We start from the raw sequence: 56,596 nt of genomic DNA, 5'->3' as shown, positions 1-56,596 counted from the left end.
TTCCATCAGATAACCTCCCTCGGCAGGCCGACATAAAAACAGGTCGGATCGGTATTCATCTCCGGCTTGAGGATCATCCACTGATCCGCAGCGAAAATCTTGGTCACCTCGCTTTCCTGGTCCTTGAGGTCGCCGAAAATCCTGGCCTTTTGCGGGCAGACGGTGACGCAGGCGGGCAGCTTGCCCTTCATCACCCGGTGATAGCACCAGGTGCACTTGTCGGATTTCTTCTTGACCGGATTGATGAAGCGGGCGGCGTAGGGACATGCCTGGACGCAGTAGCCGCAGGCCAGACAATAGCCGTTATCGATCAGGACGAATCCTTCCGGCGACTTGAAGGTGGCGCCGACAGGACAGACCTGGACGCATGGCGGATTGTGGCAGTGATTACACATTTTAGGAACGGTCATGGCGTTGATGACGTCATTGCGGTAAATCTCATTGACGCGCTCGAACCCCTCAAGGGCGCCGTTGGGGGAATCGACGTAAACGCCCTCCCGTTTAATAATGTAGCGTTCGACCCAGGTCCGAAAGAATTCGGCGGGAACGCTGTTTTCCCGTTTGCAGGCGCGCACGCAGTTGCCGCAGCCGATACATTTGTTGACGTCGATCACATAAGCGTAGCGGTGCTTTACCTTGGCAAGACTCTTGTAGGTCGGGCTTTCCGGGCCGTGGGCGGCGGCGCCGGGTCCGAACACCATAAGGACGGTGGCCGCCGCCGTTCCGGCAAGCACATGTTTCAGGAATTCCCGCCGGGCGTCATAATCGGCGACGGCCGGATCGGAAAATTCAAACTTATTCGGGTTTTGGTCCGTCATGGTTTCGGGTCGTGGGCGTTATGGCAGGTGGTGCATAGCATGACGTCCTCATTTTCCTTGGGCTTTTCATTGTGCATCTGATTGTGCATATCCGTATGCTCCATGATTTTTACCCCGTCGAATTGCGGGAAGTCCTTGGGCTTGGTAATGCGTCGATCATGGCAGTTAAGACACTGCCACGAGGATGTGGTTTCGACCTTGGCGTCGGCGATCTTTTTGCCCTCCTGGGCATGGTCGGCGAGAGAGCCGTGGCAGGACTCGCACGACAACGCCTTGTGCGCGTGTTGACCGACGTCGTCGTGCTGTTCCTTATGACATTCCACGCAGGACTCGTTGCCTCCGTAGATTAAAGGCTGTTCCAGCATTTCATCAAGGGAGGCGCCGCGATACCAGTTGCCGTCCGCATCAACCCAACTGGACGGCACGGCCCACGCCTTGATCACCAGAAAAGCGACCAAGGCAATGGCTGCCACCGCCGCCAGGCGGTAAAAATGTGACTTGGCGGTGAACTTCTTCATGGCCGCGTTTTCCCCCGACTACCTTATGCCTACGGCGATGATTATTTTAACGTCTTCAGATACTCGATAACGGCGGCGCGTTCCTCGGCCTTTGTCAGCTTGAAAACCATGGTTTTCTCGCCGACAAACTTGGTCGGATCGGTGAGATAAGCATCCAGATTCGCCTCGTTCCATACGACATCCTTTTTATTCTTGAGTCCCAGGTACTTGGGAAATTCCGTCGAGGCGGCGTTTTTTCCGAAAACGCCGGCCAGGGAAGGACCGTTCTTGTGGTCGCCGGCTTTTATCGCATGACAGGCCTTGCACCGCTTATTGTAGACCTCGACGCCGTCCTTGACGTCGGGGGCGCCGGCCGACGCCGATCCGCCGGCCAGGGCAACCATGACGGCCAAGCCCAGGAACTGTCCCTTGTTCATTAATAAATCCCTCCCTTTTTTATAATCATTACTTTATTTTTTTCCGGGCCGGAGCTTTCTTCTTCGTTGCGGCCTTGGGTCCGGAGGCGCGGACCATGCCCGATTTGATTTCATTCTCCGCTTTCAGCCAATAGTCCATCTCCCTGCCTTCGGGAGAACCGTCGGCCTCCCATAGCGTGTAGGCGCGATAACGAATTTTTTCGTCTAATTTGTCAGACATGTGAGGGATCCTCCGGCTGGGTAAAGTCTAAACGCGCAAGTTCCATTCTACGCCAATTAATGCCTGTTATCAATCTGTCCCTCTTGATATTTTGGTATCGATACGATTTATTGCGACGGCGTATGTCCACAAGGGAACCTGATATGGCGAAACCGGACGATAAACCTTTCAAAAATCTGCGCGTGCTGATCGTCGATGACAGCGGATTCATATGCAGAATATTGCTCGGAATGCTGCATGAATTATCGGTCAGGGAAGTTCGTGAGGCGAAAGACGGCGCCGACGCCCTGGCGGCCATAAAAAGCGGATTCTGGCCGAATCTTATCATCACCGACTTTGAAATGCCGGGTATTGACGGCGTTGAGTTCACGCGAACCGTTCGCACCGGCAAGGATATTTCCATTCACGAGGTGCCGATCATCCTGATTACATCGTTCGCCGATGCGTCCCATGTGCAAATGGCCCGCAATGCCGGGGTCAGCGAGTTTCTCGCCAAGCCTTTTTCACTTGAGATGCTGGTCAGCCGGATGCATGCCGCCATTGATCGGCCGCGCCCTTTCGTCGAAAGCAGCGTCTTCACCGGCCCTGACCGGCGCCGCAAATGGGAATTGGACTTCGACGGCGAAGAACATCGCAAGAATAAAATCAGCGAACCGTAAGGGAGCGCTTTACGATTTGCTGCGGATGATCGGCGTCGTCGCGGAACAAGCGGACTTCTCCTTTATACTCGCCGACGGCCAGGGGCTGCTTGCCGGGGTGGACGCCGGTGAAAACAAAGCGTCGAAACCGGTCCTCGTTGACGGTGGAGGTCTTTTCCTTGAGCAGCGTTCCGTCCGGGGCAAAGATTTTCAGATTGATGCGATCCCCGGCCTTGACCCTGAACACCCCCGCCCAAAACATCAGGGCGGGCGTCAGGCGCGGCAGAACCGTCCGGGCCAGGTCGCCTTCGACCATCATTTCCATTTCGGGGTCCCTGCCGGCAAACCCGGCGGAATAAATACTGCCGGTGCGATAAGCCAGCCTGTCCAGCGACGGTTTGTCCCACAAGGGAGAGGCCCCCGGCCCGCATTCCTGCGAACGCTCAAGGCCGATGAAGGGATCGACGGGCAGGTCTTGGCGGCGAACCGATATATGCAGATGGGTGAACGATGACAGGCCGGAATGTCCGACCAGCCCGATCTTCTGCGCACGCTTTACCTTGTCGCCGTTGCGCACCGTAACGCTGCCGAGGCGAAGGTGGCAGTACTTGCTCTCCCAGCCGCCGCCGTGATCGATGAGAACGCTGTTGCCGCATTCGTCTCCCTTGATTGCCTTGCGTCCGCCGATCTTGTGATAGTCGATGTCTTCCATCCTGTCCCGGTAACCGATGACGACGCCCGGAGCGGCGGCAAGCACGGCAACGCCCCTGCGCATGACGGCATTATTCTCAATGGCGATGTCGGCGCCGTTGTGGCCGTCGTAGGTTACGTTGCCGCAGGCATAGTCGCGGGCGCCCTCGCCCGGATCATGGTCGATATAGTTGACGATCCAGCATGTCTCGCCGGGATCGCAGTCGATGGGCATGGACAATTCCGGCTGCTCCGCCGTTTCGGCGGGCGACCCGGCGGCTAAAAGAAAAACGACGATCAATAATGCCGTGCGCAACAACTATCTCCTTTCATATCCCATATCGTAGCGAGTCGAAGGCAGGCGAGGCTATCATGTCAACCGAAAATGAATTATGATCAGCCGTTCGGCGGCGCCTTTTCGGGATATTTGCAAAGCATGGCGAGCAAGAGACTATTTTCACGAAAACGGAACCCGATCATAGCCGCCGCCGTGACGGCGGTCATTATTATCGTTGTCCTCGGCACATTAACCGGAGCGGGAACCGCCATCTCCCGGCAAATCGGCTCGATGATCAACGCCAGCCAAGAGATCAAGGCCGAGATCGCGCTGTTTCACCTGCGGCTCGATGAAATGATCCAGGGCGACCCGTCGGTCAAAAGCGAGGACGTTTGGTCGCATTTAGCCGATGCAAAATGGTATGCCGACGCCATGCTTGAAGGCGGCGTTAGAAAAGGGGTTGTCTATGTTCCCCTTGACGCCCCCTCCCTGAGGGCGCTGGTCACTGAAATCGTTCACCACATAGGGGAGATCGAAGGGATCGGTCGACGGCGTGAACTGACCCCCCAGGCTAACGCCATTGGAAGCGCCGGCGACCAGGAATTCGGTCTGCACTTCAACCATGTCGTCGAGCAATCGGAGCTGCTTGAAGCGGAGCTTCAGGTAATAGTCTCCGACAAACTGAACAAGTTTGTTTTGCTGTCCGTCATGCTGGGAGTCGGCGTCATTGCCTTTGCCGTCGCCGTCGCTTTCATATTCCGGCGTTACGAACGGCAGAGAGAGGCGGCGGCAACCGATCTTGAGGAAAGCGAGGAAAAATTCCGCTCAATCTGCCAGACGTCCGCCGTAGCGATGATCGTTTCCATTAACGACAACGGGAACGTCACTACATGGAATCCCGGAGCGGAGAAAGCGTTCGGCTACAGCGCCGGTGAAATCATCGGTCAACCCCTGATCCGCCTTATCCCTGAACGGTACAGGGAGGCGCATCTGGCGGGCATGGCGCGGGCGGTCGGCACCGGGCAATACCGCATTGTCGGCAAAACCGTCGAGTTGTCAGGATTGCATAAAAACGGCCATGAGGTTCCCATAGAACTGTCGTTAACCGCCTGGCAATCAGGAGGAAGGTCCTATTTCAGCGCCGTCATCAACGATATCTCCGAGCGCAAGAAAGCTGCGGATCAACTGCGTACGGCCCATGACGAGCTGGAGCTTCGCGTCGAGGAAAGAACCCATGACCTGCATCATCAGATCATCGAGCGCGAATACGCCGAGGAGGCTCTCAGGCAGGCCAATATTGAACTGGAGCTTCGCGTCGAGGAAAGGACTCGCGACCTCAAAAAAGCAAAGGACGAGGCCGAACTCGCCAACTACGCCAAGTCCCGGTTTCTGGCAAGTATGAGCCATGAGTTGCGCACCCCTCTGAACGGCATCATCGGCTTTTCCGAAATGATGAAAAACGAGATGTTCGGGACGCTTTCGGACAAATACAAAGATTATGCGACCGATATCCGCAATGCCGGCCAGCACCTTCTTAATGTTATCTCGGACATTCTGGATATTTCCAAGCTGGAAAAAGGCACCCTCGCCCTGGATGAAAAGAAGTTCAACCTCCTCAGGATGGCCGTCCCTTGCATGAGGCTGATGCAGAAATCAGCCGACAGCAGTCAAATCACCCTGCTTCTGGAAATGTCCGAAGATCTTCCGCCCTTGCTTGCCGACGAGACCAGGGTCAAACAAATTCTCCTTAACCTGCTGTCCAATGCGATTAAATTCAATCTTCCGCACGGGCGGGTAATCGTTGACGCCGAGGTTAATGATAACGGCGCCGTTGCCCTGCGCGTCAGCGACACCGGATGCGGCATTGCCGCCGAAGATATCCCCATGGTGCTGAAGCCGTTCGGGCAGGTGGACGACGTCATGACCCGCACCCACGAAGGGACCGGGCTTGGGCTGTCCTTGTCGAATCGCCTTGCCGAACTGCATGGCGGACGCCTGGAAATCGAAAGCGAAATCGGCAAGGGCACTACGGTGACCGTACTCTTCCCGCCCGAAAGAACCATCTCCCTGTCATGACGCGCTTATGCCATCGGCCATTAATGGTTGACCCCTGAAATAAGCATGACAACAGAGGCTCAGAGACACAGAGGAGGATAGAAAAAAGAAAAAGCAGGAAGAAAACTTCCTTAATACCCATTCTCCATTTTGTCTTTCTTGGCGTCTTAGCGTCTTTGCGTGAGTTATACTACTTCGTCTTCTAATGCTATAGGGGGCACCGTTAATAACCTTCGGCATTACTTGTTGGCGGCAGCCGTCGCCATGTCATTTCCGTTGATCAGAACCTTCCCGTCGGCGGTTATGTCGATGTGGAACCTGGCCGTATCATCGCCGTCGGGGCCGGGTCCGGCAACCGCCAGATCGGATAACATATTCGTGAGCAACAGAAAAATCGGCTCTACATTTTTGGGGTCCTTGGTCGCCGCTTCCTTGATTTTGTCGATTCCTTTGACCGCGAGATCGAAGCCTCCCGAAACGCCGTAGACGGACGCGGCGTCGGCTTTCAGCAGACCGTCCAGGGTGAGGCCGGCCTTGACGGCGTTCATATCGGCCCTGGCGATGATTTTGGTTCCCGCCTGCGCCGACAGACTGCGGATGCCGGCGGTAGAAAATGATTGCCGATCAAACAATGCCTCCAAAACCGCCTCGATCGGCAAGCGCTCGACCTTGATGCTGACGGCGGCGTCGTGAGGGGCGACGGCCTGTGATCGGCTGTCGGCGGCTTTCAGGTTGTTGTGGGCATAGGCGAGGGAGAGGGCGGCGTAAGGCATCTCCAGCCCCCATGCGGCGGAGAAGTTCAGGCCGCCCAGCGATCCGACAGACTTGCCTTTATCATCGTTGATTTCCAGGTTGACCAGTTTCAGATCAACTCCCATATTCGGCGCCGCGCGCAACGCCGTCAGCGCCATCTTTTTTGTCAGTTCCCTTGATGCGTCGGGACTAAGGCGGGACGTCGTCTTGGGCATGGCGTTTTGAGAAATCAGCCTGATGTTGTCGGTAAAGGCTTTGTCATCAAAGCCCCCGATGTTGCCGGTTATTTCCATTGATTCCAGAGACGCCAATCTGACGCCGGGAGTGGTGACGGCAATTTTGGCGATTCCCATACGGTAGACGCCGCCCGATGTTCCGGGGGAGGCTCCCTTCCGGTTGCCGGCAATCACAAAACGGTCGGCGGCGACGGTCAGCGATTTTTCCGGTTCCTTGATCAATATATTCGTCAGTTCGATATCGGCCTCGGCGAAGCGATTGCTTTCGGGATGCCACAGGCCGTTAAATCGTTTCTGGTTGTGGGTTATGACCAGTTTCCGGCTATTATTCATATCAACCATGGTCGCCCGTATCCGCGCCGGCAGGGTCACGTTGACCCTGTAGGCGTGTGCGTCCTTGATATTGCCGTCTTCCGGCTTGATCTTTAAACCGGATTCGGCAAAAGAAACGCCGGAGCCGTCACTCCTGACGAACGCGAAATCCGGGATGGAAACGGCGAACCAGCCCTGGTCCTCTTCCGCGACGCGCACCGGCCCGTTCATTTTCATGGTCGCGTTCGGCGGGATCATGGCGTTTATGGCGTTGGTGATGACCATGTGGATAAATCCGACATCGGTATCAATATCGGCTTCGTCAACGGAAAGGGTCCGGCCTTGTCTGAAAGGCGACTCATAACCGCTGTCGTACAATTCATCGAGGGCTTGCTCCGCCTCGACATCTCCCTTCTTGGCGGCCATGTCCAGCCATTCCTCCGCCTTCTTTTTATCCACCTTGGAACTGCCGAACTTCCCCGCATAGAGCAGGCCGAGGTGCTTTTGCGCCTTAAGGTGATCTTTTTCGGCGGCCTTGGCGTACCATTCTGCGGCGCCGGCCAGACTGAAGGGGACGCCTACGCCCAGGCGGTACAATTCTGCGAGCTTGAACTGTCCTTCTGCGTCCTCGTTCTCGGCGGCGCGTTTGTACCAGTGCCATGCCATTGAGTTGTTTGCCTCGACGCCTTTGCCTTCAAGGTAGAGATCGCCGATCATGGCCTGGGCTTTGGCGTTGCCGGATTTAGCCAGGGCTTCCAGGTTTCTGGCGATTTTTTTGTCGTCGCCGCCGGCCAGGGCGCCCTGCACTTCCTCCAGCGCCTTGGCGGCCTTGGCGGCTGCGGCGGCTTCGCTGTTTTCCTGCGGGGGCGGATCGGCGGCGGATGCGCCCCAGGCCGGCATGGCGGCGACGGCCATGAGCAGAACCAGCGCCTTGATCCGATTTTTTGCGGCGGGCATTTTAACGTGCGGCTCCGAGCGGATTATCATGGCGTAAATGTTGCCTGTTTAACGGGGACATTGCAATCGGATAGAGTGGAATCATGACCGATCAGGACAAAACAACAACTGACGCTTCGCCCGCTTACGGCGATGCCGAGTTCTATAATAATTCGACGGGCGCCCTGATCGGAAAAGGGGAATTCGACGAGGCTGCGGCGGCATGTCTTAAGGTTCTGGAAACAGAACCGGACAACACCATGGCGCATATCTTCCTGTCGGCGATCCGCTTTTATCGCGGAGAGACGGAGGCGGCGGCATCGATTCTCGGCGAGGGCGTTCGCCGAAAACCATTTATCGTCAAGAAATGCAGAAAAGAGCCGACGGCCCGCATATTACGGGTCAGGGGCATCGACAATAGCCGTTACACCTTGGGCAGGAACAGCAAGGGGCAATACAAGATCAAGCTTTCCGGCGGCAATTTCTCGGATACGCACCTGACCGACATGGACAGATACGAGACCATTAATTTCCTTGTTCAGGATAATAATATCCTGTCTTGCGATGATATTCCCGAATTCGACATCATCATCAACTCCATAGCCGACCCGGATGTGGAACTTAACTCGCTGACGGCGCTGGCGGAATTTCTTCGCCGCAAGGGGAATGTTCCGCTCATCAACCACCCCGACAAGGTGGCGGAAACCTCCAGGGACAGAAATTACCGACGGCTCGGCGGGATCGACGGCATCGTCTTCCCCAAAACCGTCCGCCTGGCGACGGACGGCGCGGACGGCGGGGCGCTGATAAAAGCCGTTGAGGAAAACGGTTTCGCCTATCCGTTTCTGGTCAGGGAACCCGGTAGCCAGACCGGAAGAACATTCTCGATGATAACGGCCCCCCATCACTTGACGGCCTATGTGAAGGGGGGGCAGGCGAAGGAATTATACGTTATCCAATATGTGGAAAGTTTGCTCCTCGGCAGCTTCTTCAGGAAGATGAGGTTCTTCTGCGTCGATGGTCAACTGTACCCCGTTGTTTGCCATATCGACACCACATGGAACGTGCATGGCGAAAACAGGGCAAAAATTATGACGCAAAATGAATGGATGATGGAGGATGAAAAATCATTCCTGGCCGACGGCAGGAACTATATCGGACACGATCAATACGAATGTCTTAAAGGGCTGTATAAGCCGGTCGGGCTTGATTATTTCGGCATCGACTTCGACATCATGGACGATGGAAGGATTTTGATTTTTGAACTAAATCCGGCGATGCGCCATCATTTCGGCCATGCCCGCAAGTTCCCTTACCTGACTCCATACCTTCAGAATGTTACCGGCGCCTTCAACAGGATGATCGACAGGAAGATCGCTTAGTCCTCCTCCTCATCGTCTCCGCCGTCGTCGCCGTTATCTTCGTCGGAGTCGTCTTCGTCGTCGCCCTGGTTATCGGAATCATCCTCGTCGTCGTCGCTTTCGTCTGATTCGGCGGCGGCGGCGACGACGGCGTCATCTTCTTCGTCGCCGGTTGAACAATTGGCGCTTCCGGTAAGATAACAGCCGACGTTGGTGAACAAGGTCTGGAGATTGCCGCCGAGATAGCCCCATGAGATGATGGCCATGGCGGCGGTAAAGCAGATGATAACCACATACTCGACCGCCGTTACGCCGGCGGCGCCGGACAACAGGTCCCTGGTGAAATCGGACAGATTCCGATACTTTGAAAATTTTACGATTTTCGGCGGGTCGGTTACGGGCATCAGAAGGTACCCTTCGTCTTTCTGTTTTTTAGATCGGCAAGATTGCTCTTGGCCTCGGCGTTCCCCTGTTTGCTCGCCAGAAGGAGCCATTTTTCGGACGCCTCGAAGTTCTTATCGACGCCCAGCCCGTATCCGTACATCAAGCCGAGGGTGTTCTGGGCCTTGGCCTTTCCCGCATCCGCCGCCGCACGGTATAAATCCGCCGCTTTCTCATAATCTTTCGGCGCGCCCAGCCTTTTCTTGATCATGTCGTCGAGGGTTTCCTGGGCTTTGGCGTAATTCTGGTCGATCGCCATCAGGTACAGGTCAACCGCCTTGGCAAAATCGCGTTCGACGCCCTTGCCTTCAAGGTACATGTCGGCAAGGCCTTTTTGGCCGCGAGCGTCTTTCCGGTCGGCGGCCTTTTTGAACCACTTGACCGCAGTTTCATAATCCCTGGAGACGCCCAGGCCGAACTTGTACATGAAGGCGAGATCGCCCTGGGCCTTGGCGTTTCCCTGTTCGGCGGCCAGGGCGTACCACTTCGCCGCCTCGGCATTGTCTTTTTTAACGCCGCGTCCGAACTGGTAAAAGACGCCGAGGCTCTTTTGCGCCTTGGCGTGTCCCTGCTCGGCGGCCAGACGATACCACTTCTCCGCTTCCTTGTAGTTTTTTTCAACGCCGCGCCCGGATCGGTACATGAAGGCAAGGTTGTTCTGGGATTTGGCGTCCCCCTGTTCGGCGGCCATGCGATACCACTTCACCGCCTCGGTGTCGTCCTTGGGGATGCCCTTTCCGAACTGGTGCATGATGCCGATGTTTTTCTGGGCCTTGGCGTACCCCTGCTCGGCGGCCAGACGGTACAGCCTTGCCGCCTCTATAGGGTTCTGATCGACCCCCCGCCCGGTCTTGTACATGTAGGCAAGGTTGCTTTGCGCCTTGGCGTATCCCTGATCGGCGGCGGCGCGGTACAGTTTCACCGCTTCAACGTCGCTTTGGGGAACGTCGCGTCCGTACTGGCGCCTGATGCCGAGGCTGGTCAGTTGCTTGGGCGTAGCGTTGCCGACGTCTATTTTTTCGATGGCGGCGACGGCTGCCGGTTCCGGTTTCATCTTTTCCAGGTAAAGCCATTCGGCTTCGGCAATCTGCCCGGAAGACAATCGCGTCTCCAGCTTGGAGCGCGCCTCTAACGCCGATTCATCGCCCTGGTTTATGGCGAGGTTGAGCCAAAGGTGGGCCTGGATGAAGTCCTTGGGGACGCCCTTGCCGTAAGTATACGCCTTGGCGATATTGCTGAAGGCGGCGGCGTTTCCTTCCTTGGCGGCGACCCGGAAGTTGTTGATTGCCTCATCGTAGTTCTTGGGGACGCCGAGGCCCTCCCATTGCATGAGGCCCAAGGCGTTCACGGCGCCGGAGTCGCCTTGCTTGGCGGACATGATAAGCCATTTTAATGCCTCGGTATTGTCCTTGGGCACGCCCCTGCCTTCAAGATAAAGTCGTCCCAGGGAGGACTGGGCGGCGGCATTTCCCTTGTCGGCGGCCTTGCGATAATTCTCTGCCGCCTTGGCGTAATCGGGCGGCAACCCGGCCCCGGCGCTATACATGATTCCGAGGCCGAAAAAGCCCTCGGCTTTGTCGGCGTTTGCCAGAGCGGTGAAAGTTTCCAGCGCCATCTTGTGGTCGCCGTTCAGGAAATCGGCAATGGCTTTATCGGCGGCGTCGCCGAACGAGGGAGGGGGAGCGCCGTTCAATCTCCTGATGGAGTAGGGCAGTTCCTTGAGGATATTCAGGGCGGTTGCGCTGCCCGTGGCGGCGATTTTTTCCAGGATGAGCGCCGCTCTTGGATTGCGTGGGGCAATTTTCCCCAGCAACTTCAGCATATCGGGATAGAAAGGACCATGTTTTGATTTGAGAAGCTGGGCCAGCTTGATTTGAGCCGCCGGGAGTTTCTGCTTGGCGGCGTGGCCGTACCATTCGATGGCGGCCTTGGGGTCGGCGGGAATTCCGATGCCGTTCTGGTACATATAGCCGATTTTGTACTGGGCGGCGGCGTCGCCCTGCACGGCGGCGCGCTTGTACCAGTGCCAGGTCATCGAATTATTCGCCGGAACGCCTCGCCCGGTCAGGTAAAGGTCGCCGAGCAATGTCTGGGCGTCGGCGTTGCCCTTGTCGGCGAGTTTTCTCAGAATCTCGGCGGCTTCCCCGAATTGCCCGCCGTCAAGAGCGTTGCGGGCGGTCTTGAGCGAGCTTTTGTCCCCTTGCGAAGCCGATGCGGCAGACGCTTTGCCGCTATCCTGGGCGGCGGCATTCGAGCAGACTCCAAAGAGGCCGCCGACGGCAACCGCCAGACAGAACCCGAGACCGATGATTCTGTTCGCAGAGCAAAAGGTTGTGAAACGGTCACGGACAAACATCGGCTGGTCATAACACAATAATCTGACCGGATCATGACAAGGGATGGCAATGTGTCGTTTGACTCGGTCGGATGAATCATCCATCATCAGCAGGGGTCGTATCGGGAATCGAGGAATAAATGATGGCGAAGACAATCTTGATCGTTGAAGACAACGAACTGAACATGAAGCTTTTCAACGATCTGCTTCAGGCCCATGGCTTCAATACGGTGCAAACCAGCAACGGCCGCGACGCCTTGAAATTGGCCAAAGAGCACCTTCCCGATCTTATCCTTATGGACATTCAGTTGCCGGAGATATCCGGGCTTGAAGTTACCAGAATTCTCAAGGCGGATGGCGCCCTCAAGCATATCCCGGTTATTGCGGTAACCGCCTTCGCCATGAAGGGCGATGAAGAAAAAATCCGCGACGGCGGATGCAACGGCTATATCGCCAAACCTATTTCGGTAGGCGTTTTCCTGGAAACCGTCGTCAAATTCACGTCCTGACAGATTTATTTTTTACGTAGGGGTCGTCCATGTCGGCGCGCATCCTCGTCGTTGACGATATATTCACCAGCGTCAAGGTGCTGGCGGCAAAGTTGAACGGCGCTTACTACGAGGTTCTGACGGCGGGCAGCGGGGCTGAGGCTCTTAAAATCGTTAACGAGCATGACCCCGATCTGGTGCTGCTGGACGTCATGATGCCGGGCATGGACGGCTTTGACGTGTGCCGGCGCATCAAGGCAAACCCCAAGACATCCCATATCCCGGTAGTAATGGTGACGGCATTGAGCAAAACCATCGACCGGGTGAAGGGCCTGGATTGCGGCGCCGATGATTTCCTGACCAAGCCGGTGGGCGATGCAAGGCTTTTCGCCAGGATCGGATCGCTGGTGAGGGTGAAGCAGGTGCTTGACCAGTGGCGGATGCGCGAAGAAACCACGAGGGACCTCGGTTTCCCCTCGACAAACGGACATATGCCCGGCGATATCGGCGGGGCGCATATCGTTCTGGTGGACAGCGGCTCCGTTCAGACCGCCAACATCAAGGACGCCCTGGAAAAAGACAGCCATCGCGTCACCGTAGTCGCCGACGCCAAAGACGTTGCCGACAAGGTGGCCGAGGCCGGGGCCGAAGTGCTGATCGTCAGTGTTTCCGCCGACGGCGAGGCTCCTCTGCGTCTGGCGTCGCAATTGCGCTCACGCACGGAGACCCGCCTGCTTCCCATTATCCTGATCGGCGACGAGGAGAATATAGGGTTGTTGATCAAGGCCATGGAACTGGGGGTCAATGATTACCTTTCCCGTCCCCTTGATCATCAGGAGTTGCTGGCCCGCGTGCGCACCCAGGTCCGCCGCAAGCGCTACCAGGACTGTCTTCATGACAACTTCCTGCATACCGTGTCGCTGGCCCTTATCGACGGCCTTACCGGCCTGCATAACAGGCGCTATCTGTCCACTCATCTGGACGCGGTGATGAGGCGCATGGCCGACAGCGGCAAGCCGGTTTCCCTGATGATGATCGACATCGACCATTTCAAGCAGGTCAATGATCAACATGGCCATGGGGCGGGTGATGAGGTGCTTTGCGAGGTGGCGTCGCGCATCGCCAACAATATACGCGGGTTCCATATGGCGGCCCGTTACGGCGGCGAGGAATTCGTGGTGGTTATGCCCGACACTTCCATCGACACGGCCTTTACGGTGGCCGAACGGTTGCGTGAAACCATCGCCGAATCCGCCTTTGAGACAAAAAGCGAAAAAGGCGCGGCAAACATCACCGTCAGCATCGGCATCAGCGAAACCAGAGACAGGACATGCACTCCCAAGGGTCTTCTCGAACGCGCCGACCAAGCCCTGTACAAAGCCAAGGAGCAGGGCCGCAACCGTGTCGTTATGGAGTCCTGACGGGATTTTCAGAGACTTTCCCCTCCTTACCAAGGAGGGGTCAGGGGAGGTTGCCGCAACGACCCCCTATAGCGCGTCAGGATTGATTGCAATCGCTCAAGGCCGCTGTGAGCCGCGCCTTCCCGTCTTTGCGAGGATTGCGAGAAGCGAAGCGACTAAGCAAGACGAAGCAATCCAGGGAGCATTCACCGCCACTGGATTGCTTCCCGTGTCGCTGACGCTCACGGTCGCAATGACGGTAATTCGTAACGCAGGTGATCCTAATCAATCCTGACGCGCTAACTCCCCCTTAAACCAAGGGGGAGGATTTTTCAGAGTCATTTTTTGCGGCCGCTGATACTACTTTATCTTTGCTTCCTTGAACATCACATGCTTGCGCACTACCGGATCATACTTCTTGAACTGAAACTTTTCGGTAGACGTGCGGGGGTTCTTTTTGGTCACATAATAGAACCCGGTATCGGCTGTGCTGATCAGCTTGATCTGGATGGTAGCCGATTTGGCCATGGCTCGACCCTCTTCAAAGAAGTTTTATAATCTCAGGCGGCGAAACATACAGGCCACGGCGGCGCTGTCAAGGGTTCTTGGCGTCGCCGGCGGCCTCGGCGATGAGCGCCGTAAGGTCCAGGGCGCTTTCATAAAGGGAGTTGTCCAGAAGCAACCGGCGCGCCACGTCAACCTCAAGAGCCTGAGTGCGCCGCTCCGCCGGGCAGGACGAATGCAACTTTTCGCGGCGCGACGCATCGTCGGGAGACGCTTTGCGCCAATCCTCCATGGCCGTGGCGGTCTTGCTCTTTTCTATCGGATCGAGGATGGCCGATTTCCCGCCGGCTTTCCGACCGCTGGTGCATACGGCCGGCAGGACGCCGAGGCCGTGCAGGGCATACCCGGAGGGAGCGATTAATCGTGACCAGGTAAGAGTGATCTCGCCGCCGTTGGGTAGCTTGATAACCGTTTGCACCGTTCCCTTGCCGTAAGAGGAGGTGCCGATGATGACAGCGCGTCCGTGATCCTGCAAGGCGGCGGCCAATACTTCGGCGGACGAAGCCGATTTGCCGTCCATCAGCACCGCCAGCGGAAGGCCGTTGGCCATATCATCGCCGTCGGCTTTGTAGTGCTGGATGCTGTGGGGATGGCGGCCCACCGTATTGACGATATCGCCGCGCCGCAGGAACAGATCGGCGGCCTTTATTGCTTCTTTGAGAAGTCCGCCGGGATTGCCGCGCATATCCAGCACCAGCCCCTTGATTTCGCCGCCATGCTCGCGGAGCGCCTTTCCGAGTTTGTCGCTCAGAGACGCGGCGGTGTTCTGGTTGAAGCCGGTGATCTTGAGAAAGACCAAGCCCTTTTTATAGCCGTAAATGACGGTGGGAGGGATTATATGGGTTCGCTCCAATACGAATTCGACAGGGCCGGCCGCGCCGTCGCGAAGCACGGTAATGGTCACCACGGAATGAATTTGTCCCTGCAATTGATTGTTGATGTCAGCGCTGCCGAGGCCGGTAACGGACACGTCGCCGACATGGGTTATGCGGTCTCCCGGCTTGACGCCGGCGAGGAAGGCGGGAGCGCCGGGCGTTACCGATTTCACCCGGACGACGCCGTCTTTGACGTTGACGTCAACGGTGATGCCGGCGCCGCCGAATCCTTCGCGCCGCGCCCGGTTTTTACCGGCTTCCTCGGCCCCGGCATAGCGCGAGAAAATATCCAGGTTGGAGAGCGCCCCGTCGAAAACCGCCTCGTAGATTTTTTCCGGCGATGCCGTCCGCAGCTCATTCGACGCCTTGCGTCCGGCCTCGACCACGCCGGCGGTCAACGCCGCCCAGCCCGGCACGTCGTTATCGGCGGGCGCCGGGAAGTCGGCTGTTTTCTCATCGGAAGAAGCCAGAACTATGAGATCGCCGGAGCGGGTCACCGACAATTCGGGATCAATAGAGGCAAGGCCGCGCATGCCCTCCAGCGCCAGCGAGGACGGCAGTATCTTTTCGATGTACTTGTCGGCGACAGAGCCGTAGCCGGCGGCGAAGACATCCGCAGCATCATCTCCGGCGAAAGGCGCTTCGTCGGCGCCCGGCGGCGCAGGCGTCGGCGCGCAGGCGACGGCCACAACGAGCACAAGCACCGGCGCAAAACGCCGGTGAAATTCCAATAACCGATCCATGCCTGTAATTTTCCACTATTTTGCCGGAAAATTCAACCTGTCCGGCGGCGGACCCATAATTTGCATTTGCCCGAAGATGGCTAAGCATCTAAAATAAACGCATGAGCACCAGGATTGAAAGCACCGTTGAGAAACTACCCGAGGAAATAGCCAGATCCGGCGCCTCAGGCAAACAACATGTATTTGTGACTATTCTCGATGATAAGGAGATGGTCAAGCTTGAAGAGCTTCGCCGTCTCATTGATGAAGCGGAAGGAAGCGGCGATTGTGTGGACGGGGATGAGGCTTTTGGTGAAATCCGCCGTAATCTCATCGCAAAATATCCTGAATTAACCGACGTCGCGTCTGATATTTAGACCATCTGCAATTGCAGACATGGACGGCATCGCCGAATATATCGCCCGCGATAATCCCAGTCGCGGTTTTTCATTTGTGGCGGAAATTCAAGGCACGCTCCATCTATTGGCGGAGAACCCGCTCGCCGGTCGTGATCGTTCGGAGATCAAAGAGGGTTTGCGCAGTTTTCCGCATGGTAACTATGTGGTGTTCTATCGTCCCTTGCCGGACGGCATAGTGGTCTTGCGCGTTATTCACGGCTCCCGCGACCATAAGCGCATGTTTTAGCTTTCTGAGACACTACCGGCGGCGGCCTTTGGATGGGGCGGCGCCGCGCTTTTCTTTCTTATTCGGGCCGGCGTAGCCGTTGCTCTCTACCGGATGCATGATCATGCCGCCGGTGACCGGGTTGGCCTCGACCAGGGTTACTTCTATCGCCTCGCCGATGTGGAATTGGCGTTTCCCCCGGACCTCGCGCAGCATATGACGGGCCTCGTCGTGTTGATAGCGTCCGCCGGGCAGCGATCTGACGGGGACCAATCCGTCGGCGCCGGTGTCGTCAAGGGTGACAAACAGGCCGAAGCGGGTGACGCCGTTGATGCGGCCGCTGAAGCGGGCGCCGATGCGCTCGGCCAGGAAGCCGGCGGTGAAGCGATCGACGGAGTCGCGCTCCGCCGCCGCCGCCCGACGCTCGGTATCGCCGAGGTGCGCGCCGATAGCGGCGAAGTCGCCGGGGTCCTGAAGCCCGCCCTCGCCCAGATTGAGTTCCGAGATCAAAGCGCGATGCACCAGCAGGTCCGAGTAGCGGCGGATAGGCGAGGTGAAGTGGCAGTAATTTTTCAACGCCAGTCCGAAGTGGCCGATGTTGGTCGGCGAGTATTCGGCGCGGGCCTGGGCGCGCAGCACCACTTCCGAGACCATGGTTACGCTCCCGGCGACGGCAGCCTTTTGCAATATGCGGTTGAAAACCATCGGCTTGATGACCTGCGCCTTGGCCAGATTGATGCCGATGGTGGAGAGGAATTGGCGCAGGTCCTCGACTTTTTCCGGCGAAGGCTCGTCATGGACGCGGTACATGCAGGGCAGCCGGCCCTTGGTCAGGGTTAGGGCGGCGGCGACGTTGGCGGCGATCATGAATTCCTCGATCAGCTTGTGGCTGTCAAAGCGGGGACGGAGCTTGATGTCGATAACCTGACCGTCATCGCCGATGATCACCCGGCGCTCGGGCAGGTCCAGTTCAAGCACCCCTCGTTCCTCACGCGCCTTGAGAAGGCGCCCGTAGGCTCCGTACAGGGGCGTGATGACCGTCTCCAGCAGTTCCGCCGTCACCTGATCAGGAACGCCGTCGCGGGCCTGCTGAACCTGCTCGTAGGTAAGGCGGGCTGCGGATTTCATAAGGCCCCGCGCAAACCGCGAGGAGCGCAGATTACCGCCGGCGTCGATGGTCATATGACAGGCCAGACAAGGCCGATCTTCGCCCGGAACCAGCGAGCACCAGCCGTTGGACAGGGCCTCGGGCAACATAGGCACTACCCGGTCGGGGAAATATGCCGAGTTGCCGCGCTCATAGGCGCACTTGTCCAGGGCGTCGCCGGGGCGCACATACCAGGACACATCGGCGATGGCGACGACAAGCCGCCAGCCGCCCGGATTGGCGGGAGCGGAGTCCGGCTCGGCCCACACCGCGTCATCGAAATCCCTGGCGTCGGAGCCGTCGATGGTAACCAGCGGCAGGTTACGCAAATCCTCGCGCTTGCCGAGCGCCGTCGGCCCGGCGGCATTCGCCTGTTTGACGGCGGCGGCGGTGAATTCGGTGGGGATGCCGTGATCATGCAGGGCGATCAGGCTGACCGCCTTGGGTCCGGCGGCGGCAATGCGCTCCACCACCCGCGCCCTCTGAAGCCCCGACCGACGGCCGGGCAGCACCTCGGCGCGCACCAGATCGCCCCGCACGGCGCCCTTGGCGTCCTCTGCGGCCACCATCAGATCATTCCTGGCGCGGCGGTCGGTTGACCTGATCCGGCCCTGCTTGCCGTCAACGGCGTAAACTCCCAGCACCATTGAAGGAGCCGAAGATATGCGGCGGATCACCTGCGCCTCATAAGCGCCGCCTGACCGTGAAAGCCGGGCCAGCGCCTTGTCCCCGATCCCCAGCGCCGGATGCCCGCGCTTTTCGGGCGCCATGTAGATAAGCGGCGGTTCGCCCTCTCCCTCCCAGTTGAGCGGCCTGGCCATTACCTCGCCGTCCAGGTCGGTTCCCGACACTTCCAGCACCGCCACCGTCGGCAGCTTGCCTGCGAAATAGCGCCGATTTTGCTTGCGGCCCAGCGCCCCCTCGTCTTCCAGCTCGCGCAATGCCTGCTTCAGCCGAATCCGCTGTCCGGGAGTCAGATGAAAGGCTCGCGCAATCTCCCGCTTGCCGACCTTGCCGGGACTGTCGTTGATGAACTCAAGGATTTGCTCTTTGCCGGGAAAGGGAGGAGGCATAACTATCCCGAAGGCAGGCTGAGGATCACCGATGTCCCCTTGCCAAGCTCGCTTCTAAGGTCAAGGGAGCCGCCATGGAGTTCCATGAAAGACTTGGCCAGGGGCAACCCCAGACCGGAGCCTTTATAGTTCTTGGTAAAGGCCGTCTCCACCTGACCGAAAGGCTCAAGCACCCTCAAAAGGTCCTTCTTGGCGATGCCGATGCCGGTATCGGACACGGTGATGGATATGCCGCCGCCGGCCTGCTCGGCTACGGTTACGGTAATTGTTCCGTCGTCAGGCGAAAATTTTACCGCGTTGGAAAACAAATTAAGGAGCGTCTGGCTTATCAGTCGTCTATCGACATAAACAGGCGCGACGTCGTTCGGAACATCCATCCGCCACATAATTCGTTTTTTGCCCGCCTCCACCCCGAAAAAATCCCAGGATTTTTCCAGCAGCTCCCCGATATCGACATGGCTCTTTTCCAGATCGACCTTTCCTCCCTCGATGCGGGAGATATCAAGGACATCATTAATGATGGTGAGCAGATGGTGACCCGAGGTGAAAATATGATCAATGTAGTCCATATATTTTTCAGGGTCCCATGTCGTGACGGTGCCTGACATGCTTGTTTTTATCGCCTCGGAAAAGCCGATAATCGCCGTCAGCGGGGTGCGCAGTTCGTGGCTCATGTTGGCGAGAAAATGGGATTTGGCGTTACTTGCCGCTTCAGCCTCTTTCTTGGCAAGGCGCAGTTCCGCTTCCATGCGTTTGCGCTCAACTATTTCCTGCCGAAGCGCCTTGGTGCGTTCTTCCACCGCTTGCTCCAACTCATCCTTATGGCGGTGAAGTTCATGGATGATCTCCTGGCGCTGGTGGCGCAGAAACATCTGACGAAGCGATGATTTAATCCTTGCCTTCAATACATCGATGCCCGCCGACTTGCCGACGAAATCGTCGATGCCGGCCTCCAGGGCCTGGGCCACGTTTCCCTTCTCTTCAAAGGCGCTTAAGGCGATGATGACGTAGGAATGACCGGAATTTTTGCGGTCCTCCACCAGACGACGAGCCATGATTCCCCTCTCTATGTCAGGCATCACCATGTCGATGAGGACGCAATCAAAGGCTCCTTTTTTGGCGAGAGACAGTCCTTTTCTGGGCGAGGTGGTGACTTCGACCGTGTATTCATCGTCGCTTAAATCATCCTTCAGGCGCTCAAGAAAGGTCGGACTGTCGTCGATAACGAGGACGCGAGGGCGATGAAACAAGGGAGCATAAAGGTCCATCAACAGGTTTTCTTTGTGGCCTCTTATCAGCAGCGAGTGGATGCGCAGCAAAAGAATTTCATGGTCTTCATTTTTTGAAACATAATCGTCAGCGCCGCTTTCAAGCCCCCTCACCTCGCTTCCGTCTTCGGTATTCGAGGTCAGCATCAGAACAGGAATGCCTTGGGTGTTGATGTTCATCCGCAGACGGCGGCACAACTCGTCGCCATTAATTCCCGGCAGCCGGTAATCGACGATCATGATATCCGGCATTGTCGAGCGCAGCAGGCTCATGGCGTCCTCGGCGCTGGCCAGACACAACACCTTGAAGCCTTCCTCTTCAAGGATCGCCCGCAGGGTGACGGTCTGGGTCGCGGAATCCTCGACAACCATCACCAGCTTTCGCGACGAGGCCGTCTTGATCAGCCGAAGAATATTCTCCTCATGAGCGCCCGCTTCGGCGGGAGCGGTGTCGAATCTGATCCCAAGCCGCTTCTTGCGACGAACAACCCTGCCTGTAAGTTCGCCGAATCCCTCGACGCTGATCTTCACTTTTGCGTTGAGAGGCGCCTCGAAGCCGACGCCGATGCACGCCCCGTCAAACGAAATATCGTGAAGCACGCCCTCCCCGCCCCGGCCCTCGGTTTCGATTTTGGCGGGAGACATAACTTTATGCCGTTGCTGACCTCTGTTATCCTTCCCCACGCTTCCCCCAAGCCTTGAGTTTCTCCCAAGAGCGGCGATTATACACAAATTTTCCGACAAAACTATCGAAGCATGAGAGGCACACAGGTAAAAGAAGGCCATGCCGCGCTATAAAATCACCATCGAATACGACGGCGGCGGGTTCGCCGGCTGGCAGCGCCAGGAAAACGCCGGCTCGGTGCAGCAGGCGATTGAGGAAGCCATCGGCAAGTTCAGTCATGAGGCCGTTACCGTTTTCGGCGCCGGGCGCACCGATTCTGGCGTTCATGCCCTCGGACAGGTCGCCCATTTCGACCTCGGCCGCGAGTTCAGGACCGACACCGTGCGCGACGCCATCAACTTTCACCTCAAGCCGGCGCCGGTATCGGTGCTCGGCTGTGAAATCGCCGACGGTAATTTTCACGCCCGCTTCGACGCCGTCGGGCGCGTTTATCGCTATCGCATCATCAACAGGCGTTCGCCTCCCGCCTTGAATCGCGGCGGCAAGTGGTGGGTTCCGGTTCCGCTGGATGCAGGGGCAATGGACCAGGCTGCAAAGGCGTTGGTGGGCGTACACGACTTCACCACCTTCCGCGCCGTCATTTGCCAGGCCAAGTCGCCGGTCAAGACCGTGAGCGCGCTGGATGTGGAGCGCCGAGGCGATGAGATCACTATCCGCGCCGAGGCGCGTTCATTCCTGCACCGTCAGGTGCGTAATTTCGTCGGCACGCTGAAACTGGTCGGCGAGGGCAAATGGACCGTCGATGACGTGCGCGTCGCCCTTGAAGCCCGCGACCGCTCCGCCGGCGGCCCCACCGCCCCGGCGCAAGGCCTGTATCTGGTGAAAGTGATATATTAGCGAGGGTGACGTAAACGTGTCTTTTACTCCGGTTGCAAATACGGGATAATGGCAGAAGATTGCTATCGACATGCGGATTGATAATATGCTTGCGATATTGACATCACGCGAGGAGTTAGACCGTGCAACGTACAACTATTAGCCTGAAACCTGAAGAACGAGACTGGCTCGCCCGCCGGGCGCAGGTGGAGCATGTTCCACAAACGGAAGTGGTGCGTCGGGCTTTGCAACTTTACCGCAAAAAGGCGGAAGCCCAAAAGGCGAAAAGCCATGTGACGCAATCCTTCGAGAAATTGGCGTGGCTCACCAGCGGCATTTGGCAGGGTAAGGATGGACTTGTTGTGCAGCAACACCTGCGCGACGAGTGGAGTAGGCGTTGAACGGCTATCTTCTGGATTCAGTCATCTTGATCGACCATTTCAATGGGCGATCTGAGGCGACCGGATTTCTATTGGAAAACCACGAATCGGCGGCTGTTTCCGTCATAACGCGAGCCGAAGTGCTGACCGGATTCGACGCCGTGGGCGAGGTGCAGGCCAAGGCTTTTCTCAACCTTTTTCCAACTCATGCATTGACCGAAGATGATGCCGATCTGGCCGCAAGTCTGCGCCGCGAACATCGCTGGAAATTGCCGGATGCCTTGCAGGCCGCTGTGGCAATCAACCGCCGGTTGATGTTGGCGACTCGCAACAGCAAGGACTTTGATCCGGCTCGCCATTCCTTCGTCGCTATTCCTTACCTGTTAAGCGTAAAGCAATCGTAAAGTGGCGGTGACATGTACCGGAGAACTTTATACGGCAGAAGGCGCTACGTTTTTCCATCCTACCGAACTGGATACCACACGGAGGCTGCATGGTAATTGAGTCTCTGACCGCCCTTCTTGTGTTAATCACCGCGATATATGCCTATTTGACGTATCGCATGGCGAAGGCGAGCGAGGCTTCTATGGAGGCTGTACGCGATCAATCAGAAGCAATGCTGCGCCCATACATTACCGTTGCACCTTTCATTCGACCCCATACGCCGTTTCTTTATCTCCGAGTGAAAAACACCGGGCGAATGGGTGCGCGTAATCTTCATCTTACTCTTGATCGTGATTTTTTTCAGTATGGCGAGAAAGATGGTGCTGACAAAAACCTTCGGAGCAAGAGTGCATTTTCGACCCCTATCGATTGCTTTCCACCAGGAGCCGAACTAATTTTTGCTCTTGGGCCGGGCTGGGTACTTTTCGGCAAAAGCGCGCAGCCCGATGTTTCTCCTACGCAATTTAATGTTACGGCCACATATGAGTTCCTTGGAAAAAAGGCCGAAGAAGTGAACCGAGTTGATCTCCGTCCGTATATAGGCTCCGAGGGAGAGTTAGATCCGGTTGTTGAAGAACTCGAACGAATCAGGAAAGTCATGGAGAAAAAGAAGTGACATATTAAAACATGCTTTCGGCGGTGGCGTTGATGAAGACGGAGATAACCAAATCCAGAACGACGATGCCGGACGCGATGCCGCCGCTGACGTTCAACGCCGTCCTGGCGACGAACCATGTGTAGAAAATGATCATCAGAAAAACGATAAGACTCAACGCGCTTGCCATGCCGGCCGGCAACAGTTCGTTGACCATCAGCATCGCCAGCGGCAAATAGAGCGCGTTTTGCAGCACGGACGCCCAGTTATAGGCGACAATGTAGGCAAGGTAATTCTTTTCCCGCTCCAGGAACTTGGCCAGTGAGATCATAACCACCGGGAACGTCACCCACGACAAGACGTAGGAAATCGCCTCCACCGCAACGAACCTGTAAGGATGGACGTTCATCTCGCCGGCGTTAAAGCGTATGTACAGCAGCAGTATATAGAAGGGGGCGATGATTGCCGCCGCCAGGAAAGAACGCCAAAATCCGTCGATGGTAGTGTTGAAAAAGGCCATGCCGCCGGCGTCGCGACGGGCCAGCCGGTAAGCGCCGTAAAGGGACCTGAGGGCTTCTTGGATCATCAACGGCCTTCTTGGAAATAACCGTCAAGCACCGCCTGGTAAATTCCGGTCAAGGTCGCCAGATCGGCGACGGCGACATGTTCATCGACTTTATGCGCGGTCTCGGCAATCAGGCCGAACTCCACCACCGGGCAATAGTTCTTGATGAAGCGGGCGTCCGAGGTGCCGCCGCCTGTGCCGTAATCCGGCGTCCGCCCGGTGACCTTTTCAACGGCGGCGGAAACCAGCTTGCTGAGGGGGCCGGGCCGCGTCAGAAAGGCCTCGCCCGAGATTTCCGTCTCAAGCTCGTAGCGGCACTGCTCCTTGTCGAAGCGTTGTTTTATATTCTCGATCAGGCGTTCGCCGGTATGCTTGTCGTTGAAGCGGATATTGAAGGCGGCTGCGGCTTTTGACGGAATCATGTTGGTTGTAGGATTGCCGACGTCAAAAGAAGTGATCGCCACCCTGGTCGGGTCGAAGTACTTGGCCACGCCGTCGTCCAACTGGGCGAAATTAAGCACCGTCATCATCCGCATCAGGCGGGGAATCGGGTTGTCGGCCAGTTCGGGATAGGCGGTATGGCCCTGCGTTCCGTACACGGTAAGGCGTCCGTTGAGACTGCCCCTGCGGCCGATCTTGATCAGGTCGCCCATCTGTTTCGGATTGGTCGGCTCGCCGACCACGCAGTCGTCGATGGTTTCACCTTGTTCTTTCGCCCATTCCAGTATCCTGGCTGTGCCGTTGACGGCCGGACCTTCCTCGTCGCCGGTGATCATAAGGCTGATCGAGCCGCCGAAATCGACGCCCTTTTCTTTGATGAAGCGGGAGGCGGCGGCGACAAAGCAGGCGATGGCGCCCTTCATGTCCGCCGCGCCGCGCCCGTACAGCCTGTCGCCGGAGACCGCGCCGTCAAACGGGCCGTGGCTCCATCCGTCTCCGGCGGGAACCACGTCGGTATGTCCGGCGAAGCAGAAGTTGGGCGCCGCCGAGCCGATGCGGGCGTACAGGTTGTCAACGTCGGGCGTCCCGTCCGTCGAGAACTTCAGGCGGCGGCAGGTAAAGCCGATTCCCTCCAGCGCCTTGGTCAGGACATCAAGGGCGCCGGCGTCTTCGGGAGTGACGCTGGGACAGCGGATAAGCGCCCGACTCAGTTCAAGGGGATCAATCATTCCCGCAACAGGTCGTTGATCGAGGTTTTGGAGCGGGTTTTTTCGTCCACCGTCTTGACGATGACGGCGCAATACAGCCCCGGCCCCGGCGAGCCGTCGGCCATAGGCTTGCCGGGCAGGCTTCCCGGCACAACCACCGAATAGGCCGGCACCCGCCCCTGATGGACCTCGCCGCTTGCGCGATCAATAATCTTGGTCGAGGCCCCCAGGTAAACGCCCATCGACAGGACGGCCCCTTCCTCGACGATGACGCCCTCGGCGACTTCCGAGCGGGCGCCGATGAAGCAGTTGTCTTCGATGATGGTGGGGCCGGCCTGCAACGGCTCCAGCACGCCGCCGATGCCGGCGCCGCCCGAGATATGCACGTTCTTGCCGATCTGGGCGCACGAGCCGACTGTCGCCCAGGTGTCGATCATGGCGTTGCAATCGACATAGGCGCCCAGATTGACGAAACTCGGCATAAGAATCACGCCCGACGCGATATAGGCGGAACGGCGCACCACGCAGCCAGGCACGGCGCGAAATCCGGCCTGGCGAAAGCGCGCCTCGTCCCAGTCGTCGAACTTGGAGGAAACCTTGTCAAACCAGACGGACTCTCCCGCCCCGCCGGGGATAACCCTCATGTCGTTGAGGCGGAACGACAACAGCACCGCCTTCTTGAGCCACTGGTTGACCGTCCACTTGCCGACGCCCCGGCGCTCGGCCACCCGCGCCTGCCCGCCGTCAAGCAGGCGCAAGGCCTCATCCACGGCCTCGCGCACTTCGCCCGTCGCGCCGTAATTGATCTCGGCGCGGCCTTCCCAGGCGGCTTCGACAACGGTTTTCAAGTGATCATGGGTCATGGCCCGAAACATGAGCGACGGGGGAGAAAGTGTCAATGGCGGAGGAGGGACGTTGGACAGGGCAATCGAATGAACGTCTTCATAATAGCTAAAGAGTCGTTCACAATGGCCCTTCTTGTTCGTCATGCGCGGGCTTGACCCGCGCATCCACGTCTTTGTTGTTTGTCGCCAAGGCAAAAAAGGCGTGGATGGCCGGATCAAGTCCGGCCATGACGGTAAAAGCAGGAACAATCTCCTTCGAGCGATTGCCCTGGGAGGCTTTGGACAGGGCCGGTCTGGTTCTGCGTCAACGAATGATTTCCAGCCCCGGCATGTCGGCCAGGGGGCCGAGGTCGGTAACTTTTGTATCCCTGATATTCAGGTATTTAATTTTCTTGAGTCCGAACAGGGGCGAAAGGTCGGAAACCTGAGTTGCCAAGAGGTCGAGCGATTGCAGCCGGGGAAGGCGATGCGGCGATGACCGTCTACAACTTCAGACTCTCCGGCAACAGCACCTACTTCGTCCGCCCGGCAGGCGGAAAAGCATTCCTGCTCGTCCACAACAAGTGATGATCAAGCTCGGCGCGGCCGGCGGCGACGGCCTTGGCTGCCGTCTTGACCGGGCCGGACTCGGTGTCGACGGCGCCCGCCGCATCGCCGTGCCGCCGATGAGGATGAACTCCCCGATGGCGGGCAGTTCGGAAAGGTCCGAAAGTACGCGCCGCGTGGCGTCAGGCAGTTTGTCGGGATGCACGGCCAAATCCCTTGCGGATGTTTTCCAGCATGCGCCGCGATTCGATCATGGCTTCAGGACGCGCTTTCGGATCGCCGGATAACTCGTCAAGAATCTTCCACACCCGATCCTCGCCGAATTTCAGACACAGCTTCGCCAGGCCTTCAAAGGTCGGCCTGTCCAGGACGGAGGCGATAAGGGCATCGTCATCGACCCCGTCGGGACGGCTCCAGGTGCGCGAGTACGATAGGGCGAACGGATCCTTGGTCATGAACTCGCCTGCTCCGCGTGGTTGTTCGCTGTTGATACTATACAGGTTTATGGGCAAGTCTTGAAACGTGAATTTCCAGAAGCGGGGGCCGACAAAAAAACGGCGGGGTTTCAAATCCCGCCGTTTTGTCTTTGTCGATGCGTATGACGCTTACATGTGGTCCAGCGCCTTGCAGATTTCCTCGGTCATCTTCTTGGCGTCGGCGAACAGCATCATGGTCTTGTCGCTGAAAAACAGTTCGTTGTGGACGCCGGCGTAGCCGGTGGCCATGGAGCGCTTGATGAACAGGGTGGTCCCCGCTTTCTCCAGGTCAAAGATCGGCATGCCGTAGATGGCGCTGGTGGGATCGGTCTTGGCCGCCGGGTTGGTGACGTCGTTGGCGCCGATGACGTAGGCGACGTCGGCGGTGGCGAACTCGTGGTTGATTTCCTCCAGTTCGAAGACCTCATCGTACGGCACGTTGGCTTCGGCCAGCAGCACGTTCATGTGGCCGGGCATGCGCCCCGCCACCGGGTGAATGGCATAGGCCACCTCGACGCCGCGAGCCTTCAGCTTGTCGGCCATTTCGCGCAGGGCGTGCTGGGCCTGGGCCACCGCCATGCCGTATCCGGGCACTATGATAACCTTGCCAGCGTTGCTCATCAAAAAGGCGGCGTCTTCAGCGCTTCCCGACTTGACGGAACGCTCTTTCCCGTCGCCGCCGGCGGCGGGACCGGCTACTTCACCGCCGAAGCCGCCCAGCAACACGTTGATGATGGAGCGGTTCATGCCCTTGCACATGATATAGCTGAGGATGGCGCCCGACGATCCGACCAGGGCGCCGGTCACGATCAGCGCCGTGTTGGACAACGTAAAGCCGATGCCCGCCGCCGCCCATCCCGAGTAGGAGTTGAGCATCGACACCACGACAGGCATGTCGGCGCCGCCGATGGGAATGATCAGCAAAAAGCCGATCAGGAACGACATGGCGACCAACATCCAGAAGGCCACAGCCGACTCGCTCGCCGTCATCCAGATAATCAGGGTGACGATAGCCACGGCGATGGCGGCATTAAGATAGTGCTGGCCGGGGAAGGTGGTCGGCGCTCCGCCCAACACTCCCTGCAACTTGCCGAAAGCGATCAGCGACCCGGTGAAGGTGATGGCGCCGATAGCGGTTCCGAGGGCCATCTCGACCAGACTGCCGGCGGGAATGCTGCCGCTTGCGCCGAGTCCGTAAGCGTCAGGATGGAAAAACGCCGCCGCCGCGACGAACACCGCAGCCAGGCCGACCAGCGAGTGGAAGGCGGCGACAAGCTGAGGCAGCGCCGTCATCTGAATTTTCTGCGCCACGACGGCGCCGATGCTTCCGCCGATGACGATGCCGAGCACGATCATGCCGAAGCTGACCACGCCGGGACTCAACAATGTAGTCGCAATGGCGATCACCATGCCGATGATGCCGAACATATTGCCCTTGCGCGACGACGCGGGCGAACTCAGGCCGCGCAACGCCATGATGAACAGGACGCCTGCGGCCAGATATGCGAAACCGGTTACCGTGCCGCTCATGACGCCGCTCCTGTCTTCTTTTCTTTCTTCTTGAACATGGCCAGCATCCGGTTGGTGACGATGAAGCCGCCGAAGATATTGACCGACGCCAGAATCACCGCCAGGAAGCCCATGACCTTGGAGAAGTCCATCTTGGCGGGGCCGACGGCGATCAGGGCGCCGACGATAATCACCGAGGAGATGGCGTTGGTGACGCTCATCAGCGGCGAATGCAGGGCCGGCGTGACGCTCCACACGACGTAAAAGCCGATGAAGCAGGCCAGCACGAAGATAGTGAACAGCTCAAGGAACGGCGTTCCTGCGGCATGACCTACCCCGGCGGCGAAGTCGACCGCGTCGTTGGCTACGCCGGCGGCTCTTTCGGCCAGTTTAGCCGCGTCGGCGGCGACGATCTTGGCGCTGTTTGCGATGGTTGCCGAATCCATGATTATTTCCCCTTCTTGTCAGCCGAATGCTTTTTAGCTGCGTGTTTTTTGGGCGCGGCATCATCGGAAGAGGCGGCGGCTTTCACCGCCTCGTTCACCACCTTGCCGTCGCGGGTGACAAGGGTGCCGGTAACTGTTTCGTCATCCCACTTGAAATCAAGAGTCTTCTTTTCCTTGTTCACATGGGGCGAGATGAAGTTGAGCAGGTTCTTGGCGAACAGGGCGCTGGCGTCGGCGGCGAGACGTCCGGGAACGTTTTCATGGCCGACGATCTTGACGCCGTATTTGGTCACCACTTTGCCGAGTTCCGACAGCGGGCAGTTGCCGCCGGCTTCGACCGCGAGATCGACGATCACCGAGCCGGCTTTCATTGACTTGACCATGTCCTCGGTAACCAGCACCGGAGCCGGGCGACCGGGAATCAGGGCGGTGGTAATAACGATGTCCTGCTTTTTGATATGCTCGGACACCACCTGCTTCTGCTTGGCGAAGTACTCAGGAGGCATTACCTTGGCGTAGCCGGCGGCGGTTTGGGCGTCTTTTTCCATTTCCGCGTCAACGACCAGGAACTTGCCGCCGAGGCTTTCCACCTGCTCTTTGGTGGCCGGCCTGACGTCGGTGGCGGTGACTACGGCGCCGAGGCGTCTGGCGGTGGCGATGGCCTGCAATCCGGCGACGCCGACCCCCATTACAAACACCTTGGCCGGCGGCACGGTGCCGGCGGCGGTCATCATCATCGGGAAGGCGCAGGGAAGTTCGACCGCGCCGTCCAGCACGGCGCGATAGCCCGCAAGATTGCTTTGCGAAGACAGGATATCCATAGACTGGGCGCGGGAAATGCGGGGCATCAGCTCCATGGCGAAGGCGGTGACGCCGGCGTCGGCGTAGGCCTGCACGTCTCCGGCGTTGGTCATCGCCTGGATATGGGCGATGAGGACGGCGCCCTTTTTCACCATCGACAACTCGTTGTCGTCGCCGTCGGTGGTGAGGCCGCGAATTTTAAGTATGACGTCGGCATGTTTCAGCGTCGCTTCGGCGTCCTTGGCGATGGTCGCTCCGGCGCTCTTGAAGGCGTCGTCGGTAAAGGCGGCGTGTTCGCCGGCCCCCGTCTCAACGATGACGTCAAAACCGAAACCACATAACTTCTTTACGACATCGGGTGAACCCGCGACTCGCGTCTCGCCCCGGCAGCATTCCTTGGGTATGGCAATTTTCATGTTTTTTTCCCCGGCTTTCCCTATTGGAAAGTATGATCCGACCTTCCTGGAAGATACGACCCGGCTTTATGCTACCAACTCCGCATAAACGCAAGCATTGCAATGCAGAAAAACATATTTTTCATTATTCGACGTTGGAACCGGGTTACCCACGGCCTAAATCAACGGGCGACAATGCGGCCCCCTTATACCCCTTCCCCGCCGGGCGTATCGTCACCCATGACCATCGTGGAGGTGATGGTGTGACTCCTATGGAGGGCATTGTCGAAACAATCATTCGCCATTATCCCGGCACACAGGCTATTTATCTGTTCGGTTCTTACGGCGCCGGGAACGAGTGGCCGAACAGCGATGTGGACATAGCGGTGTTGCTGCCGCCGGAAACATCAAAGCGGGTCGGCCATTTGATGATGAGTCAATTACACGGCGATCTGGAATTGTTGCTGGGAAGGAATGTGGATTTGCTCAATCTGCGCTGTGTCTCCACTGTTTTTCAGAAGGAGATCATCATGGCGGAACGGCGTATTTACATGGCCGACGAATATGCGGCGGACGAGTTCGAAATGTTGACCCTTTCTTATTATCAGAAACTCAATGAGGAGCGCGCCCAGGTGTTGGCGGAGGGATTGCGTAGCGGGAGGTTTTACAACGTATGAACGAGATTATTCTGAACAAGAAGATCAGCATTGAGCGGCGCCTAAGTCAGATACGCACCTACTATGCAATGGCAAGCGATACGCCCTTCGAGACAGACTATCTCAGGCAGGACGCCATCGCCATGAATCTGCAAAGAATTGCTGATATTGACTATAGACGTCGCCAACCATCTTATTAAAAGCAAGAAATTGGGTTTGCCGCAGGACAGCGCCGATGCCTTTGTTTTGCTGCATCGCGCCACTCTGATCCCCGCTGAGATGATGAAGAACATGAAAGGCATGGTGGGGTTTCGCAATGTGGTGGCGCATGAATATCAGAAAATGGATTTGAGCATAATGGCGGATGTGATCGAGCATCATTTGCACAAGCCGCTTGATTTTGCCGACCTGGCGCTAAAGGCGATGAGCTGAGATATGGCTCGTCATTCCGGCAGTTAATGGGCGTTGACATCAAGGTTTTTAGGGGTATATTGCCGCCTCTTTGCACGGGCCTCGGTCGGAGTCGCCGACGCCCGCATCAACTGTTTATAAGGTACGATCATGTTCGCAGTCATCAAAAGCGGCGGTAAGCAGTATAAGGTGGCCGCCAACGATGTCATCATCGTTGAGACGTTAAGGGGCGCGCCCGGTTCGGCCGTCGAGTTAAACGATGTGCTTATGATCGTAGAAGACGGCAAGGCGCCGGTTATCGGCGCGCCGCTTCTCGACAAGGTTGCCGTTTACGCCGAAATCATAGAACAGTCACGTGCCGACAAGATCATCGTTTTCAAGAAAAAGCGCCGCAAGGGTTATCGCCGGTTGGCCGGACATCGCCAGCACCAGACAGTGCTTCGCATCAAGGATATCGGCGCTTCCGGCAAAAAGACGACGGCAAAGGCGGAAGCCGCGCCTGTCGTGGAAATAAAGGCGGAGGCCGCGCCTAAAGCGAAAGCGCCTAAAGTGAAGGCGGACGCCGCGCCTAAGGCAAAAGCCAAGGCCCCGGCCAAAAAAGTCGCCAAGGCGGCTGACAAGTCCAAGGAGTAAGGCAAGATGGCGCATAAAAAAGCAGGCGGCAGTTCACGCAACGGGCGCGACACGGCGGGTCGGCGTCTCGGCGTCAAGAAGTTCGGCGACGAGCAGGTGATTCCCGGCAATATTATCATTCGCCAGCGCGGCACCAAATATCATCCCGGTTCCGGCGTCGGCATGGGCAAGGATCACACCATATTCGCCGTCGAGAAAGGCCGTGTCAGGTTCCATACAAAGGCGGCGGGCAAGGTTTTTGTTAACGTAGCGCCGGATTCCTGAGATAGAATCAGGAGTGCGGGTCGTACCGGGGGGAATGACTTGTCATTCCCCTTTTTGTTTGCGGATTGGGGTTGGAGCCGATGAAATTTCTCGACGAAGCCAAGATATTCATCAAGAGCGGCGACGGCGGCGACGGCTGCGCCGGTTTCCGCCGCGAGGCCAATATTCCTTTGGGCGGTCCCAACGGCGGCGACGGCGGTCGCGGCGGCAGCATCGTCGTCGAGTGCGTTGACGGGCTTAATACGCTGATCGACTTTCGCTATCGCCAGCACTTCAAGGCCAAGCGCGGCGCTAACGGCATGGGACAGGACCGCTACGGCGCCAAGGCGGAGGACGTGATAATCAAGGTTCCCGCCGGCACCCAGATTCTCGACGATGACAAGGAAACGGTCATCGCCGACCTTACCGAAGTCGGACAGCGTCAAATCCTGCTCAAAGGCGGCGACGGCGGCTTCGGCAATCTTCATTACAAGTCGTCCACCAATCGCGCCCCCCGGCGCGCCGACGCCGGCTGGCCGGGGCAGGAGATGTGGGTGTGGCTGCGTCTCAAGCTGATCGCCGACGCCGGTCTGGTGGGGCTGCCCAATGCCGGCAAGTCCACCTTTCTGGCGGCGGTCTCCCACGCCCGGCCCAAGATCGCCGATTATCCCTTTACTACGTTGCATCCCAACCTGGGCGTCGCCTATGTGGACGAGGACGAATTCCTTATTGCCGACATTCCCGGCCTGATCGAGGGGGCCAGCGAAGGCGCCGGACTGGGAACGCGCTTTCTCGGCCATGTGGAACGTTGCCGGGTGCTGCTGCATCTGGTGGACGGAACCCTGGAAGACGTCGCCGAAGCCTATGTCGCCATAAGGCGGGAACTGGAAGCCTACAGCAGCGATCTCGCCGCCAAGACAGAGATCGTCGCCCTTAACAAATGTGACGCCTTGATGCCGGAGGATATAAAAGAAAAGCGCGCTTTGCTGGCCAAAGCCGCAGGCCGCGAAGTTGCCGTCATCTCCGGGGTGTCGGGCGTCGGCGTCAAGGAAGCGCTACGCGAACTGCTTGCCGTTGTTCGCGCTTCCGGCGATGCTTGCGACAACGCGCAATCGGAAGGCGACCGATGACCGGCAAACAACAAACTGATCGTCTGGCGAAGGCGAAGCGGATCGTCGTCAAGATCGGCTCCGCCCTGCTCGTCGATGAGGCGCGGGGCGCCGTCCACCGGAGCTGGCTGGAGGCCTTGGCCGACGATATCGCCCGTTTGCGCGGGCGCGGCCAGGAAGTGATTATCGTCTCATCAGGAGCCGTCGCCGTCGGCAGGCGCCATCTGGGCCTTCCCGCCGGAGTCCTGCTTCTGGAAGAAAAACAGGCGGCGGCGGCTACCGGCATGGTGCGTCTGGCCCATGCCTATCAGGAAGTACTGGCCCGTCATGATATAACCGTGGCTCAGGTGCTGCTGACGCTGGAGGACAGCGAGAACCGCCGCCGCTACCTGAATGCCCGCAATACCCTGGAAACATTGCTGCGTCTGGGCGCGGCGCCGCTGATCAACGAGAACGACACGGTGGCCACCGACGAAATCCGCATGGGCGACAACGACCGCCTCAGCGCCCGCGTCGCCGCCATGATCAGCGCCGACGCGCTGATCCTGCTGTCGGACATTGACGGCCTGTACAGCGATGATCCGCGCCGCAACAAGGACGCCGCCTTCATCCACGAGGTTCACGAAATCACACCCGCAATCGAGAGCATGGCCGGTTGCGCCTTGCCCGGCGACGGCACCGGCGGCATGGTGACCAAGCTGGCCGCCGCCAGGATCGCCCTGGCTTCCGGCTGCGCCATGGTCATCGCCGACGGCAAGCCGGAACACCCCTTGCGCCGCCTGGAAGAAGGAGCGCGGCATACCTGGTTTCTGCCCGGAGTTAATCCGCACACCGAGCGCAAACGCTGGATTGCCGGCGGCCTCAAGACTCACGGCTCGTTCACCGTCGATGACGGCGCATTAAAGGCGCTCGGCTCCGGCAAGAGCCTGCTGCCCGCCGGCGTCACCGCCGTTGACGGCAATTTCGAACGCGGCGACGCGGTAGTGGTAAGGGACGTCAGGGGCAATGAGATCGCCAGAGGCTTAAGCGCCTATTCGTCGCGGGACGCCCGTCTTATTTTCGGTCACAAGAGCAAGGAAATCGAAGGCATCCTCGGCTATCGCGGCCGCGACGAGATGATCCATCGCGATGATCTGGTGCTGGTTTAGGGTGCATCTTTTATACCAGTGGCCGTAAAGTAATGACTCCGAAAAATTCTCCCCATTGCTTCAAGGGGGAGTTAGAGGGGGTCGTTGCAACAACCTCCCCTGACCCCTCCTTGGTAAGGAGGGGAAATTGCCGGGGCCGCCATAGGTCAATATTCAATGGCCGATGGCCTCACCCCTGTCCCCAGGGCAGGCCGTCCGCTTTCCAGCCGTTCAGCGTCCCCCGGTGGTTGGCCGGGTCGCGGTCGCCGTCAAAGCCGGCGGCGATGTTGTAGCACTTGGCGAAGCCGAGGGAGGTCAATGCCCTGGCCGCGTCCAGGGAACGCTTGCCCGACCGGCAGATGAGAAGCACCGTGTTCTCTTCGCCGACGCCGCAACCGGCGACCTGTTGAGCGAACTCGGAGTTAGGGCGCATCTCCGGGAAGGTCTGCCATTGCACGAAGACGGGCTGCTTGCCCAAACTGCTCAAGTCGGGAGCGCCGACGAAGGTCCACTCGGCCTGCGTACGCACGTCCAGCAACACCGCCGAAGCGTCCTCGCCGAGCATTTGCCACGCTTGTTTCGGGGTGACATCGCCCGCGTATTTTTTATTAAAAATCATGGTCGGCCTCCTTGTTGGGGATAAAAATCCGGCATATCGGCAAACAAATCACTTAAAAAAACGCGTAATTGCATATTTCGTGTTTGACTCTGAATAATGCTCTTATATTTTCGTGCGCGGCCATAGACTACCTCTTGGCATTCATCCCGGCTTTTATAAAACGGCGGAGACGCGGAGACCATGACTGATCTCAAGCTTGCACATGATTTAGTATTCGAGGACCTTTACGCGGAGGACAGCCTGTCTTTCATCGACAGGACGTTTGTCGGGAAACTGGCGGGCGCCGACGGCGCGTTGGCCGACCGTCTGACGGCGGCCCGCGCCGATCCGGGCAGTCTGGACAAAAAGGCGGAGTCCGATCTGATACTGGAACTTGCGCCTCACCTGGAAGCCTTTATCGGCAGCCTGTTCGGAATCGAGGCCCAACTGGCGGCGCTCGCCAAAAGCCATCGCGACCTGGATGATCTCTATTCATGCAAGCGCCTGTTCGTTCAGCGCCGCGCCATCAAGGCTCACAAGCCTGAAGACGCCGCCGGCTTCAACGGCCCGGCGCTGGAAGCCGACCTGACCGTGCGTTTCGGCGGAACTTTCGATCAGATCGCCTACGCCAGGAACGTCACCGCGTGGCTTAAGGACGAGGAAGCCAACGCCGAATCCCTCGATCTGGCCGCCCGCTACGCCGCCTGGGCGGCGTTCACTCACGACGGCCATGAACGCCACTTCGACGACATCCTGTTCAAGAAGCCTGAAAAGATCGACTTCGACCATTTGACGCCGTTTGAGACCTTCGATGATCACGGCATCGAAATGATGCGGATGAACAGCAAGGAATGTCATCACTATAACCGTGACGCCTTTGCCCTCACCGACCACGGCGCCGATCTGATAGGGGGGCTGGACGAGGCCAACTACTGCGTTATCTGCCATGACCGGGGACGGGATTATTGCTCACGCGGCATGGTCGAAAAGGACTCGAAAAAGTTCACTCATTCCCCGCTCGGCGTCCCCCAGAACGGCTGCCCGCTTGAGGAAAAGATTTCCGAGATGCACAAGGCCAAGACGGAGGGCAACGCCGTCGCCGCGTTGGCCGTCATCGTCGTCGATAACCCGACGGTAGCGGCCACCGGACATCGTATCTGCAATGACTGCATGAAGGCGTGTATTTATCAAAAGCAGACTCCGGTCAACATTCCGCAGGTCGAAACCCGCGTTCTGAAAGACGTGTTGAATCTGCCGTGGGGCTTTGAAATCTACAGCATGTTGACCCGCTGGAATCCGCTTAACATCAAACGTCCGCTTTCCAAGCCGGACACCGGGCGCAAGGTGCTGATCGTCGGCGCCGGCCCCGCCGGGTACTCGCTGGCTCACTTCCTGATGAACGAGGGCCACACGACGGTAGTCATCGACGGCCTGAAGATCGAGCCGCTGGCCCCCGAAATATCCGGCGTCGATCAGTCGGGACAACGCTGCCCGTTCAAACCCATCAAGGATATTCAGGAATTGTGGGAGCCGCTGGACAAACGCATCCAGGCCGGCTTCGGCGGCGTTTCCGAATACGGCATCACCGTTCGCTGGGACAAGAACTTCCTGAAAGTTGTCCGCCTTCTGATGGAGCGCCGCCACCGCTTCGCCATGTACGGCGGCGTACGCTTCGGCAGCGCCATCACCACCGAATCGGCCTTCGATCTGGGCTTTGACCATGTGGCGCTGGCCATGGGCGCGGGCAAGCCCACCTTCCTGTCGGTTCCTCATGGATTGGCCAGGGGCGTACGTCAGTCCTCCGACCTGCTGATGGCCCTGCAACTTACCGGCGCCGCCATGAAGGACTCCATCGCCAACCTGCAGGTCCGTCTGCCGGCGGTGATCATCGGCGGCGGTCTGACCGCCATCGATTCCGCCACCGAGGTTCTGGCCTACTATGTGCGTCAGGTGGAGAAGTTCCTGGAGCGTTACGAAATACTGTCTAAAAAGAACGGCATGGAAGCGGTGCGCTCTTCGTGGAACGAAGAGGAAAAACTCATCGCCGACGAGTTCATCACCCATGGCCGCGCCATCAGGGAAGAGCGTGAAGCGGCGGCCAAGGAAGGCCGCGAGCCGCACTTCATCACCATGCTTGATTCGTGGGGCGGCGCCACTATCGCCTACCGTCGCCGCATGACCGGATCGCCCAGCTACAGCCTCAACCACGAGGAAATAATCAAGGCCTTCGAGCAGGGCATCCGCTTTGCCGAACTGCTGGCGCCGACGGCTATCGAGGTTGATAAATACAATCACGTCGAGGCGATACGTCTGGAGAAACAGAGAATCGACGAGAAGGGCAGGCCCGTGCCTACCGGCGAAATAACTTCGCTTCCGGCGCGTTCGGTGCTGATCGCCGCCGGCACCCAGCCCAACACGGTGCTGAAGCGCGAATACCCGGACTTCACCGAACTGGACGGCAAGTACTTCCAGGCTCTGGACGAGAACGGCAACAAGGTGAAGCCCGAGTGGTCGGCCAAGCCCGAAACGCCCAATGTGCTGACCAGAATCTACAAGGACGGGCGCTCGATGAGCTTCTTCGGCGACCTGCATCCCGACTATGCCGGCAACGTGGTCAAAGCCATCGCCAGCGCCAAGCAGGGGTTCGTGGTGGTTGATCGCATGTTGGCCAAGTTGCCTGTCTCCAAGCCGAACCCCGACGCCCTGATCAAAACCCTGAATGACGGTCTTCGTCCGGTGGTGAGGAGCGTCAAACGTCTGGCCTCCAACGTGGTCGAAGTCAGGGTTTACGCCCCATTGGCCGCCAAGATGTATAAATCGGGACAGTTTTTCCGTTTACAGAACTACATCGCCAACTCGGAAGTCATCAACGATACGACGCTGGCCATGGAAGGCGTGGCGCTGACCGGCGCCCTGGTTGACGCCAAGAAAGGCGAGGTCTCAGTTATCTCGATGAACATGGGCGGCTCTACCAATATCATCCCCCACCTGCAGGTCGGCGAGCATGTCGTTCTGATGGGACCGACGGGAGCGCCTACCCACATCCCCGGCGGCGAGACGGTGCTGCTGGCCGGAGGCGGACTGGGCAACGCGGTGCTGCTGGACATCAATCTGGCCTTCCACAAGGCCGGTTCCAGGGTGCTCTATTTCGCCGCCTACAAGGGCATGAACGACCGTTTCTATATCGATCACATCGAGTCCAACTCGGATTGCGTGGTTTGGTGCTGCGACGTCGGCCCCGGCTTCACGCCCGGACGCCCCCAGGACAAGACCTTCGTCGGCAACGTGGTGCAGGCGATGAGGGCCTACGCCACGGGCCAACTGGGCGAGGTGAGCATCCCCTTGAACGAGGTCGATCACATCATCGCCATCGGTTCTCACTTCATGATGAGGGCGGTGGGCGAGGCCCGCCATTCGGTGCTCAAGGAGTTCCTCAAGCCCGGCCACAAGGGCATCGCCTCCATCAACTCTCCGATGCAATGCATGATGAAGGAAATCTGCGCTCAGTGCCTGCAACCCCACCGCAACCCGGAGACCGGCGAGGAAACGGTGGTCTTCTCGTGCTTCGAGCAGGATCAGGATATCGACTTCGTTGATTTCGACGCCCTGCACCAGCGTCTGGCGCAAAACGGCGTACATGAAAAGCTGACCCGTCAGTGGATCACCCATTGCAAGGATCAGTTGAGCGCCAGGCGCCCGCCGGTTTAGGAAAAATCCTCCCCCGGCCCCTCCTTGCGAAGGAGGGGCCGCGAGACCATGTCCGCGATCCAGTCGTATCCTTCCTGAATCTCCGTCGTTACCGCGTCAACCGGGTATTCATAGATAATGTTGACCCGTGGATTTTCGTGAAGGACCAACGCCATCGTCTTTTCAATGTCGATCCAGCCCTCGTCCGGTTTCTGCGAGGGATGCAGCGGCGTGTGATGATGGCGTTTGGTGTGTTCTTCGCCCAGGCTGTTCCATAAATGCAGGGAGCGGGTTCGCGGCGCCAAGGCGGCGATATCTTCCAGATAGTCCCGTTGCCGCCTGATCGCGCCGAGAAAAGCATGGCCGACATCAATGCACACTCCAAGCTCCGGGTGCGGGGCTACCGCCTCGGCGAACAGGTCGGCGCGGTTAAAGGCGTTTGAATAGGCGGCGAACTCCAGGTCGAGGGGAATGCCGTAGTCGCGGCTCATCCCGGCCATGCGGCGGCAGGCGTCGCCGGCCAGTCTCAACGCCGTCGCCTGATCTTTGGAATCGGTAGGGCCGAAGGTGAGGTGAGTGACCACATATTCGGCGCCCCACCGCCGGGCCGCCTCCATGGTATGATCAAGCAGCCGGAAAGAAAGCTGCCGCTTGGCCTCGTCCTCGTTGAGGAAAAAACAGGTGACCCCGGAATGAGGGAAATAATCGGGGCGGATGACAGGGGCATGAAAGCTGAAGCGGCGGCGTCCTTCTCCGGCCATAGAGTCGAGAATGTCTTGCAGACCGTCCGCTTCCCCGGTGGTGAGATCGAAGAATTCGACCCGGTTGAGGCCCCGATGAATCAGGGCGGCTTCTTTTTCCCGATCAACGGCCATCGACCCGCTCCACCTGCACCAGATTGGTATTAAAGGACGAGCCTCCTCCCATGTCGGCGGGAAAGTCGGGAGTGGTGTGATTGGCGTTGCAGCCGTCGGGGTAGTGGCGGTCCCACCACTGGCCCCGGCTGACGACGACTCCGGCCTTTACCAGGTCCTCGACATGCGCCCACAGCAGGCAAGCGCCCCGGTCGTTGAATACCCGCACCATTTCACCGTCCTTGATGCCTCGCCCGGCGGCGTCTTGCGGATTGATAATGATGGTGGGACGCTTTTCCAGCGCCACGAAACCGGCGTCCTGCCCATAGTTGGCGTTAAGCAGGGAATGGGCTGACGGAGTGATAAAAAACAAAGGATATTTTGCCGCCAGTTCGGGCGTGGTCTCAATGCATTCCTTAAGGAGAGTGTAAGCCGGCAGCGGGTCATAGCCGTCATCCGCCATCTTTTGTGAATAAAATTCAATTTTCCCCGAAGGCGAGGGAAAACTTCCGTCCAGGTAATGGTCATGGCCCGACTTGACCTCGGCCGGCGCCCAGCCGTCGGCCAGCAAAGTTTCCAGAGTAATAGCGTTGATCGCCGGATGGTCGATGGCCAGAACTTCCTTGATTATATCCCAATCATCCATCTTGAAGCAGGTATCCTTGAAGCCCATGGCCTCGGCCAGCAGGGCAAAGGTCTCGCGGTTGGAGCGGCATTTCCCCAGCGGCTCGATGGCCTGATTGTTCAAAAGCAAACTCGGCTTGTAATAGGAAAACAGAATGTCCGCCTGCTCGAACTGGCTGGTCGCCGGCAGGATGATGTCGGCGTAACGGGCGGTGTCGGTAAGGTTCCTCTCGTGAACGACGGTGAACAGATCGTCGCGGGCCAGCCCCGTCAGCAGCCGACTCCGGTTGTAAAGCACCGACGCCGGATTGCCGTTGTAGACGTACAGACTGCGGATGCGCGGCCCCGGACCGCCGAGCATCCGCGCCAGATGAATCATGTTGTAGCCGGCGGGCGGATTGGGCCTCAGTTCTTCCCCTTCGAGGGGATGCCAGTCAACCGGGAATACGGTGCTGGTGGGATAGTAGACGCCGCACCCCTTATGGCGCCAGGCGCCGGTAAGGGCGGGCAAGCAGGTAATGGCCCTTAGCGTCATGCCGCCGTTGGAGTGACGCTGGCAACCCGGCCCGACATAAATGAACGAGGCCGGTTCGGCGGCATAGAGTTCGGCGAACTCTACCACCTCGGCGGCGGGGATGTCGGTCAAGGCCTCAACCCTGTCCGGCGGGAACTCCAAGACGCGCTCCCTCAACGCCTCAAAGCCGTGGGTGAAATGATCGACAAAATCCCGATCATACAGGCCCTCCCCGATGATGACGTTCATCATGCCCAGGGCCAGGGCGGCGTCGCTGCCGGGTCGCGGCTGGATGACTCTTTCGGCGGAATCCGCGCCCTTGATCCGCAAAGGATTGACGATGACATGCCGGGCGCCGCCGTCGCGTCCGTCCTTGAAAAAAGAGTGCTGGTGAATATTGGTGGAAGCGGTGTTGATGCCCCACGAGATAACCAGCTTGGCGTTGCCGGCGGCGGTGGGGTCGGCCCCCGCCGAACTGCCCATGGTGTAGCGAAAGCCGGTGCGTCCGGCCCTGGTGCAGATGGTGCGCACCAGTTGGATGGTTCCCAGCCGGTTAAAGAACCGCTTGCCGACGATGTCGCCGTGGACCAGACCCTCGGTCCCGGAGCCGTTGAAGGGAAGAATGGCGCGGGGGCCGCCGTCCGTGCCTTGATCGGCGATGATCTCCTTCCACCGTTCGGCGATGGTCCCGACTGCTTCGTCCCAGGATATCCGTTGAAAATCGTCGCCGCCCTTTTTGCCGACGCGCTTCATCGGATAGAGAAGCCTGTCGTCGCCATAGACCCTTTCCTGGATGCGCGAGAACTTGCGGCACAGGTAACCCTGCGTCACCGGATGGGAAGGGTTGCCTTCCACCTTGACCAGCCTCCCCCCCTCGACGTGGGACAGGATGCTACAGGTGTCGGCGCAGTCGTGGGGGCAGACGCTGTGAACGATGGCGTCGCGCAAAGGCGGTCTGAACACTGTAAATCCTCAAAAAAATCCTCGTCAGATAATGCTCATCCGCGCCGCAAGACGCAATGTTCTTCCTGCCCGCGTCGGCATCCATATATAGCCAACATTTTTTTAATTGACTCCATATTTTGTTATACATACATTATATAGTGTGTAATTGCGCCGTATGCAGGCCTACAGGTAGGAGTGAGTCCGGGCGTCGGGAGGATTCTTGAGGAGATTTCGTAAATTTGCCGTGTTCATGGCGTTTGCGGCGCCGGCATTAAGCGCCGCGTCGACGGCGATTGCCTCCTCCCTTGAAAAGGAGTTGCGCACGATTGTTTACGATCATCCCGAGGTCAGGGCCGGTCAGAACGCTGTTGAAGCTTCCCGCATGGGAATTGACAAGGCCCGCGCCGGGTATCTGCCCAAGATTTCCATGAGCGGAGACGTGGGTACCGAAAGAATCGACAACCCGTCCACCCGTTCATCCACGCCCGGCGGCAAAACGTGGAGCCGTACGCACAACATTGCCGGCCTTACGATCAGTCAGAATCTGTATAACGGCAACCTGACTCAATCCACCTACAAGAAGGCGCAATTGGCTACCAGCGTCGCCCAGCTAACCCTGGAAGGAACGCGCCAGAACACCCTGTTCCAGGGGACGGTTTCCTATATCAACGTCTTGCGGCAAAGGCGTCTGATCGAGTTGTCCCGCAACAACGAAATTAACATCCATCGTCAGCTTAACCTTGAGGACGAACGGGTGCAGCGCGGCTCGGGCATTGCCGTTGACGTGTTGCAGGCCAAGTCGCGCCTTCAGCTTTCAAAGGAGCGCCGCGTCAGCTTCGAGGGGCAGCTTGAGGACGCCGTCAGCACATATACGCAGAACTTTAATCACGCGCCGGACATTGACGCCATGACCGACCCGGAGCCGCCGATTGAAATGATCCCCAGCGATCTGGAAACGGCCATCCGCGTAGCCCGCGAAAAGAACCCGGCCATAAGCAACTCCGGCGCCAACATTGAAGTGGCGCGTGAGTCCAAACAAGCCGTGATGTCGGAGTATTCTCCGGTAGTGGATATGGTAAGTTCGTGGAACTATGAGAAACACAAAAACAGCACGCTGGGAACGCGGCGGGACTACAACGTCGGAGTCAGGGCCAACTGGGACCTGTTCACCGGCTTCACGACCCAGGCCGGCTTGGCCCAGGCGGCCTACGACTACAGCGCCAGCATGGATAACTTCGACCTGGCGACGCGCAAGGTGATCGAACAGACCAGATTGTCATGGCAGGCTCTGGTCACCGCCCGCGAGAGATTGACGCTGCTCGAAAACGCCGTGAACATCGCCGGCGAAGTCTATGACTCCAGAAAAAAACTGCGGGAAGCGGGCAAGGAAACGGTGATCAACGTCCTCGACGCGGAGAGCGAGGTCAACAACGCCCAGATCAACTTCACCACCGCCTCCTACGATGAAATGATCGCCGTCTATCAACTCATGCTGTCGATGGGCCAGCTAAGCCCCGCCTACCTGAGCATGGAAGACGGTTGAATTGCCTCCGCGCTTTCCCCTCCTTGCCAAGGGGAGGTTGCCGCCGATGCCCCTAATGCCCGGCGCGTTGACCGGAATAAGCACTGTTTTATGAAACACAGAGGCTCAGAGACACAGAGGAGGATAGAGAAAATAAAAAGCAGGAAGAAAACTTCGCTTGGTCTTCTCTGCGCCTCTGTGCCTCTGTGTCAAAACACACAGGCCGATAATTCTCTCTTCATACCCCTCTCTAATGGATTGTCACTGATTGACGATTCCTATCTCGGTGAAGTCCGGCTTAGGCCGGAAGATCAGGGAGTTAACCTCCCCTTGCCCCTCCTTGGTAAGGAGGGGAAAAATTCCTCCCCTTACGAAGGGGAAGCCAGGAGGGGTTAAATTGTGCGAAGCGAAGGAAACATTTGCAGGAGTCACTCCACTAGGGCGCGTCAGGATTGATCAGGATCACTCAAGACCGCTGTGGGCCATGCCTCACCGTCTTTGCGAGGGTTGCGAGAAGCGGAGCGACGAAGCAGAACGAAGCAATCCAGAAAGAGCCGCCACCACTGGATTGCTTCCCGTGTCGCTGACGCTCACGGTCGCAATGACGCCAATTCGTAACGCGGGTGATCCTGATCAATCCTGACGCGCCCTAGCTCCCCCTTGAAGCAAGGGGGAGGATTTTTCAGAGTCATTCTTTACGGCTATTGCTCCTACAATTTATCGACGCTGACGCCCTTGAGGGCGTTGCGGATGCTGCGGTCCATGCGCTTTTCGGCGAAGGGCTTGGTTATCGCTTCCAGTTCTTCGGCGCGGATCATGATGGCGTCCCTGTCGTCGCCTGAGATGGCCTTGGAAAGAGTTTCCACGGCTTGGCGGATATGTCTTATCTCTTCTTCGTCCAGCAGATCGCGGTCAACATCAACGGCCGAGATAACGGCGTTGATGGTGCGTCTGGCCTCGACCCTTGACTCGGCGAGCAGACGCAGGTTCATGTCTTCCTTGGCGTATTTCATGCCGGCATACAGCATCTCGGTCATTTCGTTTTCGGAAAGGCCGTAGGTGGGCTTGACCGTTATGGTTTGTTCGACGCCCGTCATTTCCTCCCGGGCGCCGACCGTCAGCAGGCCGTCGGCGTCCACCGTATAGGTAACCTTGATGCGGGCCGCGCCGGCTGTCATCGGCGGGATGCCTCGCAGATCGAAGCGGGCCAGAGAACGGTTCTGGCCGACCATCTCGCGCTCGCCCTGAAGAACATGGATAGACATCGCCGTCTGGCCGTTCTGATAGGTGGTGAATTCCTGGGCCTTGGCCACCGGGATCGGCGTGTTGCGCGGAATGATCTTTTCCACCAATCCACCCATGGTCTCAATGCCCAGCGACAACGAGGTGACATCCAGCAGCAGGGTGTCGGAGCCGACGGTCAGCGCCTCGGCCTGGAGCGCCGCGCCGATGGCGACAACCTCGTCGGGATTGATATCGGCCAGCGGCTCCTTGCCGAAAAAATTCTTGACGCAACGGCGCACCAGAGGCACGCGGGTCGAGCCGCCGACCAGCACCACTCCCTTGATGTCGCCGGCGGTCACCCCGGCGTCTTCCAGCACCCCCCGGCAGATAGCGATGGTGCGGTCAACCAGAGGCCTGATCATGGTCTCCAGTTGCTTGCGACCCAGATGGTGGCTGGTGAGTTTGCCGTCCGCCTCGATCTTCCATTCACCCTCGGCCTGCCCGGTCAGACATTCCTTGACCATCCTGGCCGTCATCAGCATCACCTTGGCGTCGGAGCTGTCGAGGCGGCTTTCGCCGTTTTTGCCGCTCCGCTCGCCGAAAAAATGTTCGGCGACGGCGTGATCGAAGTCATCGCCGCCGAGGGCGGCGTCGCCGCCCGTGGCGATCACCTGGAACACGCCCTTTTCCATATGCAGCAATGAGATATCGAATGTTCCTCCGCCCAGGTCGTAGACGGCGAACAGTCCCTCCGCTTCCTTGTCCAGGCCATAGGCGAGAGCGGCGGCCGTCGGCTCGCTGACCAGCCGCAGCACCTCCAGACCGGCGAGGCGGGCGGCGTCCCTGGTGGCGGCGCGAGCGGCGTCATCGAAGTGAGCAGGCACGGTGATGACGGCGCGTTTTACGGGGGCGCCCAGATAATCCTCGGAACGCTCTTTCAAGGCTTTCAGGATATCGGCGGAAATCTCTACCGGACTCAATCTGTGGCCGGCGACATTAAGGCGGATCATGGCGGACTCGCCCTCAATCGCCGGCTCCATGGCGAAAGGAAAGGAGCCGCCCAGGCTCTTGACGTCGTCGATGCCGCGTCCCATCAGACGCTTGATGGAGCAGACCACGCTCTCCGGCCTGTCCAGCAGCAGCATCCTGGCCAAACTGCCGACAATGGCCGAGCCGTCGGGCGCGTAGGCGACGACTGAAGGAACAAGGGCTTGTCCGCTCTCGTCGCGCAGCACTTCCGGCTTGCCGTCGAAACTGACGGCGACTACCGAGTTGGTGGTGCCCAGGTCAATGCCGACCGCGACATCCTTTTCTCCCTCGTGAGGAAGCGGAGTTTCGCCCGGCTCATGAATTTGCAGAAGTTCCATTATCTTGCGGCGGCTATCTTGACCCGGCACAGGCGGGCCTCTTCAGCCAGCTTCCTGAGATACTTGAGACGGGTCGTCAGCTTGCAGGCGCATTCCAGGTCGTTGCCGGCAAAGTATGCGGAAAGTTCCCGGATGCAATGCTCTATATCGTTTGCCGCACGCCCGGCGATCTTGTCCACGTCGCCTGTGGTTTTTGCGTCGGCCAACGCTTCCCGCAGTTCCATCGTCTCAGTTAAAAGGTCCATATCGTTAACCAGATTACAGCCCTCGGGCAGCACTTCGGTGCCTTTCAGGTGAACCATATAATCAGCCCTGCTCAACGGGTCCTTAAGGGAGTCATAGGCATCATTCAGGCTGACCGCCTGCTGTTGGGAGAGGGCGCGTTCGCGCGGCAACCCGGAAGCGAAGCGGTCGGGGTGCAGACGCCGCTGCATATCAAAATAGCGGCGCTCAAGCTCCTTGATGTCCAGATCGAAGGTGACCTCAAGCCCCAGCCGCGCAAAGTGATCCATCCGGCCCGGCGGCTGCACCGCCTCGCAGGTGGAACAAAAAAGAGCGCCGGCCGCTACCGGCCCCTTGCATGACCAGCAGACGGCGACGCCATCATGTTTTTCCGGTTCAGACGTTAAATGACTCGCCACAGCCACAGCGTCCTTTTTCGTTGGGGTTGGTGAAGACGAACCCGGATTTCAACTGTTCCTCGACGAAATCCATTTCGGTGCCGATGATAAACATGGTCGCCTTGGGGTCAATGAGGATGGTCACCCCCTTGTCCTCCACCACCTCGTCGAAAGGGCCTTTTTCGTCGGCAAATTCCAGGGTGTAGGACATGCCGGAACAGCCCTTGGTCCTGATTCCGATGCGCACCCCGACGGAAGGCTTGCCGCGCGCGTCGAGCATTGCCTTCACCCGCTTGGCGGCGGCGTCGGTCAATGACATTGCGGGCGGGCGGACGTTCATTCAGCGGCCTCGATTTTTTCCTTACCGGCATTTTTGGCCTTGTAGTCGGAGATGGCGGCCTTGATGGCTTCCTCGGCGAGAACAGAGCAATGGATTTTAACCGGCGGCAGGGACAGTTCAAAGACGATCTCAGAGTTCTTGATCCTGGCGGCCTCGTCCAACGACTTGCCCTTGACCCATTCGGTAACCAGCGAGCTTGAAGCGATGGCCGAGCCGCAGCCGAAAGTCTTGAACTTGGCGTCCTCGATGATGCCGTCGGCGCCGACCTTGATTTGCAGTTTCATAACGTCTCCGCAGGCCGGGGCGCCGACCAGTCCGGTGCCGACGTTATCTTCGGACTTGTCCATTGACCCGACGTTGCGGGGATTTTCATAGTGGTCAAGAAGCTTGTCGCTGTATGTCATTTTCGTTCTCCATATTCAGCCGGCTTTCCGGGTCCGGTTCTTAGTGTTCAGCCCATTTGATGGACTTTATATCGATCCCTTCCTGCGCCATCTCCCACAACGGACTCATCTTGCGCAGCCGCTCGACCTCAACGGCGATTTTATCGGCGGCGTAGTCAACCTCTTCCTCGGTGGTGAAACGGCCCATGCCGATCCTCAGGGAAGTATGGGCCATGTCGGAATCGACGCCGAGCGCCCTCAACACATATGACGGCTCAAGGGATGCCGAGGTGCAGGCGGAGCCGGAGGAAACGGCCAGGTCCTTGATCGCCATCATCAGGCCCTCGCCCTCAACATAGGCAAAGCTGTAGTTGAGGTTGCCGGGGATGCGATGTTCGCTGTCGCCGTTGAGATAGATTTCAGGCAACCGCTTGTTAATGGCGTCTTCAAAGCGCTTGCGAAGCATGCCCAGGCGCTCGCTCTCGGCATCCATTTCGGCCTCGGCAATGGCGCAGGCCTCGCCGAGGCCTACGCACAACGGCGTCGGCAGAGTGCCCGAGCGCATGCCGCGCTCCTGGCCGCCGCCATGGAACAGCGCCTGAAGGCGCACCCGTGGACGGCGACGCACGAAAAGAGCGCCGATGCCCATCGGCCCGTAAATCTTGTGGCCGGAGATGCTCATCAGGTCGATGTTCATCTCCTCCACGTCCAGCGGTATCTTGCCCACCGCCTGGGCGGCGTCGGTGTGGAAATAAATTCCGCGTTCGCGGCAAAGGGCGCCGATTTCCTTGATCGGCTGGATGACGCCGATCTCGTTATTGACGGACATGATGGAAACAATCACCGTCTTTTCCGTCATCGCTCCCTTCAGGTCTTCAAGGTTTATCAACCCGTTGGGCCGCACATGCAGATAGGTGACGCTGAATCCCTCCTGCTCCAGATGCCGGCAGGTATCGAGTACGCACTTGTGTTCGGTGACGCAGGTAATGATGTGGTTCTTCTTGTCCTTGTTAAAATGGGCCACGCCCTTGATCGCCAGATTGTTGGACTCGGTGGCGCCGGAGGTGAAGATGATCTCCTTGGGGTTGGCGTTGATGATGGAGGCGACTTGAGCGCGCGCCTTCTCCACCGCCGCCTCGGCCTCCCAGCCGTAGCGGTGGCTGCGCGAGTGGGGATTGCCGAACATCACCGAGAAATAGGGCAACATGGCTTCAACGACACGCGGATCGGTCGGCGTCGTCGCCTGATAGTCCAGATAAATCGGATGATCCCGACTTCCGACTTTCAGTCCGGAGGCTCCGTTTCCGCCTTTTTTACTCATGCCGCCCTCCTGTTCCATGCCGCCAGGAAGCGTTTTACATGGTCTGCGGTGCTGGTCCAGCCCAGACTTACCCTGATCGCGCCGGACGCCAGTTCGCCATCGACGCCCATGGCCGTCAAAACATGGCTCGCCTTGACCTTTCCCGAAGAGCAGGCGGAGCCGGCGCTGATCGCCACCCCCGCCAGATCAAGATTGATTACCTGCGTGTCGTTGCTCCGCCCCGGCCTTGAGAAATAACTGGTGTTGGGAAGGCGTCGCGCTCCGGCGCCGAAGATTTTAACTCCGGGCGCCATTCTGATAATCTCGCGCTCAAGATCGTCGCGCAATCCCGACAGGCCGGCAAAAGCGTTCAGTCCCTCGCCGGCGAGGTCGGCGGCGACGCCGAAACCGATGATGCCCGGCGCGTTCAGGGTGCCTCCCCTGAGGCCGCGCTCTTGCCCGCCGCCCCTGGCGACAGCCTTCAACGCTACATGGTCAAGGACGGCCAAGGCGCCGACGCCCGGCGGCCCGCCGATCTTATGGGCCGAGATCGAAAGCATATCGACGCCGAGAGCCGCCATGTCTACGGGAATCTTGCCCGCCGCCTGCACGGCGTCACAATGGATTAGAGCGCCGAAGCGGTGCGCCAACTCGGCAATGGCGGCAATCGGCTGCACTACGCCGGTCTCGTTGTTGGCCAGCATCACCGACGCCACGGCGGGCGCTTCGCCGGCCAGCAAGGCTTTCAAAGCTTCAAGATCGACCAGACCGTCACCGTCAACCGGAATAAGGATGGGATCGGGGACCGCCGACAGCACGGAATCATGCTCGACGGCGGAAACCAGGGCGCGCCTTCCACATCCTCTCAAGGCCAGATTATTGGCCTCGGTTCCGCCGCCGGTGAATACAATAACGCCGGTCGGAGCGTTGACAAGAGCGGCGACACGCTCGCGGGCCTGTTCGACGGCCTTGCGCACGGCGCGTCCGAAGCTGTGCGTCGATGAAGGATTTCCGATCATGGCCATCGCCTCGGCCACCGCCGAAGCCGCCGCCGGCCTGACCGGCGCCGTAGCGTTATAATCCAGGTAAACAGCGTTATTCTTCATGTAAGCCCGCTTTACTGCACCGCCGCCATCGGCTCGGACCGGCTGTCGCGGAAGAGCAGACCGCTGGTGCCCAGCACCCGGTGCTCGCAAATGTCGGCAAGGGAAACGGAGTTGAGATACAGATATATCTGGTTGCCCAGTTCCTGCCACAAATCATGGGTCAGACACCGGCTTTTGTCGGCTTGACAACCGGCGACGTCGCCGTCCCGGCAGCGGGTCGTCTTGATCGGCTCGTCCACCGCCAGAACGATGTCGGAAATCCTTGTATCGGCAGCTTCACGCGACAGCATATATCCGCCGCCCGGACCGCGTACGCTTTTCACCAGACCGCCTCTTCTCAGCTTGCCGAACAACTGTTCAAGATAGGAAAGGGATATCGCCTGGCGTTCCGCGACTTCGGCAAGGGTGACCGGTTTGTCTGAAGAATGAAAAGCCAGATCGGCCATGGCCATAACGGCGTAGCGTCCTTTGGTGCTAAGTCTCACTTACCGTCTCCTTCATCAATCATGGGTTGCCGCCGGGGATAACGACGGAAGATTTTTTGCGGCTGCTTTTAGGGCGTTGAGGTTTTTTGCCCTTCGGGCCGTCTTTTCCCAGTTCATCAACGCGCTTCATCAGCGTCGCCACCCGGCTTTGCAGGGTTTCAATAACCTGTAGCACCGGATCGGGGCAGCCCTCGACCGGTTCGCCGTAAGCGACGAATTCCTTCGGCTTGTTTTTGTCGCGGGGCATAACTATGCGGGCCGGGATGCCTACCGCCGTCGCCCCCGGCGGTATGTCTTTGTGAACAACGGAGTTGGCGCCGATGCGGGCGCCCTCGCCGATAAGAATGGGGCCTAGAATCTGGGCGCCGGAACCGATAATGACGCCGTTGCCGAGCGTCGGATGGCGCTTTTTATCAACCTGAGTTCTGGAATCCACCGCCGGCGAGATGCCGCCGAGAGTCACTCCCTGATAGATAGTGACATCATCGCCGATATCCGAAGTTTCCCCGATAACCACCCCGGCGCCGTGATCAATAAACAAATGTTTGCCGATGCGCGCTCCGGGATGAATCTCGATTCCGGTCAACATCCGGCCGAACTGGGAAATCATCCGCCCCGACAGCCGCCATCCGCGCAACCACAAGGCGTTGCTCAGATAGTACAGCATCATGGAATGCAGGCCGGGATAGCATAAAAACACCTCCATGCGCGTCCGCGCCGCCGGGTCGCGGGCCATAAAGGAATCTATATCTTCTTTAAATCTCTTGAAAAACATCGGCCCTACTCTATCTTATGGACATGCTTGAGAGTTTTCGCCATATGCGCCCGTCCCTTTACGGGGTCGGGCGTGAATGTCTTGCAGGTCTGTTTGAATATAATATATCCGACTATTTTAGTCAAGCTTTCACGGATGCCCTTCGTTCTGCGCAGTTTAAAATCCCTGAGTTGATTAGTCGGGTTTGCCCGCTTCCGAAAGCTTTTTCCGCCCGAAAACCAGAATGAATACCTTGGAGAAACATGCCTGAAATTATTTTTAACGGTCCCGACGGACGCCTTGAGGGCCGATACAGTCACTCAAAGAAGCCCAATGCGCCGATTGCTCTTTTGTTGCATCCCCACCCGCAGCACGGCGGCACCATGAACAACAAGGTGATCTATTCCTTGTACCAGACCTTCGTGCGCCGGGGGTTTTCGACGTTGCGCTTCAACTTTCGCGGCGTCGGCCGCTCCCAGGGAAAATTCGACAGCGGCCACGGCGAAATGAGCGACGCCGCCTCGGCCCTGGACTGGATGCAGGCCCATAATCCCAACGCCAAGCTGTGCTGGATCGCCGGTTTTTCGTTCGGCGCCTGGATCGGCATGCAGTTGATGATGCGTCGCCCCGAGATCAACGGCTTCATTTCGGTATCGCCTCCGGCCAGCCTTCATGACTTTTCGTTCCTGGCGCCGTGTCCGGCCTCGGGGATGATCATTCACGGCGACAAAGACGACGTGATTCCCATGTCGTCCGTAGAAAAGCTGGTGGCCAAAATGTCATCTCAGAAAAACATCACTATCGACTTCAGGGTGATCAAGAACGGCGACCATTTCTTCAATGACCATCTCCCCATCTTGTGCGGACACATTGACGATTACCTGGACGAGGCCATCAACATAGCGGCCTAGAGAGCGTCAGGATTGATTGCAATCGCTCAGGGCCGCTGTGGGCCACGCCTAACCGTCTTTGCGAGGATTGCGAGAAGCGGAGCGACGAAGCAAGACGAAGCAATCCAGAGAGCGCCACCGGCCACTGGATTGCTTCCCGTGTCGCTGACGCTCTCACGGTCGCAATGACGGCAATTTGTAACGCAGATGATCCAATCTGATCGCAAACCGCTCTAGCGCGCCGTTAAGGTCGATGCAATACCCCGCCGGTCGTCGGCTTGCCGACTCCGGTGGTGGCGGGGAGACTCAAGGGGAGGCCCATCAGCGATCTGACGGCAAGGTAGGCGAAGGCCTGGGCTTCCAGGGCGTCGCCGTTCCAGCCTTCGGCTTCCACCGCCTCGACGTTTCCGCCGAGCGCCTCGTTCAGGCTGTCCATCATGAACTTATTGCGGCGGCCTCCGCCGCAAACCAACCAGCGTTTCGGCGGCGCGGGCAGATGTTTGACGGCGGCGGCTATGGCTTGCACCGTGAAGGCGGTCAGCGTCGCCGCTCCGTCCGCCGGGGAAAGACGGGCAATTTCATCGGCGTTAAAGTCATTGCGATCCAGAGATTTGGGCGGCGGCTTGTTGAAGTAGGGATGGGCCAACAATCCGGCCACGATCATCTCGTCCGTTTTGCCGGAGCGGGCCAAGGCGCCGTCTTTGTCCATCGGTCGCCCGGTAGTCTTGAGCAGCCGGTCGTCAATCAGGGCGTTGCCGGGGCCGGCGTCAAAAGCCGACAACTCGCCGCCGGTCCCCATCCAGGTGACGTTGGCGACGCCGCCGATATTAAGAACGACCAGCGGCTTTTCCAGATTCCGCGCCAAAGCGGCATGGAACAGGGGTGCCAGCGGCGCTCCTTCGCCCCCGGCGGCAACGTCGTTACTCCTGAAATCGCCGACTGCCGGGATGCCGATTTCCTTGGCCAGCAAGGCGCCGTCGCCGATCTGGCGAGTAACGCCGTCAGCAGGCCGATGCTCCACCGTGTGGCCGTGAAAGCCGACAAGTTCAACGTCTTTATAGGGCAGCCGCTTCACCGCCTCGGCGTGCAACAGGGTCAGTTCCCGCTCCACCATCGCCGACTCGCCTCCCGCAAGCACGTTGCGAAGGCGCTCCCTGAAATCGTCGGCGTAGGGGATAGTCAGCGCCGGGCCGAAGGAAAGCACCCGCTCGCCGTCGGTGTCGATGATGGCGGCGTCGATGCCGTCCAGCGAAGTGCCGCTCATCAATCCCAAGGCCTTCATTGATCAGTCCTGTCCTGCCGTTGTAGGGTGCGCATGATTGTGATAATTACACATACTTTCCGCAAGGACGAGATATGGCCGCTGCCCGTTCCGACTTTATCCGCGTCGCCGTCGAGCGCGGCTATCTGCATCAATGCACCGATATAGAGGCTGTGGACGCCCTGGCGACGAACGGCGTCATTACCGCCTATATCGGCTTTGACTGCACGGCGCCCAGTCTGCACGCCGGTTCGCTGGTCTCCATCATGTTGTTGAGGGCGCTTCAGCAGACCGGCCACAAGCCGATCGTGCTGATGGGCGGCGGCACCACCAAGGTCGGCGATCCTTCCGGCAAGGATGAGTCGCGAAAGATGCTGACCGAGGCCGACATCGCCGCCAATATGGCCGGCATCAAGGAGGTATTCTCCCGCTTCCTCGCCTTCGGCGACGGGCCGACGGACGCCGTCATGGTTAACAACGCCGACTGGCTGGACAAGCTCAACTACATTGATTTCCTGCGCGACCAGGGGCGTCACTTCACCATCAACCGCATGCTCACCTTCGACAGCGTCAAGACGCGCCTTGAGCGCGAGCAGCCGTTGACCTTCCTGGAATTCAACTACATGATTCTCCAGGCCTACGATTTTCTGGAGCTGGCGCGGCGCAATAATTGCGTCCTGCAGATGGGCGGCTCGGACCAGTGGGGCAACATAATCAACGGCATCGAGCTGGGTCGGCGCGCCGGCGGCTTTGAATTATACGGGCTGACCACGACGCTGCTGACCGCCTCGTCCGGGGCCAAGATGGGCAAGACGGCGGACGGCGCCGTATGGCTGAACGGCGACATGCTCAGCCCCTACGACTATCGACAGTACTGGCGCAATGTCGAGGACGCCGATGTCGGCAGATTCCTGCGCCTGTTCACCGAACTGCCGCTTGACGAGATCGCCCGCCTGGAAGCGCTGCCGGGGGCCGAGATCAATGAGGCCAAAAAAGTGCTGGCCGACCATGCCGTCGCCATGTGCCACGGCCAGGAAGCGGCGGCGGCGGCGGCGGAAACCGCCCGCAAGACCTTCGAGGAAGGAACGCAGGGCGACGATCTGCCCACCATCAAGGCATCGCCGGTCGAGCTGGAGGCCGGCATCCACGCCTTCGACCTGTTCAAACGCGCCGGCCTCAGCGCCTCCAACGGCGAGGCCAGACGCCTGATCAGGGGCGGCGGCGCCCGCCTGAACGACATCGCCATAACTGATGAAACTCAGGTAGTGACGACAAAAGACGCCGTCAACGGCATTGTAAAACTATCCGCCGGCAAGAAGCGCCACGCCCTGGTGAAGGTGGTTTAATGAATTTTCTTCCCCCGGAAAACGGCTTCCTCGGCCTGCGCGACGAAGATGCGAAAGCCGCCGAGGGCAAGCCGGGCGTGACCGTCGTTCCCTTCGGCCTGGAAGGGTCGGTCAGTTACGGCGGCGGCACGGCGCGGGGGCCGCAGGCGATTATCCGTGCCTCGCATCAGGTGGAATTATTCGACGAGGAACTGTGGCGCGAACCTTGCCGCGAATTCCGGCCGGCAACCATGGCCCCCTTTCCTCTCGCCGAAGGAATCCGCCCGGCGCTTGCTCAGTTGGAAGGGATCATCGAGGGAATCCTCGCCGATAATCAATTTCCCCTCGTCCTCGGCGGCGAACATTCCCTGACGGCGGGGGCCATCCGTCCCTTTGCCGAACGCCATGACGATCTCGTCATCCTCCAGTTCGACGCCCACGCCGACCTGCGGGACGGTTATGAGGGCGAACCCTATTCCCACGCCGCCGCCATGAGGCGGTGCCTGGACAATCCCGGCCTGTCCCTGGTCGCCGTCGGCATCCGCAACATATCGGCCGGCGAGGCTTCATACCTTGATGAGAATCGCCGCCGCATCAACACCTGGTGGGCGAAGGATCGCCGGGAATGGAATGTTCAGGAGATCATTTCCAGTCTTGCCGGTCGCCCGGTTTACCTGACCTTCGACCTCGACGGATTTGACTCAAGCCTGATGCCCGCCACCGGCACGCCGGAGCCGGGCGGCTTGTTGTGGGACGACGTGCTGCCGATCATCAGAGGCGTTTGCCGGACGGCGAACGTGGTCGGCGCCGATATTTGCGAACTCGCCCCCATCGACGGCCTCCACTCCTGCGATTTCCTGGCGGCGAAACTGGCTTATAAAATATTGACCTACCGCTTCGCCGGGTGATTTCCAGCCATCTCTGCTTCGTCTATCGGGAGAAGAAAATCCTCCCCCTTATCGAAGAGGGAGTTATCGGCCTGTACGTTTTGATCACAGAGGCACAGAGAAATTAAGCAAAGTTTTCTTCCTGCTTTTTCTTTTTCTTTCTATCTTTCTCTGTGTCTCTGAGCCTCTGAGCCTCTGTGTTTCATAAAACAGTGCTTATTCCGGTCAACGCGCCGGGCGTTAGGGGTATTTGCAGCAACCTCCCCTCCTTCGTAAGGAGGGGAAAGCGCCGGTGCCGCTTCGAAAGAATTCCTCCCCTTACGAAGGGGAGGTCAGGAGGGGTTTTGGTTGGACAGGTTGTCGATCTGTTTATTTATTTTTCCATCTTCCTTGCATCTTTTGTGATATTTGTGATTAATCATATCTACCCACAGTCCGCATCGGGTATCAAGAATTGGAACTCTTCTCATAGCTGTAGAAAAGCGTGAGAGCGTGTCAGGAGGCAATCTCGTCAATGAATGTTGCGTTGGACGATTTACTCATAAACAAAGCTAATGACCGTCACGGGGAACTGGTTGATGAATCTGCGGCTATCGAATGGCTTCTTACTCACCGGGCGGATCATATGCGAAACCTAGCCAAGGATATTGTTGGCGAGCGCAAAATTTATGAACCGCCGCTGGTTCATCACAATAATGATACGTTCGTCGTGTACGACGGTAACCGTCGGATCACTTGCCTCAAGCTTTTGAATAAACCAAACCATGCCCCATCTGAAGATTGGCGTGAGTTCTTCCAGGGGCTGCGCGATCAATGGCAGGGAGAGTTTCCAGATAAAATCGCATGCCGGATCGAAAAGGACCGGGATCAGATCGACGAAATTCTCCATCGCCGCCATACGGGTGGGCAGAGCGGCGTCGGCCAAAGCCAGTGGGATGCGGAAGCCAAATCCAATTTCGTCCGCCGTACCGGCAAGAAGACGGCTGTAAATGTCGCCGAAGATATTGAGAATAAGCTCAAGGAAGGTGGCCATATTGGGCAGTCCGCGAAGGTTCCACGATCTAACCTTAATCGTCTTCTGTCGTCAGAGTCGTTTCGTAACCGCGTTGGGATTTCGATATCGAAAAGCCATGTGGAACTCACGCATGATGAGAACAAAGTGATGGCGGCCTTGTCCCGCATTGTGAAAGACTTGATCGACAAAAAAATTGTTCTTGAAGATATCTGGAGCAACAAAGGCAAGAAGGAATACCTGGACCTTCTAGAGACTGAGGATATTCTGCCTACTGCTGAGGATTCTCTCACCAAGAACAAGAACTTTAAGACCTTGAAGCCCATAGCCAAATCTACAGAAGGCATATTGCCTAACAACACGTTCAACAAGCCGAAAACCCGAAAGACGCTAATTCGCCTTGAAGATGGTGATGGACTAGTTTCCCTGTCCCACACCAAACGGGCTATAGACATATGGAACGAGCTTAAATTCCATCTGAAATTTGGCGAACATGATAATGCCATTGCCGTTCTTTTTCGTGTGCTGCTGGAATTAGCAGTGGGGAACTACATAGATCGCCAGTCCGTTACTACGGTCAACTTAGGTGACAAACTCGCCAAGAAGTTCATGAAGGCGCTCAATCACATGCACTCGGCGGATACCATTGATAAGAAGTACCACGATGATTTAAAAAAGTTCGAAAATGCCGAGCCGATTCTGTCCGCCAATACTCTTAACGGGTATGTGCATCACAAAAATTTCTACCCTTCGGACCACCATCTGAAATCCATGTGGGACACACTCTCTGATTTTATCGTCATCTGTTTGAAGGCTTGAGGTGGTCCTACTTGTTTGGACAGTTCGGCGGCGAAGTTAAGGTGTATTCCGGTTGCTGATCATGCCGCCAAAGCCCTGTTCA

54 protein-coding genes and 1 pseudogene (1 of these 55 cut by a window edge) are annotated in these 56,596 nt (G+C 58.4%); 23 read left to right on the top strand and 32 right to left on the bottom strand.

Annotation, left to right across the window (positions count from 1 at the left end):
• From A3H92_11530 to A3H92_11510, 5 genes are all read right to left on the bottom strand, one after another.
• Positions 1-6: the 5' end (the start) of a hypothetical protein gene (locus tag A3H92_11530; GenBank protein ID OHC74702.1), read on the bottom strand. Its footprint begins 1,194 nt before the window's first position; only the first 6 of its 1,200 coding nucleotides appear in the window; it begins with the start codon at positions 4-6; its stop codon lies beyond the left edge, outside the window.
• Complete coding sequence (locus tag A3H92_11525) at positions 6-701, bottom strand: hypothetical protein (protein ID OHC74708.1); 696 nt, start codon at positions 699-701, stop codon at positions 6-8. Before A3H92_11525 ends, A3H92_11530 begins: the two co-directional genes overlap by 1 nt.
• Before the next feature lie 113 nt (positions 702-814).
• Positions 815-1,336 carry a hypothetical protein gene (locus A3H92_11520; protein OHC74701.1) on the bottom strand — a complete coding sequence of 174 codons (522 nt, stop codon included), beginning with the start codon at positions 1,334-1,336 and terminating at the stop codon, positions 815-817.
• 41 nt (positions 1,337-1,377) lie between these two features.
• Positions 1,378-1,752, bottom strand: a complete 375-nt coding sequence (locus A3H92_11515; protein OHC74700.1) for a hypothetical protein — start codon at positions 1,750-1,752, stop codon at positions 1,378-1,380.
• A gap of 28 nt (positions 1,753-1,780) precedes the next feature.
• Complete coding sequence (locus A3H92_11510; protein ID OHC74699.1) at positions 1,781-1,972, bottom strand: hypothetical protein; 192 nt, start codon at positions 1,970-1,972, stop codon at positions 1,781-1,783.
• 143 nt (positions 1,973-2,115) lie between these two features.
• Between A3H92_11510 and A3H92_11505 the strand changes: the two genes are divergently transcribed.
• Entirely contained in the window at positions 2,116-2,631 is a 516-nt protein-coding gene (locus tag A3H92_11505) for a hypothetical protein (GenBank protein ID OHC74698.1), read from the top strand.
• Here the strand turns inward: A3H92_11505 and A3H92_11500 are convergent.
• Complete coding sequence (locus tag A3H92_11500) at positions 2,618-3,619, bottom strand: hypothetical protein (protein ID OHC74697.1); 1,002 nt, start codon at positions 3,617-3,619, stop codon at positions 2,618-2,620. The two genes, A3H92_11505 and A3H92_11500, sit on opposite strands and share 14 nt — an antisense overlap.
• A 66-nt stretch (positions 3,620-3,685) precedes the next feature.
• On the opposite strand from A3H92_11500, the gene A3H92_11495 reads away from it, so the two are divergent.
• The gene (locus A3H92_11495; protein ID OHC74696.1) at positions 3,686-5,653 is read left to right on the top strand and encodes a hypothetical protein; all 1,968 of its coding nucleotides are present in this window, start codon (positions 3,686-3,688) and stop codon (positions 5,651-5,653) included.
• A 218-nt stretch (positions 5,654-5,871) separates the two neighbouring features.
• Here the strand turns inward: A3H92_11495 and A3H92_11490 are convergent, their stop codons facing one another.
• Complete coding sequence (locus A3H92_11490; protein OHC74695.1) at positions 5,872-7,920, bottom strand: hypothetical protein; 2,049 nt, start codon at positions 7,918-7,920, stop codon at positions 5,872-5,874.
• Between the two features lie 53 nt (positions 7,921-7,973).
• On the opposite strand from A3H92_11490, the gene A3H92_11485 reads away from it, so the two are divergent.
• Complete coding sequence (locus A3H92_11485; GenBank protein OHC74694.1) at positions 7,974-9,251, top strand: hypothetical protein; 1,278 nt, start codon at positions 7,974-7,976, stop codon at positions 9,249-9,251.
• On the opposite strand, the gene A3H92_11480 is transcribed toward A3H92_11485, so the two are convergent.
• Complete coding sequence (locus A3H92_11480; GenBank protein OHC74693.1) at positions 9,248-9,634, bottom strand: hypothetical protein; 387 nt, start codon at positions 9,632-9,634, stop codon at positions 9,248-9,250. The genes A3H92_11485 and A3H92_11480 overlap by 4 nt on opposite strands.
• Positions 9,634-12,114, bottom strand: coding sequence for a hypothetical protein (locus A3H92_11475; protein OHC74692.1), 2,481 nt, complete (start codon positions 12,112-12,114; stop codon positions 9,634-9,636). Before A3H92_11475 ends, A3H92_11480 begins: the two co-directional genes overlap by 1 nt.
• A 35-nt stretch (positions 12,115-12,149) precedes the next feature.
• Here A3H92_11475 and A3H92_11470 point away from each other — a divergent pair, with 35 nt between their 5' ends.
• Together A3H92_11470 and A3H92_11465 are read left to right on the top strand one after the other, a co-directional pair.
• A complete protein-coding gene (locus A3H92_11470; GenBank protein OHC74707.1) occupies positions 12,150-12,515 on the top strand; it encodes a two-component system response regulator in 366 nt (121 codons plus the stop codon).
• 29 nt (positions 12,516-12,544) lie between these two features.
• Positions 12,545-13,915 carry a PleD family two-component system response regulator gene (locus A3H92_11465; GenBank protein OHC74691.1) on the top strand — a complete coding sequence of 457 codons (1,371 nt, stop codon included), beginning with the start codon at positions 12,545-12,547 and terminating at the stop codon, positions 13,913-13,915.
• Between the two features lie 339 nt (positions 13,916-14,254).
• Here the strand turns inward: A3H92_11465 and A3H92_11460 are convergent, their stop codons facing one another.
• Together A3H92_11460 and A3H92_11455 are read right to left on the bottom strand one after the other, a co-directional pair.
• A complete protein-coding gene (locus A3H92_11460; protein OHC74690.1) occupies positions 14,255-14,422 on the bottom strand; it encodes a 50S ribosomal protein L33 in 168 nt (55 codons plus the stop codon).
• A gap of 67 nt (positions 14,423-14,489) precedes the next feature.
• The gene (locus tag A3H92_11455) at positions 14,490-16,076 is read right to left on the bottom strand and encodes a hypothetical protein (GenBank protein ID OHC74689.1); all 1,587 of its coding nucleotides are present in this window, start codon (positions 16,074-16,076) and stop codon (positions 14,490-14,492) included.
• 101 nt (positions 16,077-16,177) lie between these two features.
• Here A3H92_11455 and A3H92_11450 point away from each other — a divergent pair, with 101 nt between their 5' ends.
• On the top strand, positions 16,178-16,432 hold the full coding sequence (locus A3H92_11450; protein OHC74688.1) for a hypothetical protein: 255 nt from the start codon (positions 16,178-16,180) through the stop codon (positions 16,430-16,432).
• A 19-nt stretch (positions 16,433-16,451) separates the two neighbouring features.
• Positions 16,452-16,700, top strand: a complete 249-nt coding sequence (locus A3H92_11445) for a hypothetical protein (protein ID OHC74687.1) — start codon at positions 16,452-16,454, stop codon at positions 16,698-16,700.
• A 12-nt stretch (positions 16,701-16,712) separates the two neighbouring features.
• On the opposite strand, the gene A3H92_11440 is transcribed toward A3H92_11445, so the two are convergent.
• Both A3H92_11440 and A3H92_11435 read right to left on the bottom strand, forming a co-directional pair.
• Positions 16,713-18,899: a ribonuclease R gene (locus tag A3H92_11440; protein OHC74686.1), complete on the bottom strand. Its 2,187-nt coding sequence runs from the start codon at positions 18,897-18,899 to the stop codon at positions 16,713-16,715.
• A 2-nt stretch (positions 18,900-18,901) separates the two neighbouring features.
• Positions 18,902-20,812, bottom strand: a complete 1,911-nt coding sequence (locus tag A3H92_11435; GenBank protein ID OHC74685.1) for a hypothetical protein — start codon at positions 20,810-20,812, stop codon at positions 18,902-18,904.
• 139 nt (positions 20,813-20,951) lie between these two features.
• Here A3H92_11435 and A3H92_11430 point away from each other — a divergent pair, with 139 nt between their 5' ends.
• From A3H92_11430 to A3H92_11420, 3 genes are all read left to right on the top strand, one after another.
• A complete protein-coding gene (locus tag A3H92_11430) occupies positions 20,952-21,689 on the top strand; it encodes a tRNA pseudouridine(38-40) synthase TruA (GenBank protein ID OHC74684.1) in 738 nt (245 codons plus the stop codon).
• A gap of 376 nt (positions 21,690-22,065) precedes the next feature.
• Complete coding sequence (locus A3H92_11425) at positions 22,066-22,452, top strand: hypothetical protein (GenBank protein ID OHC74683.1); 387 nt, start codon at positions 22,066-22,068, stop codon at positions 22,450-22,452.
• An 89-nt stretch (positions 22,453-22,541) separates the two neighbouring features.
• Positions 22,542-23,108 (top strand): hypothetical protein, encoded by a 567-nt coding sequence (locus tag A3H92_11420; GenBank protein OHC74682.1) that lies wholly within the window; start codon positions 22,542-22,544, stop codon positions 23,106-23,108.
• A 4-nt stretch (positions 23,109-23,112) separates the two neighbouring features.
• Here A3H92_11420 and A3H92_11415 read toward each other — a convergent pair whose 3' ends face one another.
• The 7 genes from A3H92_11415 to A3H92_11385 form a co-directional block, all read right to left on the bottom strand.
• Positions 23,113-23,673, bottom strand: coding sequence for a hypothetical protein (locus A3H92_11415; GenBank protein ID OHC74681.1), 561 nt, complete (start codon positions 23,671-23,673; stop codon positions 23,113-23,115).
• Positions 23,673-24,821 carry a succinyl-diaminopimelate desuccinylase gene (locus A3H92_11410; GenBank protein OHC74680.1) on the bottom strand — a complete coding sequence of 383 codons (1,149 nt, stop codon included), beginning with the start codon at positions 24,819-24,821 and terminating at the stop codon, positions 23,673-23,675. The genes A3H92_11415 and A3H92_11410 overlap by 1 nt, the downstream gene beginning before the upstream one ends.
• Entirely contained in the window at positions 24,818-25,663 is an 846-nt protein-coding gene (locus tag A3H92_11405) for a 2,3,4,5-tetrahydropyridine-2,6-dicarboxylate N-succinyltransferase (GenBank protein OHC74706.1), read from the bottom strand. The genes A3H92_11410 and A3H92_11405 overlap by 4 nt, the downstream gene beginning before the upstream one ends.
• Positions 25,664-26,373: 710 nt before the next feature.
• Positions 26,374-26,760 (bottom strand): hypothetical protein, encoded by a 387-nt coding sequence (locus A3H92_11400; GenBank protein OHC74679.1) that lies wholly within the window; start codon positions 26,758-26,760, stop codon positions 26,374-26,376.
• Positions 26,761-26,796: 36 nt separating this feature from the next.
• Positions 26,797-28,197: an NAD synthetase gene (locus A3H92_11395; protein OHC74678.1), complete on the bottom strand. Its 1,401-nt coding sequence runs from the start codon at positions 28,195-28,197 to the stop codon at positions 26,797-26,799.
• Positions 28,194-28,622, bottom strand: coding sequence for an NAD synthetase (locus A3H92_11390; protein ID OHC74677.1), 429 nt, complete (start codon positions 28,620-28,622; stop codon positions 28,194-28,196). Before A3H92_11390 ends, A3H92_11395 begins: the two co-directional genes overlap by 4 nt.
• A 2-nt stretch (positions 28,623-28,624) precedes the next feature.
• Entirely contained in the window at positions 28,625-29,839 is a 1,215-nt protein-coding gene (locus A3H92_11385; protein OHC74676.1) for an NAD(P) transhydrogenase subunit alpha, read from the bottom strand.
• Positions 29,840-30,090: 251 nt separating this feature from the next.
• On the opposite strand from A3H92_11385, the gene A3H92_11380 reads away from it, so the two are divergent.
• From A3H92_11380 to A3H92_11355, 6 genes and pseudogenes are all read left to right on the top strand, one after another.
• Positions 30,091-30,495, top strand: coding sequence for a hypothetical protein (locus A3H92_11380; GenBank protein OHC74675.1), 405 nt, complete (start codon positions 30,091-30,093; stop codon positions 30,493-30,495).
• Positions 30,492-30,906: pseudogene (locus A3H92_11375) on the top strand (hypothetical protein). Before A3H92_11380 ends, A3H92_11375 begins: the two are co-directional and overlap by 4 nt.
• 129 nt (positions 30,907-31,035) lie before the next feature.
• Positions 31,036-31,518 carry a 50S ribosomal protein L21 gene (locus A3H92_11370; protein OHC74674.1) on the top strand — a complete coding sequence of 161 codons (483 nt, stop codon included), beginning with the start codon at positions 31,036-31,038 and terminating at the stop codon, positions 31,516-31,518.
• A gap of 6 nt (positions 31,519-31,524) precedes the next feature.
• Positions 31,525-31,782 (top strand): 50S ribosomal protein L27, encoded by a 258-nt coding sequence (locus A3H92_11365; GenBank protein OHC74673.1) that lies wholly within the window; start codon positions 31,525-31,527, stop codon positions 31,780-31,782.
• Between the two features lie 80 nt (positions 31,783-31,862).
• On the top strand, positions 31,863-32,891 hold the full coding sequence (gene obgE / locus A3H92_11360; protein ID OHC74672.1) for a GTPase ObgE: 1,029 nt from the start codon (positions 31,863-31,865) through the stop codon (positions 32,889-32,891).
• Positions 32,888-34,018 (top strand): glutamate 5-kinase, encoded by a 1,131-nt coding sequence (locus tag A3H92_11355; GenBank protein OHC74671.1) that lies wholly within the window; start codon positions 32,888-32,890, stop codon positions 34,016-34,018. The genes obgE and A3H92_11355 overlap by 4 nt, the downstream gene beginning before the upstream one ends.
• Positions 34,019-34,187: 169 nt before the next feature.
• On the opposite strand, the gene A3H92_11350 is transcribed toward A3H92_11355, so the two are convergent.
• Positions 34,188-34,616 (bottom strand): sulfurtransferase, encoded by a 429-nt coding sequence (locus A3H92_11350; GenBank protein ID OHC74670.1) that lies wholly within the window; start codon positions 34,614-34,616, stop codon positions 34,188-34,190.
• A gap of 180 nt (positions 34,617-34,796) precedes the next feature.
• On the opposite strand from A3H92_11350, the gene A3H92_11345 reads away from it, so the two are divergent.
• Positions 34,797-38,303, top strand: coding sequence for a pyridine nucleotide-disulfide oxidoreductase (locus tag A3H92_11345; GenBank protein ID OHC74669.1), 3,507 nt, complete (start codon positions 34,797-34,799; stop codon positions 38,301-38,303).
• Here the strand turns inward: A3H92_11345 and A3H92_11340 are convergent.
• Positions 38,300-39,157 carry a hypothetical protein gene (locus A3H92_11340; protein ID OHC74668.1) on the bottom strand — a complete coding sequence of 286 codons (858 nt, stop codon included), beginning with the start codon at positions 39,155-39,157 and terminating at the stop codon, positions 38,300-38,302. The two genes, A3H92_11345 and A3H92_11340, sit on opposite strands and share 4 nt — an antisense overlap.
• Positions 39,147-41,222, bottom strand: a complete 2,076-nt coding sequence (locus A3H92_11335; GenBank protein OHC74667.1) for a hypothetical protein — start codon at positions 41,220-41,222, stop codon at positions 39,147-39,149. Before A3H92_11335 ends, A3H92_11340 begins: the two co-directional genes overlap by 11 nt.
• 247 nt (positions 41,223-41,469) lie before the next feature.
• Between A3H92_11335 and A3H92_11330 the strand changes: the two genes are divergently transcribed.
• Positions 41,470-42,762: a hypothetical protein gene (locus tag A3H92_11330; GenBank protein ID OHC74666.1), complete on the top strand. Its 1,293-nt coding sequence runs from the start codon at positions 41,470-41,472 to the stop codon at positions 42,760-42,762.
• Between the two features lie 90 nt (positions 42,763-42,852).
• Complete coding sequence (locus A3H92_11325) at positions 42,853-43,137, top strand: hypothetical protein (protein ID OHC74665.1); 285 nt, start codon at positions 42,853-42,855, stop codon at positions 43,135-43,137.
• A gap of 314 nt (positions 43,138-43,451) precedes the next feature.
• Here A3H92_11325 and A3H92_11320 read toward each other — a convergent pair whose 3' ends face one another.
• Genes A3H92_11320 through A3H92_11285 form a run of 8 tightly spaced genes read right to left on the bottom strand, consistent with a single transcriptional unit; the run spans position 43,452 to position 50,341 of the window.
• Positions 43,452-45,332 carry a Fe-S protein assembly chaperone HscA gene (locus tag A3H92_11320; GenBank protein OHC74664.1) on the bottom strand — a complete coding sequence of 627 codons (1,881 nt, stop codon included), beginning with the start codon at positions 45,330-45,332 and terminating at the stop codon, positions 43,452-43,454.
• Positions 45,332-45,973 (bottom strand): Fe-S protein assembly co-chaperone HscB, encoded by a 642-nt coding sequence (locus tag A3H92_11315; GenBank protein OHC74663.1) that lies wholly within the window; start codon positions 45,971-45,973, stop codon positions 45,332-45,334. Before A3H92_11315 ends, A3H92_11320 begins: the two co-directional genes overlap by 1 nt.
• The gene (locus A3H92_11310) at positions 45,951-46,271 is read right to left on the bottom strand and encodes a Fe-S cluster assembly scaffold SufA (protein OHC74705.1); all 321 of its coding nucleotides are present in this window, start codon (positions 46,269-46,271) and stop codon (positions 45,951-45,953) included. Before A3H92_11310 ends, A3H92_11315 begins: the two co-directional genes overlap by 23 nt.
• Positions 46,272-46,288: 17 nt before the next feature.
• Positions 46,289-46,696, bottom strand: a complete 408-nt coding sequence (locus tag A3H92_11305; protein OHC74662.1) for a Fe-S cluster assembly scaffold IscU — start codon at positions 46,694-46,696, stop codon at positions 46,289-46,291.
• Positions 46,697-46,736: 40 nt separating this feature from the next.
• Positions 46,737-47,996: an IscS subfamily cysteine desulfurase gene (locus A3H92_11300; GenBank protein ID OHC74704.1), complete on the bottom strand. Its 1,260-nt coding sequence runs from the start codon at positions 47,994-47,996 to the stop codon at positions 46,737-46,739.
• Complete coding sequence (locus A3H92_11295; protein OHC74661.1) at positions 47,993-49,081, bottom strand: cysteine desulfurase; 1,089 nt, start codon at positions 49,079-49,081, stop codon at positions 47,993-47,995. The genes A3H92_11300 and A3H92_11295 overlap by 4 nt, the downstream gene beginning before the upstream one ends.
• An 11-nt stretch (positions 49,082-49,092) precedes the next feature.
• Positions 49,093-49,566, bottom strand: coding sequence for an Rrf2 family transcriptional regulator (locus tag A3H92_11290; GenBank protein ID OHC74660.1), 474 nt, complete (start codon positions 49,564-49,566; stop codon positions 49,093-49,095).
• Positions 49,567-49,585: 19 nt separating this feature from the next.
• The gene (locus A3H92_11285) at positions 49,586-50,341 is read right to left on the bottom strand and encodes a serine O-acetyltransferase (GenBank protein OHC74659.1); all 756 of its coding nucleotides are present in this window, start codon (positions 50,339-50,341) and stop codon (positions 49,586-49,588) included.
• A 242-nt stretch (positions 50,342-50,583) separates the two neighbouring features.
• Between A3H92_11285 and A3H92_11280 the strand changes: the two genes are divergently transcribed.
• Complete coding sequence (locus A3H92_11280; protein OHC74658.1) at positions 50,584-51,231, top strand: alpha/beta hydrolase; 648 nt, start codon at positions 50,584-50,586, stop codon at positions 51,229-51,231.
• A gap of 223 nt (positions 51,232-51,454) precedes the next feature.
• On the opposite strand, the gene A3H92_11275 is transcribed toward A3H92_11280, so the two are convergent.
• A complete protein-coding gene (locus A3H92_11275) occupies positions 51,455-52,492 on the bottom strand; it encodes an anhydro-N-acetylmuramic acid kinase (GenBank protein OHC74657.1) in 1,038 nt (345 codons plus the stop codon).
• A 74-nt stretch (positions 52,493-52,566) separates the two neighbouring features.
• Between A3H92_11275 and A3H92_11270 the strand changes: the two genes are divergently transcribed.
• From A3H92_11270 to A3H92_11260, 3 genes are all read left to right on the top strand, one after another.
• Positions 52,567-53,817 (top strand): tyrosine--tRNA ligase, encoded by a 1,251-nt coding sequence (locus A3H92_11270; GenBank protein ID OHC74656.1) that lies wholly within the window; start codon positions 52,567-52,569, stop codon positions 53,815-53,817.
• A complete protein-coding gene (locus A3H92_11265; GenBank protein ID OHC74655.1) occupies positions 53,817-54,704 on the top strand; it encodes an agmatinase in 888 nt (295 codons plus the stop codon). The genes A3H92_11270 and A3H92_11265 overlap by 1 nt, the downstream gene beginning before the upstream one ends.
• A 484-nt stretch (positions 54,705-55,188) precedes the next feature.
• Positions 55,189-56,514, top strand: coding sequence for a hypothetical protein (locus A3H92_11260; protein ID OHC74703.1), 1,326 nt, complete (start codon positions 55,189-55,191; stop codon positions 56,512-56,514).
• Positions 56,515-56,596: the final 82 nt, after the last annotated feature.

It is taken from the genome of Rhodospirillales bacterium RIFCSPLOWO2_02_FULL_58_16, assembly GCA_001830425.1.
Taxonomy (GTDB): Bacteria; Pseudomonadota; Alphaproteobacteria; order Rhodospirillales; family 2-02-FULL-58-16; genus 2-02-FULL-58-16.
This window is presented reverse-complemented; position numbering and strand designations above follow the sequence as displayed.

Excerpts from the sequence above, each read along its gene's own strand:
- A3H92_11525 (OHC74708.1), bottom strand. The coding sequence starts at position 701 with ATGGTGTTCGGACCCGGCGCCGCCGCCCACGGCCCGGAAAGCCCGACC.
- A3H92_11520 (OHC74701.1), bottom strand. The coding sequence starts at position 1,336 with ATGAAGAAGTTCACCGCCAAGTCACATTTTTACCGCCTGGCGGCGGTG.
- A3H92_11515 (OHC74700.1), bottom strand. The coding sequence starts at position 1,752 with ATGAACAAGGGACAGTTCCTGGGCTTGGCCGTCATGGTTGCCCTGGCC.
- A3H92_11510 (OHC74699.1), bottom strand. The coding sequence starts at position 1,972 with ATGTCTGACAAATTAGACGAAAAAATTCGTTATCGCGCCTACACGCTA.
- A3H92_11505 (OHC74698.1), top strand. The coding sequence starts at position 2,116 with ATGGCGAAACCGGACGATAAACCTTTCAAAAATCTGCGCGTGCTGATC.
- A3H92_11495 (OHC74696.1), top strand. The coding sequence starts at position 3,686 with ATGAATTATGATCAGCCGTTCGGCGGCGCCTTTTCGGGATATTTGCAA.
- A3H92_11490 (OHC74695.1), bottom strand. The coding sequence starts at position 7,920 with ATGATAATCCGCTCGGAGCCGCACGTTAAAATGCCCGCCGCAAAAAAT.
- A3H92_11485 (OHC74694.1), top strand. The coding sequence starts at position 7,974 with ATGACCGATCAGGACAAAACAACAACTGACGCTTCGCCCGCTTACGGC.
- A3H92_11480 (OHC74693.1), bottom strand. The coding sequence starts at position 9,634 with ATGCCCGTAACCGACCCGCCGAAAATCGTAAAATTTTCAAAGTATCGG.
- A3H92_11475 (OHC74692.1), bottom strand. The coding sequence starts at position 12,114 with ATGATGGATGATTCATCCGACCGAGTCAAACGACACATTGCCATCCCT.
- A3H92_11470 (OHC74707.1), top strand. The coding sequence starts at position 12,150 with ATGGCGAAGACAATCTTGATCGTTGAAGACAACGAACTGAACATGAAG.
- A3H92_11465 (OHC74691.1), top strand. The coding sequence starts at position 12,545 with ATGTCGGCGCGCATCCTCGTCGTTGACGATATATTCACCAGCGTCAAG.
- A3H92_11460 (OHC74690.1), bottom strand. The coding sequence starts at position 14,422 with ATGGCCAAATCGGCTACCATCCAGATCAAGCTGATCAGCACAGCCGAT.
- A3H92_11455 (OHC74689.1), bottom strand. The coding sequence starts at position 16,076 with ATGGATCGGTTATTGGAATTTCACCGGCGTTTTGCGCCGGTGCTTGTG.
- A3H92_11450 (OHC74688.1), top strand. The coding sequence starts at position 16,178 with ATGAGCACCAGGATTGAAAGCACCGTTGAGAAACTACCCGAGGAAATA.
- A3H92_11445 (OHC74687.1), top strand. The coding sequence starts at position 16,452 with ATGGACGGCATCGCCGAATATATCGCCCGCGATAATCCCAGTCGCGGT.
- A3H92_11440 (OHC74686.1), bottom strand. The coding sequence starts at position 18,899 with ATGCCTCCTCCCTTTCCCGGCAAAGAGCAAATCCTTGAGTTCATCAAC.
- A3H92_11435 (OHC74685.1), bottom strand. The coding sequence starts at position 20,812 with ATGTCTCCCGCCAAAATCGAAACCGAGGGCCGGGGCGGGGAGGGCGTG.
- A3H92_11430 (OHC74684.1), top strand. The coding sequence starts at position 20,952 with ATGCCGCGCTATAAAATCACCATCGAATACGACGGCGGCGGGTTCGCC.
- A3H92_11420 (OHC74682.1), top strand. The coding sequence starts at position 22,542 with ATGGTAATTGAGTCTCTGACCGCCCTTCTTGTGTTAATCACCGCGATA.
- A3H92_11415 (OHC74681.1), bottom strand. The coding sequence starts at position 23,673 with ATGATCCAAGAAGCCCTCAGGTCCCTTTACGGCGCTTACCGGCTGGCC.
- A3H92_11410 (OHC74680.1), bottom strand. The coding sequence starts at position 24,821 with ATGATTGATCCCCTTGAACTGAGTCGGGCGCTTATCCGCTGTCCCAGC.
- A3H92_11405 (OHC74706.1), bottom strand. The coding sequence starts at position 25,663 with ATGACCCATGATCACTTGAAAACCGTTGTCGAAGCCGCCTGGGAAGGC.
- A3H92_11395 (OHC74678.1), bottom strand. The coding sequence starts at position 28,197 with ATGAGCGGCACGGTAACCGGTTTCGCATATCTGGCCGCAGGCGTCCTG.
- A3H92_11390 (OHC74677.1), bottom strand. The coding sequence starts at position 28,622 with ATGGATTCGGCAACCATCGCAAACAGCGCCAAGATCGTCGCCGCCGAC.
- A3H92_11385 (OHC74676.1), bottom strand. The coding sequence starts at position 29,839 with ATGAAAATTGCCATACCCAAGGAATGCTGCCGGGGCGAGACGCGAGTC.
- A3H92_11380 (OHC74675.1), top strand. The coding sequence starts at position 30,091 with ATGGAGGGCATTGTCGAAACAATCATTCGCCATTATCCCGGCACACAG.
- A3H92_11370 (OHC74674.1), top strand. The coding sequence starts at position 31,036 with ATGTTCGCAGTCATCAAAAGCGGCGGTAAGCAGTATAAGGTGGCCGCC.
- A3H92_11365 (OHC74673.1), top strand. The coding sequence starts at position 31,525 with ATGGCGCATAAAAAAGCAGGCGGCAGTTCACGCAACGGGCGCGACACG.
- obgE (OHC74672.1), top strand. The coding sequence starts at position 31,863 with ATGAAATTTCTCGACGAAGCCAAGATATTCATCAAGAGCGGCGACGGC.
- A3H92_11355 (OHC74671.1), top strand. The coding sequence starts at position 32,888 with ATGACCGGCAAACAACAAACTGATCGTCTGGCGAAGGCGAAGCGGATC.
- A3H92_11350 (OHC74670.1), bottom strand. The coding sequence starts at position 34,616 with ATGATTTTTAATAAAAAATACGCGGGCGATGTCACCCCGAAACAAGCG.
- A3H92_11345 (OHC74669.1), top strand. The coding sequence starts at position 34,797 with ATGACTGATCTCAAGCTTGCACATGATTTAGTATTCGAGGACCTTTAC.
- A3H92_11340 (OHC74668.1), bottom strand. The coding sequence starts at position 39,157 with ATGGCCGTTGATCGGGAAAAAGAAGCCGCCCTGATTCATCGGGGCCTC.
- A3H92_11330 (OHC74666.1), top strand. The coding sequence starts at position 41,470 with ATGGCGTTTGCGGCGCCGGCATTAAGCGCCGCGTCGACGGCGATTGCC.
- A3H92_11325 (OHC74665.1), top strand. The coding sequence starts at position 42,853 with ATGAAACACAGAGGCTCAGAGACACAGAGGAGGATAGAGAAAATAAAA.
- A3H92_11320 (OHC74664.1), bottom strand. The coding sequence starts at position 45,332 with ATGGAACTTCTGCAAATTCATGAGCCGGGCGAAACTCCGCTTCCTCAC.
- A3H92_11310 (OHC74705.1), bottom strand. The coding sequence starts at position 46,271 with ATGTCATTGACCGACGCCGCCGCCAAGCGGGTGAAGGCAATGCTCGAC.
- A3H92_11305 (OHC74662.1), bottom strand. The coding sequence starts at position 46,696 with ATGACATACAGCGACAAGCTTCTTGACCACTATGAAAATCCCCGCAAC.
- A3H92_11300 (OHC74704.1), bottom strand. The coding sequence starts at position 47,996 with ATGAGTAAAAAAGGCGGAAACGGAGCCTCCGGACTGAAAGTCGGAAGT.
- A3H92_11295 (OHC74661.1), bottom strand. The coding sequence starts at position 49,081 with ATGAAGAATAACGCTGTTTACCTGGATTATAACGCTACGGCGCCGGTC.
- A3H92_11285 (OHC74659.1), bottom strand. The coding sequence starts at position 50,341 with ATGTTTTTCAAGAGATTTAAAGAAGATATAGATTCCTTTATGGCCCGC.
- A3H92_11280 (OHC74658.1), top strand. The coding sequence starts at position 50,584 with ATGCCTGAAATTATTTTTAACGGTCCCGACGGACGCCTTGAGGGCCGA.
- A3H92_11275 (OHC74657.1), bottom strand. The coding sequence starts at position 52,492 with ATGAAGGCCTTGGGATTGATGAGCGGCACTTCGCTGGACGGCATCGAC.
- A3H92_11270 (OHC74656.1), top strand. The coding sequence starts at position 52,567 with ATGGCCGCTGCCCGTTCCGACTTTATCCGCGTCGCCGTCGAGCGCGGC.
- A3H92_11265 (OHC74655.1), top strand. The coding sequence starts at position 53,817 with ATGAATTTTCTTCCCCCGGAAAACGGCTTCCTCGGCCTGCGCGACGAA.